The 57,671-nt window shown below is 47.2% G+C and carries 55 protein-coding genes (2 of these 55 cut by a window edge); 22 read left to right on the top strand and 33 right to left on the bottom strand.

Annotated features, from left to right (window positions below):
• The 4 genes in view from nirB to cobA are tightly spaced (at most 37 nt apart) and all read left to right on the top strand, a layout consistent with a single transcriptional unit that may run on beyond the window.
• On the top strand, positions 1–1,790 hold the 3' portion of the coding sequence (nirB, locus tag BLS69_RS20590; protein WP_091035683.1) for a nitrite reductase large subunit NirB. It extends 652 nt beyond the left edge of the window; 1,790 of the gene's 2,442 nt are visible here — the last part of the coding sequence; the start codon falls outside the window, past its left edge; its stop codon occupies positions 1,788–1,790.
• A gap of 16 nt (positions 1,791–1,806) precedes the next feature.
• Entirely contained in the window at positions 1,807–2,124 is a 318-nt protein-coding gene (nirD, locus tag BLS69_RS20585) for a nitrite reductase small subunit NirD (RefSeq protein ID WP_074092734.1), read from the top strand.
• A 37-nt stretch (positions 2,125–2,161) separates the two neighbouring features.
• Positions 2,162–3,043 (top strand): formate/nitrite transporter family protein, encoded by an 882-nt coding sequence (locus tag BLS69_RS20580; RefSeq protein ID WP_091035681.1) that lies wholly within the window; start codon positions 2,162–2,164, stop codon positions 3,041–3,043.
• Positions 3,040–3,810: a uroporphyrinogen-III C-methyltransferase gene (cobA, locus tag BLS69_RS20575; RefSeq protein ID WP_091035678.1), complete on the top strand. Its 771-nt coding sequence runs from the start codon at positions 3,040–3,042 to the stop codon at positions 3,808–3,810. Before BLS69_RS20580 ends, cobA begins: the two co-directional genes overlap by 4 nt.
• Positions 3,811–3,816: 6 nt before the next feature.
• Here cobA and BLS69_RS20570 read toward each other — a convergent pair whose 3' ends face one another.
• Positions 3,817–4,455 carry a TetR/AcrR family transcriptional regulator gene (locus tag BLS69_RS20570; protein ID WP_091035675.1) on the bottom strand — a complete coding sequence of 213 codons (639 nt, stop codon included), beginning with the start codon at positions 4,453–4,455 and terminating at the stop codon, positions 3,817–3,819.
• Positions 4,456–4,650: 195 nt separating this feature from the next.
• On the opposite strand from BLS69_RS20570, the gene BLS69_RS20565 reads away from it, so the two are divergent.
• Complete coding sequence (locus tag BLS69_RS20565; RefSeq protein ID WP_091012476.1) at positions 4,651–5,418, top strand: SDR family NAD(P)-dependent oxidoreductase; 768 nt, start codon at positions 4,651–4,653, stop codon at positions 5,416–5,418.
• 608 nt (positions 5,419–6,026) lie between these two features.
• Here the strand turns inward: BLS69_RS20565 and BLS69_RS20560 are convergent.
• The 3 genes from BLS69_RS20560 to BLS69_RS20550 form a co-directional block, all read right to left on the bottom strand.
• The gene (locus tag BLS69_RS20560; protein WP_091036528.1) at positions 6,027–6,338 is read right to left on the bottom strand and encodes a hypothetical protein; all 312 of its coding nucleotides are present in this window, start codon (positions 6,336–6,338) and stop codon (positions 6,027–6,029) included.
• A gap of 115 nt (positions 6,339–6,453) precedes the next feature.
• On the bottom strand, positions 6,454–7,767 hold the full coding sequence (locus BLS69_RS20555) for a sensor histidine kinase (protein WP_091035673.1): 1,314 nt from the start codon (positions 7,765–7,767) through the stop codon (positions 6,454–6,456).
• On the bottom strand, positions 7,767–8,444 hold the full coding sequence (locus tag BLS69_RS20550) for a response regulator transcription factor (RefSeq protein ID WP_036612327.1): 678 nt from the start codon (positions 8,442–8,444) through the stop codon (positions 7,767–7,769). The genes BLS69_RS20555 and BLS69_RS20550 overlap by 1 nt, the downstream gene beginning before the upstream one ends.
• A 253-nt stretch (positions 8,445–8,697) precedes the next feature.
• Between BLS69_RS20550 and BLS69_RS20545 the strand changes: the two genes are divergently transcribed.
• The 3 genes from BLS69_RS20545 to BLS69_RS20535 are packed head-to-tail and all read left to right on the top strand — an operon-like array spanning position 8,698 to position 12,526.
• Positions 8,698–9,516 carry a polyphosphate polymerase domain-containing protein gene (locus BLS69_RS20545; RefSeq protein ID WP_091036525.1) on the top strand — a complete coding sequence of 273 codons (819 nt, stop codon included), beginning with the start codon at positions 8,698–8,700 and terminating at the stop codon, positions 9,514–9,516.
• Positions 9,509–10,189, top strand: a complete 681-nt coding sequence (locus tag BLS69_RS20540) for a DUF4956 domain-containing protein (protein WP_062836702.1) — start codon at positions 9,509–9,511, stop codon at positions 10,187–10,189. Before BLS69_RS20545 ends, BLS69_RS20540 begins: the two co-directional genes overlap by 8 nt.
• 27 nt (positions 10,190–10,216) lie before the next feature.
• Positions 10,217–12,526, top strand: a complete 2,310-nt coding sequence (locus tag BLS69_RS20535; RefSeq protein WP_091035670.1) for a carbohydrate-binding domain-containing protein — start codon at positions 10,217–10,219, stop codon at positions 12,524–12,526.
• 111 nt (positions 12,527–12,637) lie between these two features.
• On the opposite strand, the gene BLS69_RS20530 is transcribed toward BLS69_RS20535, so the two are convergent.
• From BLS69_RS20530 to BLS69_RS20515, 4 genes are all read right to left on the bottom strand, one after another.
• A complete protein-coding gene (locus BLS69_RS20530) occupies positions 12,638–14,047 on the bottom strand; it encodes an MDR family MFS transporter (protein ID WP_091035667.1) in 1,410 nt (469 codons plus the stop codon).
• Between the two features lie 153 nt (positions 14,048–14,200).
• Entirely contained in the window at positions 14,201–14,665 is a 465-nt protein-coding gene (locus BLS69_RS20525; protein WP_091036524.1) for a MarR family transcriptional regulator, read from the bottom strand.
• Positions 14,666–14,769: 104 nt separating this feature from the next.
• Positions 14,770–15,348 (bottom strand): class I SAM-dependent methyltransferase, encoded by a 579-nt coding sequence (locus tag BLS69_RS20520; protein ID WP_091035665.1) that lies wholly within the window; start codon positions 15,346–15,348, stop codon positions 14,770–14,772.
• A gap of 26 nt (positions 15,349–15,374) precedes the next feature.
• Positions 15,375–16,046, bottom strand: coding sequence for an FHA domain-containing protein (locus BLS69_RS20515; protein WP_091035662.1), 672 nt, complete (start codon positions 16,044–16,046; stop codon positions 15,375–15,377).
• Positions 16,047–16,275: 229 nt separating this feature from the next.
• Between BLS69_RS20515 and BLS69_RS32210 the strand changes: the two genes are divergently transcribed.
• Complete coding sequence (locus tag BLS69_RS32210) at positions 16,276–16,431, top strand: hypothetical protein (RefSeq protein WP_165980318.1); 156 nt, start codon at positions 16,276–16,278, stop codon at positions 16,429–16,431.
• 410 nt (positions 16,432–16,841) lie between these two features.
• Here the strand turns inward: BLS69_RS32210 and BLS69_RS20510 are convergent, their stop codons facing one another.
• Together BLS69_RS20510 and BLS69_RS20505 are read right to left on the bottom strand one after the other, a co-directional pair.
• On the bottom strand, positions 16,842–19,427 hold the full coding sequence (locus BLS69_RS20510; RefSeq protein ID WP_091035659.1) for a DUF2339 domain-containing protein: 2,586 nt from the start codon (positions 19,425–19,427) through the stop codon (positions 16,842–16,844).
• Between the two features lie 252 nt (positions 19,428–19,679).
• A complete protein-coding gene (locus tag BLS69_RS20505) occupies positions 19,680–20,723 on the bottom strand; it encodes an LCP family protein (RefSeq protein ID WP_371129082.1) in 1,044 nt (347 codons plus the stop codon).
• Positions 20,724–20,835: 112 nt separating this feature from the next.
• Here BLS69_RS20505 and BLS69_RS20500 point away from each other — a divergent pair, with 112 nt between their 5' ends.
• A complete protein-coding gene (locus tag BLS69_RS20500) occupies positions 20,836–21,810 on the top strand; it encodes an aldo/keto reductase (RefSeq protein ID WP_091036522.1) in 975 nt (324 codons plus the stop codon).
• 144 nt (positions 21,811–21,954) lie between these two features.
• On the opposite strand, the gene BLS69_RS20495 is transcribed toward BLS69_RS20500, so the two are convergent.
• The 3 genes from BLS69_RS20495 to BLS69_RS20485 form a co-directional block, all read right to left on the bottom strand.
• On the bottom strand, positions 21,955–22,416 hold the full coding sequence (locus BLS69_RS20495; protein WP_091035655.1) for a MarR family winged helix-turn-helix transcriptional regulator: 462 nt from the start codon (positions 22,414–22,416) through the stop codon (positions 21,955–21,957).
• Positions 22,417–22,551: 135 nt separating this feature from the next.
• A complete protein-coding gene (locus tag BLS69_RS20490; RefSeq protein WP_017691614.1) occupies positions 22,552–23,229 on the bottom strand; it encodes a TIGR00266 family protein in 678 nt (225 codons plus the stop codon).
• Positions 23,226–23,621 carry a winged helix-turn-helix transcriptional regulator gene (locus BLS69_RS20485; protein ID WP_017691613.1) on the bottom strand — a complete coding sequence of 132 codons (396 nt, stop codon included), beginning with the start codon at positions 23,619–23,621 and terminating at the stop codon, positions 23,226–23,228. Before BLS69_RS20485 ends, BLS69_RS20490 begins: the two co-directional genes overlap by 4 nt.
• Before the next feature lie 164 nt (positions 23,622–23,785).
• Between BLS69_RS20485 and BLS69_RS20480 the strand changes: the two genes are divergently transcribed.
• Both BLS69_RS20480 and BLS69_RS20475 read left to right on the top strand, forming a co-directional pair.
• Positions 23,786–25,000 (top strand): MFS transporter, encoded by a 1,215-nt coding sequence (locus BLS69_RS20480; protein ID WP_091035652.1) that lies wholly within the window; start codon positions 23,786–23,788, stop codon positions 24,998–25,000.
• Between the two features lie 196 nt (positions 25,001–25,196).
• Entirely contained in the window at positions 25,197–26,054 is an 858-nt protein-coding gene (locus tag BLS69_RS20475; RefSeq protein WP_091035650.1) for an aldo/keto reductase, read from the top strand.
• A gap of 160 nt (positions 26,055–26,214) precedes the next feature.
• Here BLS69_RS20475 and BLS69_RS20470 read toward each other — a convergent pair whose 3' ends face one another.
• Entirely contained in the window at positions 26,215–28,314 is a 2,100-nt protein-coding gene (locus BLS69_RS20470; RefSeq protein ID WP_091035647.1) for a glycosyl hydrolase family 18 protein, read from the bottom strand.
• A complete protein-coding gene (locus tag BLS69_RS20465; protein WP_091035645.1) occupies positions 28,315–29,886 on the bottom strand; it encodes a chitinase in 1,572 nt (523 codons plus the stop codon). It abuts the gene before it with no gap.
• A 34-nt stretch (positions 29,887–29,920) separates the two neighbouring features.
• Here BLS69_RS20465 and BLS69_RS31930 point away from each other — a divergent pair, with 34 nt between their 5' ends.
• Positions 29,921–30,121, top strand: a complete 201-nt coding sequence (locus BLS69_RS31930; RefSeq protein ID WP_133386292.1) for a hypothetical protein — start codon at positions 29,921–29,923, stop codon at positions 30,119–30,121.
• 141 nt (positions 30,122–30,262) lie between these two features.
• On the opposite strand, the gene BLS69_RS20460 is transcribed toward BLS69_RS31930, so the two are convergent.
• The 7 genes from BLS69_RS20460 to BLS69_RS20430 all read right to left on the bottom strand — a co-directional run bounded on the left by BLS69_RS20460 (position 30,263) and on the right by BLS69_RS20430 (position 38,132).
• Positions 30,263–31,327 (bottom strand): pectinesterase family protein, encoded by a 1,065-nt coding sequence (locus BLS69_RS20460; RefSeq protein WP_091035642.1) that lies wholly within the window; start codon positions 31,325–31,327, stop codon positions 30,263–30,265.
• Complete coding sequence (locus BLS69_RS20455) at positions 31,324–32,436, bottom strand: glycoside hydrolase family 88/105 protein (RefSeq protein WP_091035639.1); 1,113 nt, start codon at positions 32,434–32,436, stop codon at positions 31,324–31,326. Before BLS69_RS20455 ends, BLS69_RS20460 begins: the two co-directional genes overlap by 4 nt.
• A gap of 26 nt (positions 32,437–32,462) precedes the next feature.
• Positions 32,463–33,440: a LacI family DNA-binding transcriptional regulator gene (locus BLS69_RS20450; protein ID WP_176872898.1), complete on the bottom strand. Its 978-nt coding sequence runs from the start codon at positions 33,438–33,440 to the stop codon at positions 32,463–32,465.
• 40 nt (positions 33,441–33,480) lie between these two features.
• The gene (locus BLS69_RS20445) at positions 33,481–35,076 is read right to left on the bottom strand and encodes an extracellular solute-binding protein (RefSeq protein WP_091035634.1); all 1,596 of its coding nucleotides are present in this window, start codon (positions 35,074–35,076) and stop codon (positions 33,481–33,483) included.
• 68 nt (positions 35,077–35,144) lie between these two features.
• A complete protein-coding gene (locus BLS69_RS20440) occupies positions 35,145–36,026 on the bottom strand; it encodes a carbohydrate ABC transporter permease (RefSeq protein ID WP_091035631.1) in 882 nt (293 codons plus the stop codon).
• Between the two features lie 29 nt (positions 36,027–36,055).
• Positions 36,056–36,973 carry an ABC transporter permease gene (locus tag BLS69_RS20435; RefSeq protein WP_240768206.1) on the bottom strand — a complete coding sequence of 306 codons (918 nt, stop codon included), beginning with the start codon at positions 36,971–36,973 and terminating at the stop codon, positions 36,056–36,058.
• A 355-nt stretch (positions 36,974–37,328) separates the two neighbouring features.
• A complete protein-coding gene (locus BLS69_RS20430; protein ID WP_176872896.1) occupies positions 37,329–38,132 on the bottom strand; it encodes an AraC family transcriptional regulator in 804 nt (267 codons plus the stop codon).
• 117 nt (positions 38,133–38,249) lie between these two features.
• On the opposite strand from BLS69_RS20430, the gene BLS69_RS20425 reads away from it, so the two are divergent.
• Complete coding sequence (locus tag BLS69_RS20425) at positions 38,250–39,473, top strand: MFS transporter (protein ID WP_091035626.1); 1,224 nt, start codon at positions 38,250–38,252, stop codon at positions 39,471–39,473.
• 78 nt (positions 39,474–39,551) lie between these two features.
• Positions 39,552–40,334, top strand: a complete 783-nt coding sequence (locus tag BLS69_RS20420) for an ABC transporter ATP-binding protein (protein ID WP_091035624.1) — start codon at positions 39,552–39,554, stop codon at positions 40,332–40,334.
• A 199-nt stretch (positions 40,335–40,533) separates the two neighbouring features.
• Here BLS69_RS20420 and BLS69_RS20415 read toward each other — a convergent pair whose 3' ends face one another.
• From BLS69_RS20415 to BLS69_RS20395, 5 genes are all read right to left on the bottom strand, one after another.
• On the bottom strand, positions 40,534–41,262 hold the full coding sequence (locus tag BLS69_RS20415) for a class I SAM-dependent methyltransferase (protein ID WP_091035621.1): 729 nt from the start codon (positions 41,260–41,262) through the stop codon (positions 40,534–40,536).
• A gap of 153 nt (positions 41,263–41,415) precedes the next feature.
• Positions 41,416–42,711 (bottom strand): glycosyltransferase family 2 protein, encoded by a 1,296-nt coding sequence (locus BLS69_RS20410; protein WP_091035619.1) that lies wholly within the window; start codon positions 42,709–42,711, stop codon positions 41,416–41,418.
• Between the two features lie 348 nt (positions 42,712–43,059).
• Positions 43,060–43,935: a diguanylate cyclase domain-containing protein gene (locus BLS69_RS20405; protein ID WP_091035616.1), complete on the bottom strand. Its 876-nt coding sequence runs from the start codon at positions 43,933–43,935 to the stop codon at positions 43,060–43,062.
• Positions 43,936–44,063: 128 nt separating this feature from the next.
• Positions 44,064–45,176 carry a glycosyl hydrolase family 8 gene (locus BLS69_RS20400; RefSeq protein WP_091035613.1) on the bottom strand — a complete coding sequence of 371 codons (1,113 nt, stop codon included), beginning with the start codon at positions 45,174–45,176 and terminating at the stop codon, positions 44,064–44,066.
• Between the two features lie 78 nt (positions 45,177–45,254).
• Positions 45,255–45,695, bottom strand: a complete 441-nt coding sequence (locus tag BLS69_RS20395; protein WP_249913164.1) for a MarR family winged helix-turn-helix transcriptional regulator — start codon at positions 45,693–45,695, stop codon at positions 45,255–45,257.
• 224 nt (positions 45,696–45,919) lie between these two features.
• On the opposite strand from BLS69_RS20395, the gene BLS69_RS20390 reads away from it, so the two are divergent.
• Entirely contained in the window at positions 45,920–46,360 is a 441-nt protein-coding gene (locus BLS69_RS20390; protein ID WP_091035612.1) for a GNAT family N-acetyltransferase, read from the top strand.
• 164 nt (positions 46,361–46,524) lie between these two features.
• Here the strand turns inward: BLS69_RS20390 and rlmN are convergent, their stop codons facing one another.
• From rlmN to greA, 3 genes are all read right to left on the bottom strand, one after another.
• Positions 46,525–47,619, bottom strand: a complete 1,095-nt coding sequence (rlmN, locus tag BLS69_RS20385; RefSeq protein ID WP_076329217.1) for a dual-specificity RNA methyltransferase RlmN — start codon at positions 47,617–47,619, stop codon at positions 46,525–46,527.
• Positions 47,620–47,798: 179 nt separating this feature from the next.
• The gene (locus BLS69_RS20380) at positions 47,799–49,154 is read right to left on the bottom strand and encodes a sodium-dependent transporter (protein ID WP_091035609.1); all 1,356 of its coding nucleotides are present in this window, start codon (positions 49,152–49,154) and stop codon (positions 47,799–47,801) included.
• Between the two features lie 283 nt (positions 49,155–49,437).
• On the bottom strand, positions 49,438–49,914 hold the full coding sequence (gene greA, locus BLS69_RS20375) for a transcription elongation factor GreA (protein ID WP_062836673.1): 477 nt from the start codon (positions 49,912–49,914) through the stop codon (positions 49,438–49,440).
• Between the two features lie 288 nt (positions 49,915–50,202).
• On the opposite strand from greA, the gene BLS69_RS20370 reads away from it, so the two are divergent.
• From BLS69_RS20370 to BLS69_RS20360, 3 genes are all read left to right on the top strand, one after another.
• Positions 50,203–51,075 (top strand): arylamine N-acetyltransferase family protein, encoded by an 873-nt coding sequence (locus BLS69_RS20370; RefSeq protein WP_091035608.1) that lies wholly within the window; start codon positions 50,203–50,205, stop codon positions 51,073–51,075.
• Between the two features lie 159 nt (positions 51,076–51,234).
• A complete protein-coding gene (locus BLS69_RS20365; RefSeq protein WP_091035605.1) occupies positions 51,235–51,921 on the top strand; it encodes a 4'-phosphopantetheinyl transferase family protein in 687 nt (228 codons plus the stop codon).
• 510 nt (positions 51,922–52,431) lie between these two features.
• Positions 52,432–52,746: a hypothetical protein gene (locus BLS69_RS20360; RefSeq protein WP_074092762.1), complete on the top strand. Its 315-nt coding sequence runs from the start codon at positions 52,432–52,434 to the stop codon at positions 52,744–52,746.
• A gap of 133 nt (positions 52,747–52,879) precedes the next feature.
• On the opposite strand, the gene BLS69_RS32205 is transcribed toward BLS69_RS20360, so the two are convergent.
• The 3 genes from BLS69_RS32205 to BLS69_RS20350 all read right to left on the bottom strand — a co-directional run bounded on the left by BLS69_RS32205 (position 52,880) and on the right by BLS69_RS20350 (position 54,488).
• A complete protein-coding gene (locus tag BLS69_RS32205) occupies positions 52,880–53,044 on the bottom strand; it encodes a hypothetical protein (RefSeq protein WP_176872894.1) in 165 nt (54 codons plus the stop codon).
• A gap of 133 nt (positions 53,045–53,177) precedes the next feature.
• On the bottom strand, positions 53,178–53,924 hold the full coding sequence (locus tag BLS69_RS20355) for a Bax inhibitor-1/YccA family protein (protein ID WP_091036514.1): 747 nt from the start codon (positions 53,922–53,924) through the stop codon (positions 53,178–53,180).
• A gap of 207 nt (positions 53,925–54,131) precedes the next feature.
• Positions 54,132–54,488, bottom strand: a complete 357-nt coding sequence (locus BLS69_RS20350) for a nucleotide excision repair endonuclease (RefSeq protein ID WP_091035603.1) — start codon at positions 54,486–54,488, stop codon at positions 54,132–54,134.
• Positions 54,489–55,161: 673 nt separating this feature from the next.
• Between BLS69_RS20350 and BLS69_RS20345 the strand changes: the two genes are divergently transcribed.
• The 3 genes in view from BLS69_RS20345 to BLS69_RS20335 are tightly spaced (at most 12 nt apart) and all read left to right on the top strand, a layout consistent with a single transcriptional unit that may run on beyond the window.
• Complete coding sequence (locus BLS69_RS20345; protein WP_091035600.1) at positions 55,162–56,613, top strand: MocR-like pyridoxine biosynthesis transcription factor PdxR; 1,452 nt, start codon at positions 55,162–55,164, stop codon at positions 56,611–56,613.
• A 12-nt stretch (positions 56,614–56,625) separates the two neighbouring features.
• The gene (locus tag BLS69_RS20340; RefSeq protein WP_091035598.1) at positions 56,626–57,546 is read left to right on the top strand and encodes a D-alanine--D-alanine ligase; all 921 of its coding nucleotides are present in this window, start codon (positions 56,626–56,628) and stop codon (positions 57,544–57,546) included.
• Positions 57,543–57,671, top strand: partial view of a GNAT family N-acetyltransferase gene (locus BLS69_RS20335; protein ID WP_256332369.1) — the 5' portion only. The gene runs 330 nt beyond the window's last position; 129 of the gene's 459 nt are visible here — the first part of the coding sequence; its start codon is at positions 57,543–57,545; its stop codon lies beyond the right edge, outside the window. Before BLS69_RS20340 ends, BLS69_RS20335 begins: the two co-directional genes overlap by 4 nt.

The following is a 57,671-nucleotide window of genomic DNA, read 5'->3' as shown; positions in this document are numbered from 1 at the left end:
ATCGAGTAAAAGCCATTCGTTTCACTGATCAAACGGTACTTGAAGCAGATCTGGTTGTCATGGCTGTCGGGATTCGCCCTCAGATTGAACTGGCTCGTAATACCGGCCTCGATGTGAATCGTGGAGTCATTGTAGATGATTATATGCATACCAGCATTCCTGGCATCTCTGCCGTCGGCGAATGTGCAGAACACCGCGGTATTGCCTATGGACTGGTTGCTCCATTATATGAACAAGGTATGGTACTCGCTAAACGTCTTGCGGGCGCGACAACTGAAGGATACGAAGGTTCGGTCACTTCTACCAAGCTGAAAGTATCCGGTGTTGACGTATTCTCTGCCGGACAATTCAAAGACGCTGCGAACACTCGCAGCATTCGTATTCAGGATGATGTCGATGGTGTATACAAAAAGATGGTGATCAAGGATGGGCAGCTCATTGGAGCTGTATTGTTCGGGGATACCACGGATGGCGCATCGCTGTTTTCTCTCATTAAGAGTGGAGAGAACATCAGTGGTCGGGAGAAAGAAATTTTGCTCGGTGTACCCTCTGGTGGTTCAGGCTCGGGTCCATCTGTCGCAGAACGCATGGCGAGTATGCCGGATGACGAGATCGTGTGTGGTTGTAATGGTGTTACCAAAGCTTCCATCGGGGACGCCGTTCTGAACAAAGGCTGCAACACCCTCGGTGCAATCAAATCCTGCACCAAAGCCTCCGCTTCTTGCGGTGGGTGCAAGCCTATCATCGAAAACCTGCTCACGTATTACGCAGGTGATAATGTAGGCGAACAGACCAAAGAAGGCATCTGTGGCTGCACCTCCTATGATCGGGATGAGATTGTTGCCCAGATCAAGGAAATGGGACTCAAAAGCGTGAAGGAAGTTATGAACGTTCTCGGTTGGAATGAGCCGGAAGGTTGTTCCAAGTGTCGTCCTTCACTCAACTATTATCTCGGTATGATCTGGCCGGCTGAATACACAGATGAGCGTGTATCCAAATTCACCAATGAACGTTATCACGCCAACATCCAGAAGGACGGTACCTACTCCGTTATTCCACGGATCTATGGTGGTGTCACTTCCCCGGCGGAATTGATCAAGATTGCGACTGTCGCGGAGAAATACGATGTTCCTTTGGTGAAATTCACGGGTGGACAACGACTCGATCTGCTTGGTGTACAGAAGGAGAACCTGCCGAAGATCTGGGAAGAGCTCGATATGCCTTCCGGTTTCGGTTATGGTAAGGCGCTGCGTACGGTGAAAACTTGTGTAGGCAACACATTCTGCCGATTCGGTACACAGGACTCCATCGAGATGGGGATTCGACTGGAGAAAAAACTCGACAAGATGGTAGCTCCAGCCAAAGTGAAACTCGCTGTCTCCGGATGTCCGCGGAACTGTGCTGAAGCGACCATCAAGGATCTGGGTGTTGTCGCCATTGATGGTGCTTGGGAGATTCATGTTGGCGGTAACGCCGGAGTTAAGGTTCGTGCAGCCGAGTTGCTCTGTACGGTGAAGACCGATGCGGAAGTGGAAGAGTGGACTTACTCTTACCTGCAATATTATAGAGAGAATGCAAAATGGAATGAGAGAACAGCGGCTTGGATTGAACGGGTAGGTCTGGATCATGTGAAGGAAGCATTGGCGGATCGGGATGTACGTCTCGCTCTGGTTGAACGTCTGGAAGTTACACTGGGCCACACGGTTGATCCTTGGAAAGAAATCATTCAAGACGAGAAATTACGCAAAAACTTCACCCCACTGTCCGGTGCCGAGCCGGTAACCCACTAGAAGAGGAGGAACAGCGATGAACAAATTCCGAATTGGACACCTTGCAGATATTGATGAAAAGGGAGCACGGACCTTCCTGATACAGGATACCGAAATTGCAGTCTTCAAACTGAGCGACGGAAGTCTGCACGCCGTCGAGAATCGTTGCCCTCACAAGGGCGGGAAACTGTCGGAGGGTATGGTATGCGGGACAGCCGTTCATTGTCCTTTGCATGATTGGAAGATTGATCTGCGTAACGGTAAGGTACACGAGCCGGATGAAGGCTGCTTGAATACCTACAAAACAGAAGTGGACGGCAACAGCGGAGAAATCTACATCACAATTGCGGGTTAAAGGCTAGAGATACCCTGACATCAAGGAGGCGTGCGCTATGGATTTTGTTAAACCTGCAGAAGTGCTGCAATCGATGGTCGAAGCTGGTGAGAGCAAAGCCAGAATGAATCGGGTACAGATGCTGATCCGCGGTTTTCTGGCGGGAGCGATCCTTGCTTTTGCAACCACATTGGCATATACCGCTGTATCTCAAACTTCCGTTGGTTTGGCAGGTGCACTGATATTCCCGGCAGGATTCGTCATCATTATTCTGCTGGGTCTCGAATTGGTGACAGGAAACTTTGCGATGCTTCCACTCGCGGTGTTGAAACGTAGAATTACATGGATGGATATGCTCCGAAATTATTTTTGGGTGATCACAGGACATCTGCTCGGATGTGCATTCTATGCTCTGTTATACGGCTTGACCATTACCAAGATGGGTACGGATATGAGCAATCCTCTAATACAAACGCTGATCCAGACCAGTGAAACCAAAACATTGGGGTATCAGCACTTGGGCGGGGCTGGCATTGTACTGGTCATCATCAAAGCCATTCTATGTAACTGGATGGTCGCACTCGGGGCAGTGATGGCGATGACATCCACTTCTACTCTGGGTAAAATCGTAGCGATGTGGCTGCCCATTACCATATTTTTCGCTCAGGGATTTGAGCATGCTGTGGTAAATATGTTCGTCATTCCGGCAGGCATGATGCTCGGCGCACAGGTTAGTATCGCTGACTGGTGGCTGTGGAATCAGATCCCGGTGTTGGTGGGTAACCTCATTGGCGGAGCTGTATTTACAGGCCTTGGTCTATATGCCGCCCATCACTGGGGAAATCCTGTAAAGCTCTCATCCAAACTGGCAACCATTCCGGGTGGTCGTTCAGGATTGGCAAGTTCCGATGTTACACCGAAATTGGGGACACGACCATGAGCCGGGTCCTGGTTAGTATTGTTGGCGCTGGTCCTGGAGATCCGGATCTGATTACGGTAAAAGCCCTGAAACGTATTCAGTCCGCAGATGTCATTATGTATGATCGGCTTGTGAATGATCAATTGCTCGCTGAGGCTCGTGAAGGAGCACTCCGTATCTACTGCGGCAAGGCGCCGGGCCTTCACTCCATGAGTCAGGAGATGATTGGACGGATGCTGGCTGCACATGCAGCGGAAGGCAAACAAGTCGTACGACTCAAGGGTGGTGATCCGTTTATCTTTGGTCGTGGTGGTGAAGAAGCGCTTGTGCTGGCGGAAGCAGGGATTGCATTTGAGATTATTCCTGGCATCACTTCAGCTGTAGGTACATCCGCTTCATCCCTTATTCCGTTAACCCATCGCGGGGTTGCTTCATCCTTCGCATGTGTCACGGGAACCGGCAGTGACGGAAGTGTATCATCGGTTCGCTGGGATCTACTCGCTCATAGTGTAGATACGTTGGTCATCTACATGGGTATTAGCCAACTGCCCCAGATCCAACATGAATTGCTTCACCATGGCAAAAGCGGACACACCCCTGCGGCTTTAATCGAACGAGGAACCACTTCGGAGGAGCGGATTATTACCGGCACACTTGCCGAACTCCATTCCCTCGCCCTGTCACATCAAGTGAATAACCCGGCATTGATCATGATCGGAGAGTCGGTCCTGATTCGCGAACAGCTGCTTCAGATGCAACAGGCCGCGAACGCCTCCATGACCGGATAATCTGACTCAATCCAACAGCATACGCTCGTGAATAGTCCGGCCCTTCTGCCCTGGTTCAATCAGCAGACGGGTCGGTTTGATGTTAATCAGCGCCGTAAGCTGCTCTCCCATATAATGCGCAGAATACTTGAATCCAATCTCCGCCCAATGCATGATTACACCTACCGTAGCAGATACCAGATAACTTAACATAATGTCGTAATTAATCGTCCACTCACTATCCTCGGTCACCAATACAAAATCTTCGGTTAGATACATTCTAAACATATTGCACAGCCGGGAACCCATATCCGAATGCATCGTTATTAATGCACGAAAGATATCCTGATGGGCTTCAATATATTCGAATACAGGCATCGTGGATGGCAGCAATACAGTCATGTCCACTTCCTTGAGCTGTGCGTATGGTTCTGCATAAGCTCGCCCCACTCCCTGCATGAAATCATCCAGAATGAACTGCAACAACTCCGGTTTGCCGGGAAAATGTAAATAAAAGGTTCCACGGTTGTAATCCGCCCGCTCCGTAATATCCCGAATGGTTAAAGCGTCTGCTCCCTTCTCCAATATCAAAGAAACCGCCGCAGCGATGATCGCATCCTGTGTTCTTCGTGCTCTCCGATCCTGAGGATGTTCAATGATCAACATTCTCGCCTCCTTTGTTCATTATTGTAATATAAATAAACACCGCTTACACCTCTGTCCGATAGCTGACATATGCGCTGTCAATGATTATTGTCACATTGCTATGTATATCTTAACATTGAGACAGGAAAGATAGACGACAGGTTGAAACTTTTTTTGAGAAATACCTGCCAATAATGAATAAGGAGCGAATATATCATGAGTACAACGTATACACATACAGCCGTAATTACAGGAGCAGCCGGAGGCATTGGTAAAGAATTGGCACGCCGCCTTGCAGAGCGCAAAATCAATCTAGTTCTGGTCGACCTGAATGAAGAAGCCATCCAGCAAACGATCACTGATCTGAACCTCGACAAAGAGCACGTAATTGCCGTAAAAGCGAACGTATCCCAAGAAGCAGACGTGAAAAACTATGTGCAAAAAGCATTGGATGCTTTTGGCCGAATCGATTATTTTGCCAACAATGCCGGAATTGAAGGTCCAACAGGACTGATCGAAGACCTGAGTGTTGAAGCACTCGATACGGTCTATAATGTCAACATTCGTGGGGTATTCCTCGGTCTGCAGAACGTCATTCCAGTGATGAAAAAACAAAAATCCGGTGCGATTCTAAATACCTCTTCCCTCGCGGGTCTGATGGGTGCACCTGCCGTATCTCCATATATTATGTCCAAACATGCAGTAGTTGGCCTCACGCGTACCGCTGCCAATGAACTGGCACCTTATAATATCCGGGTTAACGCTGTATTGCCAGGCACAATCAATACCCGTATGATGCGTCAGATCGAAGCTAACTCCGGCAACGTGGAAGATTACCAATCTGCTACGGTATCTGCCATTCCAATGGGCCGTTACGGTGAACCGGAAGAAGTTGCTGCGGTAATGAACTTCCTGTTGTCTGAAGAAGCATCCTATGTAACAGCTTCCCTCTACACTGTAGATGGCGGTATGATGGGTCAATAAGAAGCTGTAAACGGTAGGAGATGATAGGGATTGCCTAAAAATCTCACCTTACAGCGATGTCCAATAGGGATCACTGTAGGACAAACATATGAGTGATGCGATGAGGTTGTCCGATAGGTCAACACTCATCCAGCTGCACCCATGGCGCGATTCGACAAATGATCCGATAGAGGGGTCCGGTCCGATAGAACTTCAAGTCCATCCTTAAAAAAGTTATACCGACAGGTGTTCCCGAAGGGATGCCTGGTCGCTACAATCTAAAAAAGGCCTCAACACCACAGTATTGTGGAGTTGAGGTCTTTTTTATAGTACTACACTTGCCATGCATAAGGCTGTATCTGTGAAAATGTACTTTTGAAACAGCCATTTAACACCTCGTTGCACCTTGTGATTACTCTAACGAACCTAAGGCACCTTATTTCGGCAAAAAGCGCTTATTTCCCGAACTAACGAATCTCAAACACGCTAATTCCGCGGAAATGCTGCAATTGCATCGAAAAGTCCTAAAATCCAGAGAATAACACTTCTCAGATTCGTTACATTCCCAATCGAGCGAGAAATACCCGAATAAGTCGTGTCAGATTCGTTAGATTTTGCCTACGCTTAACTTAATCGATGTATCCCGCGTGACCCTTGTCCATCAAGTAGTCCATCTCAGCATCCAGGATGCTTTCCACGGTCAACTCATCCAGCTTCACATCTTTGCGACTAAGGATATAGTCTGCCAGATCATCGCCGTCAATATCCACATCGTTACCTTTGGCATTTTCGTGCGCCTTGTTGATGTACGCTTGCTCATGCTTCAACACAAGAGCGATGTTCGCTTGGCTTGCCTTTGTTTTATCTGCAATATATTGCATCATTTCTTGTTCATTAATTGCGTTTGCTTCTGCCACGTTCAGTTCATCTCCTTGATTCATACATACTGTTGCCATTGTAGCATAGGTTAACCCATTACAGGCAGAACTTATGCCTGAAGAACAATTATAGAGCGGGAGCGAAGGATTAGTGTAGAGCCCGCTCATCACTCTGCCCCTACGACAACCGCACGTAAAATGTAGCCCCCTCTCCGACCACGCTTCGGGCGTACAACTCTCCTTTGTGCTGATCCACAATGGAACGAGCAATCGCCAGCCCCAGACCATGCCCACCATGTTTGCGTGCTCTTGACGAATCCGTACGATAGAATCGATCGAAGATCCGATCCAGATGTTCCGGTGCAATGCCTTCACCTGTGTTGGATACGGCCAGCATGACATCATTATTCTGTTTCTGGAGGGTGACGTTTACGGCGCCTTTTGGACCGGAATATTTCACAGCATTATCAAGCAGGATCAGAATGACCTGTTTGATCTGCTCACTATTCCCATGGACCGTAAGATTCGGCTCAATGTTGTAATCGAGGGAGATGTTTTTCTCAAAAATAACGGCCTCCATTGGCAAAATAATACTTTCTACCGCATCACTCATATTAAACTTCGCATGAATCATCGTGGAGCGCGAGTCATCCATCTGAGTCAGATAGAGCAGATCATTCGTAAGTCCGGTCATGCGCTCAGTTTCCGACTTGATATAGTGCAGCCACTTCGCCTGGTTTGCTATAGTATCCTCCTGATTCGCAAGCAGTACGTCAGCATTGGTATTGATGATCGCCAGAGGTGTCTTCAGCTCATGTGAAGCATCACCGATGAATTGTTTTTGCTTCTCAAACGCTTCTCTGACTGGTGCAATGGAACGATTGGCAAAATAACGGCTCAGGAAGTAGATCACAATCAACATAATTAATCCAACAACAGCAAATGTATAGATCAGGTTCGTCAGAATGCCCTGTTGTGCCGTCACATCAATAAATACGATCATATGCCCGTCACCGCTCGGATCAACCACATAGGCCCAGTCCGTTCCATCCAGCGCAAATTGCCCCGTCTGCCGTTCCGAATCACCAACTTTATTCTGGTCAACCTTTTGCAGCGCCTCGGTGTAGAACGTATCTTCCATATCAAATCGGGAATGTGTATCCGTAATCTTCCACTGGTCATCCGTCTTAATCATGAACGAAACGGAACGTGCAGGAGGTGAGTTGGGATCACCCCCCGGTCCTCCATTATCACCACCCATGGCATCGGAGGGAAACGAATCTGTACCGGAACCCTGCCCTTCCCCGCGCGGCATCTTGGATGAATTATAAGGACTGTGATAGAAATCAGACACCTTGTAGAGCTCCATATTTGTCTCACGCTGCACATTCTGATAAGTAATTGTATAGATCGTCGCAAATGCCACCAGCATCATAATAGATATGGACACCAGATTCACGATCAGGAACCGATTTCGAAGTTTCTTGAACATCAGGACGTCACCTCAAGTACATACCCCACACCCCGAATCGTGTTAATGCGGACAGCAGAGTTCAGGAAGGTTAATTTTTTGCGCAAAAACGAGATGTACACCTCCACATTGTTATACTCCACTTCCGAATCAAATCCCCATAACTTCTCAATAATCTGCTCTTTGGAGGTAATCGCCTGTTTGCGAGCAATCAACAGCTCTAGCAGTTCATTCTCCTTCAGATTCAGCTTGATCTCCTTACCCTGAACACTCAGCTTCAACTGAGTTGTATTCAGCTCAATGTCGCCAAACTTCAGCCCATCCTCGGGAACCACTTCGCCCTTCCGCCGTAAAGCTGCACGAATCCGGGCCAGCAGTTCCTCTGTGGCAAAAGGCTTGGCGATATAATCATCGGCACCATAATCAAGGCCTGTGACTTTGTCCGATAGTTCACCCTTGGCCGTGAGCAGAATGACAGGCGTATGATTCCCTTCACTGCGGAGTTTCTTCAGGACAGTGATCCCGTCCATCTCCGGCATCATGATGTCGAGTAGTAACAGGTCGTAGATACCGCTCTGCGCATAATCGAGTCCTGATCTGCCGTCGTGGACCATATCCACGGAGTAGTTGTTTTTTTTCAAAATCTGCGATACAGCCTCTGCCAAATGAACCTCATCTTCCGCAATTAATATTCTCATCATCTATTCATTCCTCTACTTGAATTATTCGTCTTCATTAACCCTTTATGATATCACCTATTCTATCAATCAAACCTTGAATCAATCTTAATTCATTTTGTGTATGCGCACTATTATAGGAAGGTAAAAAAATGTTAACGCAATGTAAAACCATTTAAGATTCATTCAAGGTTGGGGCTCTAAGATACAGACATGGAAGCAATACACGATGGAAAAAAACATACAACTCGCAAATGAAAGGAATGAGTCCCACATGGCGATTGAAGTATTCAACCGATATGAGAGCAAGTACCTTCTGACGGATGAGCAGTACGCCCATTTCTACAATGACCTGCTGAAATACATGGAGCTGGATGCCTACAACAAGAAACACGAGTATTACTCCATCAGTAACCTGTACTTCGACACTCCACAGGATTCGCTGATTCGCGCCAGTCTCTCCAAACCAAAATACAAGGAGAAGCTGAGACTACGGGCTTATGGAATACCTGAAGAGAACGCAAAAGTATATCTGGAGATCAAAAAGAAAGTCTTTGGCCTGGTGAACAAGCGCAGAACCGCCTTGAAGCTGGATGAAGCTTATGAATTCGTCCGTTCGGGACAGGCGCCGGAGCTCGCGGATTACATGAACAAACAAGTTGTCGAAGAGATCAAATATTTCCTTCGGGTATACGATCTGGAACCGAAAGTGTATCTGGCATATGAACGCAAAGCGCTCTTCGACAAGAACAGCCGCGATCTCCGCATTACCTTTGACACCAACATTCGTAGCCGCAGATATGATCTGAAGCTCGAACAAGGCGATTACGGTGAACCGCTGGTGAAGGACGGTCGATGGCTGATGGAAGTGAAAGCCGAGAAAACCGTTCCGCTGTGGCTGTCGCAACTGCTCTGTGAGCATGGTCTCTACCGCACCGGATTTTCGAAATACGGCAACGAGTTCAGACATCTGGCGAGAACAACCAACCTGAATTACCAGACAGAGCGCATTCTTGTACCAGGTACCGATTTCAACCCATCCATAGAACAAGATAAAACGATTATAGAAAGAGAGAGTGTCCTATATGCTTGATTCACTGTTCAGTTCAGCCCTAACCGATACCAACCTGACGTTTAACAACGCAGTCATTACCATTGGTCTTGCCATCATTCTGGGATTGGTCATCAGCCTCACCTACATGAAGACTAACCAAAGCACATACTCGCAAAGCTTTACCTTAACGATGGTTGTCCTGCCCGTCATTGTCGCCATCATCATCCTGCTTATCGGCAGCAACATCGCTCGAGCATTCAGCTTGGCAGGTGCCTTCTCGATCATCCGATTCCGAAGTGCCCCTGGTGATCCAAAAGACATTGCTTATGTATTGTTCACGATGGCTTCCGGTCTTGCCTGCGGTGTAGGCGCTTTTGGATACGCGGTGCTGTTCACCATTATCCTGTGTGTACTGATGTTTGTTCTGAGTCGCTTCAACTTCGGCGGCAAGAAAAGTCAGCTGAAAACGCTGAAAGTCACCATTCCCGAGAACTTGAGCTATGAAGAAGCCCTTAATGAAGTGTTCCATAAATTCAACGTACCATTTGATCTAAAAAAAATCAGAACGACCGAACTCGGTAGTCTGTACGAGCTGGTCTACAGTGTAACCATTCACGAAAGTGTTAGCCAAAAGGAATTCCTCGATGCGATCCGCACACGGAACGGCAACCTGGATATCTCGTTAACCATGAGTCCAACCACGGAATATTAATTTTTAATTCGAAGGGAACGATCTAATATGAAGAAAAACATGATAACAGGTAGCAAACTTTGGTCCATCGCCATGATTACCAGCCTACTCGCAGCATGCAGTGCACCAGCAACGACAAGCACAACCGCCAATGCCGCAACATCAACGACAGGAACAACCAAAACGGTATCCGTCAGCGAGCAAACTTCTGTAAAATACGCGGATCTGGTCTCTCTGGATGCTGACGATACCAATATTAGCTGGAGTGAGGCAGATTCCACAGCGATTAAGCTGAACGGCACAACTGCAACGGTAACCGGTTCGGGTGCCAAAGCAGCAAATGGTTCGGTAACCATCTCTGAAGCAGGCACTTATGTACTTAGCGGTGAGCTAACGGATGGCCAGATTGTGGTTAACGTTGCCGATAAGGGTACTGTGCATCTCGTATTAAACGGAGCAACCATTCATGATAACGACAGTGCTGCGATTTACATTCAGAAGGCTGGTAAAGCGGTAATTACGCTCGAAAAAGGAACCAAGAATACCGTTTCCGATGGTAAAACATATGTGTACGCCGACGATACAACAGACGAGCCGGATGCTGCGATCTTCAGCAAAGCAGATCTTACATTCAATGGTGCAGGTCAATTGACCGTCACAGGTAACTATAATGAAGGTATTACGAGCAAGGATGATCTGAAAATCATTAGTGGTAGCATCAGCGTCAAAGCAGCCGATGACGGGATCAAAGGTAAAGATATGGTCGCCATCCAAGCGGGCACCATTACCATTGAAGCCAAAGGCGACGGTATTAAATCAACCAATGACACGGACACCACTAAAGGTTACGTTGCTATCGCAGGAGGTACCTTCGATATCCAAAGCGGTAACGACGGTATTCAAGCCGAAACCGCACTCGTTACGGATGGCGGCACATACAACATTGTAACGGGCGGCGGTAGCGCCAATGCACCAGCCAAAGTAGAAGAAGGTCCATTTGGCGGCGGTGGCGGTGGATGGGGAGGCGGCACACCACCAACCGATATGGGTACACCACCGGATGGCGAACCTCCTGCGGATATGCCAGAAATGCCTAATAACAGCGGTACCAATGCAGGTGCTAATACAAACGGCGCAGCAGCATCCAACTCTGCCAACACAACAACAGCAACAACGGATAACAATGCTGATGCGGACACTGCAACAACAGCAACCGAGTCCACAAGTGCCAAAGCACTCAAAGCAGGTACAGATCTTACGGTTAATGGCGGTACGTATACCATAGATTCCATGGATGATTCCCTGCACAGCAACAATAACGTGACAGTTAACGACGGAACATTCAACATTGAATCTGGTGATGACGGCATTCATGCCGATCAGGCCCTGACGATTAACGGCGGAACCATCACGATTGCGAAGAGTTATGAAGGACTTGAAGGAGCAATCATCACCCTGAACGATGGGGATGTAGATGTAACGGCATCCGATGATGGCGTAAATGCTGCAGGTGGCGAGACGGAAACAGCTGCGAATACAACGGCAAGTACAGGTAGCGCTACTACAGCAACCGATGCAACAACGACATCGAACATCTCTGTAACCGAAACGACAGGTACAACATCAACTACCGATCAGGCATCCCAAGGTACAACTGCTAATCAGCAAGGACGTGGACCGGGCGGTATGGGTGGTGCAGCAGCAAGCAATAACGAGTTCCACATTAACGGCGGCTTCCTCACTGTGAACGCAGGTGGTGACGGACTGGATTCCAATGGTTCCATTAATATGACTGGCGGAACGGTTATTGTGAACGGACCGACGGATAACGGTAACGGAGCATTGGATTATGACGGTACATTTGAAATCAGCGGTGGATACCTCGTGGCTGCCGGAAGCTCTGGTATGGCACAAGGAACATCCGATGCGTCTACGCAAAATACCATTGTGATGACATTCCCTGCAACGCAAAAAGCTGGAACACTTGTACATGTACAAGATAGCGAAGGCAACAACATTCTGACATTCGCTCCGGCAAAAGATTATCAAACTGTCGTTGTCAGCTCCCCGGATCTGAAAAAAGATGGCTCCTATGTGATCTACTCCGGTGGTACGTCTACAGGTAAAGCGGTGGATGGACTCTACACAGACGGTACCTACAGTGGCGGAACTCAAGTAGTTGCATTCCAATCGACCAGTAATGTAACTTGGGTGAATGAATCTGGTGTAACCACAGCCAATACAGGTATGGGTGGTCCTGGTGGTGGCGGTGGACAAGGTGGATTCGGAGGCGGCAGAAACAGATCCCAATCCGGTACAACATCCGACAGCACAGGCACTACCGATTCTGCAAAATAATCATAATTTGTAGTTAAGTGTATAATAAGAAGCACTAGGTCCCGAAATCACGATAACAGTGAATTCGGGACCTAGTGCTTTCATTTTTTCAGGAAGAACATGAGTAACTGTTCATGCGTTCCTTTTATTTGTAAGATACAAACTAGGGATTAGAATAATTACAAGAATAACGCTGGATAATAGAAATCCGGCATGGTACCCTTTCAACTCATTTATGACCGTTGGTTGCAACCCTTGTATGACCGTTGCAACAACCGTTGCGATAATAGCTGAGCCAAAGCTTGAACCAAGATTCTCAATCATATTAATGCCCACACTCGCTTCGGGGAGCTGCGTGCTATCAAGCCCAGTGTATGCTTCACTTGTTAACGGCAGACTAATCCCTCCAATACTCGCACCACGAATTAACAATATAACGGAAATCCAGATCATACTTGTTTTATCAGAGATGAAAATAAGCGGAATTGAACCAATGAGAGAAAGAAATAAACTGACAATCACTACATATTTGGGTCCAATTTTATCAATCATTTTTCCAAGTAAAGGCCGAGTAACAAGCATCCCAACCCCTTGGGGGATAAGAGCAACTGCTGTTTCAATCGCCGTAAAATGGCGAAAGTTTTGAAAGAATAGCGGGAGGATTAACATCGGGCCCATGAGAGCAATATTTGCCATAAACAAGCCCGCGCTTGAAGCAGCAAAACTTTTATAAGTAAACAAACTCATGGGCAGGACCGTTTGATTCTTGCGAATGAGATTATAAGCCATATATATGACAGCCAAACCCACACCAATACCCACCCATAAGATCGTTTCATTATTGTTAAACGTAGCATGTTCCGCAGCTCTCGTTATCCCGTAGATTAAAGCCCCGCTCATGGAAGACAAATTAATAATGCCAAACAGATCAAGCTTATTCTCTTTGTTGAAAGGTTCAAAGTCAGGAATTGTTTTCATCATTACTGGCGCAGCAATCAACACGATGAACACGTTAATGAAGAAAATCCATTGCCAGGATGCCACCTGAACGATGAATCCTCCAAGGACTGGACCCAGAATAGGGCCGAAGATCATAGGCGTACTTACGATGGCCATCACTTTTCCCAAGTGATCTTTCCCTGCCGTTTTCACCAAGAGGGTAAACATGAGGGTCGTAATCACCCCTGCGCTGAACCCTTGAAGTAAACGAAAGAAGATAAAACTCGAAATGTTCCAGCTAACACCTACTAAACAAGAAATCACTCCAAAGAGGATAACAGCCCCGATGAAAATCTTCTTGCTATTAAACTTGTTCATAAGCCAACCGGAGATGGGAACTGCCATGGCAAGAGCCAGAACATATCCTGTAATGGCCCATTGAATAATAGTCAAGGTTGTATTGAAATCGTGTGTTAATTGATCTATGGCAATATTCACCATAGTAGAGTCAAGCAAAGGTGCAATGGCTCCAAGAGCTATAGCCCAGGCTGCAATGAGCACCTCTTTGGGTAATTCAGTGGTTTTGACGTTTTCTTTAGTCATATGTGTCTCCTCCTTGCATTATTGTTTCCTATTCAACAAAAAATGTAACTCTTTTTAGTTTCCTTGTCAACAATAATTATTCAAATAAAAAAGCAACCTACCCTCGATTAGAGTAGGTTGCTTTTTGTGTTACCCTTCATTACACACATTTATCTAAATGTCCAAACCCTGTTTCTTTATCTCTGCGTCCAAATGTTTGCTGTATTGCTCCATAAACCTGAGCATTCCCTCCAATTGCGCTTCGGTTACCTGCTTAAACACAGCCTGATCCCGCTTTTGAAATTCTTGGTGAAGTTCCTCGTGAATACCGAATACATTGGTCCCTTTCTCGGTCAGTCTGAAATAGACTTCTTTCTTGTTCTCCGGCTTCTGGTAGACTTCAATCAGGTTTTTTTCGATAAGTTTCTTCGTTAATTTACTTATGGCACCCTTGGTCATATACAGCGACTCTGCAAGCTTTGTCACATTGGGATCGATATTCTTTCCAATATATTCAATGCAATGAACTTCGGAAGACTTATAACCACGAAGACTGGCTTCCATCTTCGACTTGTTAATCCAGACCAGTTTATTAAATAATTCTCTGAAATGATCCGTCACTTGTTCTTGTTTATTCATAGCTATATACACCCCACGTGAGTTATAACATGCATTGAACAAAAGCAGAAACATGAGGGTCTCATCCCTCCGGTTTCTCCTGTCTCCAATCATAAGCTTCTTCATCAAAAAACATACACATACACTTTGGTACGTAGGGCATCTCGACATGTTATTGTGCGTAGCGGTTCCTTGCCCGGCAGGGCAAAACAGATACTAATCACCTTGGCACCCGGCGGAAGCTCCCGACTGAACTTGTCCAGAAGTCGGGTCATCGCTCCCGGAAACAGATAACAGATCACACAATCCGCATGTTCATAGGAACTGGTGTAGATATCCCCGCGCATGAAGCGCAGTCTGCCCTTGAGAGAGTGCTTGTTTCCCTTCGCTCGGCGTAAGCGAACACTGAGATAGGCAATTATTTGGGAAGACCATAAGGGAATGATAGAATTCTCAATCCCGGTCAGCCTTTTACCAGGGCAATGCCTTACAACATCCATTCCCAGTGTGCCCCATCCGGAGCCGGCTTCGAGCACATCGCCGTACCCTGGAATGCGGTTTACCTCTTGAATGACCACCTGCCTGACGCGGCCGGATGTGGGCATCGGGGAAATCCCGTTTTTCCAACTGACAAGTACGATGGATATGACACCGATCAATGTCACCACGGCAATCAGCCATGGAATCAGGTAAATGATAAACATGAACTCATCCCTTTGTTATCACTCATTCATTCAGGCACATGAGACTTCATATATACACCCTTTTTATAAACGGACTTAATGGTAAAGTGTACACCCAACTTACGATTCGTCCGATAGATTAAGGAGTTAATCTCGTCAATCCCTACCGCTTCACTCTCCAGCATGCTCCGCTCCGGCCACACCTGAGCCACAATCTGCTCTCGGGTCACAAAATGGTCCAGTTGACTATACAGCAGCTTGAACAGCTGATACTCCTTCTTGGACAGCGGAATCTCCACTTCTCCAATCTGCACGGTTTGCAGGTGATCCTGTAAACGTACACCCTCACCCAGCAGATCCGACAACCGATATTCCCTCGTCTCTCCAAGATCACCTTCAGCGCGAAGCTGGATCAGGCCGTTGACCAACGTCAGGCTGTCTCCTTCACCAAACGGATATTTCTCATGTGGAACGAGGCGCTGCCCATTCAGTTCGGTTCCATTTTTGCTATCCAGATCCTCAATCCATAACTGTTGCTGTACATCATAATGAATGCGGCAATGCCGCTTCGATATCATCTGATTATAGACAGACAACTCCAATTCACTACCGCCTGTGTAACGTCCCACCGTAATGGAGCGACCTTGGCTTACATAAGCGAATGAGCCGTCACTTTCCTGTCCTGGCGTACGAATGACGATTTTTGCCGTCTCCCGCATATTATTCTCCCACCTTCAACGATCACTCGATCTCTATAAACATTTCATAACAATAATGATAAATTCATCAGATTTGTTCCATTGTTTGCACCGCTATAGATCAATATAGTGGTATACAGGAACGATTTTTGTTCGGTTCTACTCACTCTACTATACCAGACGTTGTGCTTTTTTTCTCATGACGGCCGGATGTCTACTTTAGCTCATTCAACAAGAGAGGTACCTTCTGATGAACAAAAAAAACATTTTCATATACGTATTGCTCGCCTTTGCCCTGTCCATGACATTAACCGTGCTCTCCCGCATGAATGATGATGGCGGAGAATCACTGAAAGGCACATCGGCTTCCGAAACCTCATGGTTGCAAATGAAGATTCAGCCCTAAGTCTACTCTATTATAACGTGATTTCCACGCAAAACGTTTCACGAATGTCATATTAGGCTAAGCCATAGACTCCAATCAATAAGGCCCCAGATTGCTGGTCACAGCAGCCCGGAGCCTCATTTTAATACCAAAAATCTATACTACACAAAAGATCATCTATCCGTTTGATCAACAGAGATAACGACTTATTTCCCAAAGCGAAACGAAGTGGACAATGGACATCCCCACCATCCACACTCACCTTAACACCGTTTCTTTCTCACACCGAATTTCCTCCACGCATACACGATAAGAGCTACAGGGCCAGCAAGCCATAACAGTTGCCAAAGCATGATTTTCATATCGAATCCCATTTCAAGAATCCCTCCCCATATAACCGCAAATGCAACTTCGGTCGTTCAGAATCAAAGTCAGTCTTCTTCCTCCGGCACAGTCGGTTCGTCGCCAATCTTCGCTGTCTCTCTGGACTGTATTTCCTCCATTCGGCTGGACACCTTCTGATACAGGTAAGAGATCCCAAGCAATAGTACGCCGAAGCTGAAATAGGCAAAGATTTTGCTGCCCGAGGTAAGCATCCCCACATCATAGAAAACCATCTTACCCGTAGCGAACAACGTGAGACCCAGGCCCAGACGCCGAATCATGACATATTTTCTTCGGAATCCATAGGCAATATAGAGAATCGCCAGCAGCAGATAGATCAGGCTGAACATCAGCCCCACATCACCCCACTGGAACTGGATCGTCAGGAATACGGTGATGACCCCTAGCAGGTATACCCCTGCGATAACCGGGTACCATTCAATGCTCTTGAACTGCCCGCGGATACCTGCTATCAGCAGATCCCTTCCTGCAAAGAATACCCCTACGTTAAAGATAATCAGCACCAGTAAACCAACAATTTCTGCCGCTGTATGCTGCTGAACTTCCGGCTGAAGGGCTGGCATCGTTAAGGTTACGGCCAGTGCAATACAGCAGCCAATAGCATGCAAGAAGGTGGTATACACCTGCACGTATCGATCATGCAGCAGCTTCACCTTGTTCAGTCCATAGGCCAATGCAATGGTGAGCGCTGCGAACATGAGTAACTTGTAGAACATGTATAACAGGAAAGTCCCATCGACAGCTCTGGTATACAATTCATTCGACTCATAAAGCACGTATAACCACAGATTCGCAAGTGTCACATACTTGAATCCGTTCAGGAAACCCAGTTCCAGCGGGCTGTAATTGAATCTCTCTCTGGAAGATGAGTTGCTGTGAACTGCACAGGCATAATACAGTGTAATCAGCAGGGTACCCAGCGTAATGCTGGAGTATTTTAACATGAAATAAGAACGTTCCCCGATGAAGAATAACGCCAGCAGATCGTAGTACACAAAAGTGATTAGACATAGAAGCACAATGCCCCATCCGGCACGTTCCACCGACTTGAGCCGTTTCAGATGTCCAAGCGTAACCAACAGAACCCCTTCAATTAACCAGCCCATCGATAACCACTTGGCCCCGAACTGGAATGGAATAATCAGAATGGCAAAGGTCAGGGAAGTGACATAGAAGAGCAGAATCGTCTGTTTCTCCTGAGCCATATTACGCTGAACGAATCGTGCGAGGCCCAGATACACCGCGCAGAAGATTAACGCCAGCAAGCCCTGAGTATCATTCCAATTCGCCACATCAAATAACACGTATAACATCAGACAACTAATGCTTGTATTCATAGCGAGTAGAGCGAAATCCCACCAGGTTAACTTCATCCGGTGTTTGAACGGATACGCCAGTGTAATGCCCAGATATAATGCAAACGTCACAATGGAATACAACATGCCAATCTTCTCACTTGGCGACAGCCATAAGAGGATAAGCATGGATGGTGTGTTGAACAGGAAACTGATATAGTGCACAACCGGCCACCGTTTGCCAAACGAAATGAACACAATAATGCCGTTTAAGAGCAGCAGATAGATCATGGCTACATAGACAGCAGTGCCCTCAAGCCCGAACGAGAACATATACGAGAATAGCGGAAGATATCCGCCTACCAGACCCAATGAACAGATGGTCTTCGACTGATACCTAAGGGACAACAATACGGAGATTGCCGATACCAATACAGACAGGGCAAGTCCCGTATATAACCCGATAATATGCAGTAAAAAGTAACTATAGAAGATGGACCCGAATAACACGGAGATCCCGCCGCCGAGCAGCCCCATTGCAAACGTCTGCTTTTTGCGGCGGAACAGCCACTCTCCTCCAGCAAGCATTAGCGCACCGAGTAGGAAAAAGCCTCCGCTCTTCATCTCGTCATTAAACCAGGTCGAGTACGAATATTGGAACGCTGCTCCAACCCCCAAAATGAGGAGCAGGATGGCTACTTTGTTGATCCAGCTGAGTCCAATCTTCATCTCCATGCGATTCTGCTTGATCCGGCGCTGAATGGTCTCTTCGCTCAACCCTTCCTCCGCCATATGCTCATATCCACGTTCCATGTGCCCACGCAGAGCCTCTTCTCTATCCCGTACGGCTCGTCTGTGCGATTCAATACGCTCATTCACCTCTGCCGCAAGGTAAGCAATCCTCTCCTTCACCTCATGGGAATCCTCTTGCAACTCCTGTGCGGCCTGGTTGTACAGCGCGTTTAGATTGGATTTGGTTCGATGTTCATGGAATGCAATTCGATCATTATGTACCGCTGTTTTCCCTTGAAAATAGGTCTCCATCTTCTCCCGCGATACCCTGATCAGATTCAGCTTCTCATCCAGCATCTGTTCAGATAAAGCCATACGAAGACGGGCATTCTCTTCTTCCATCTTGCGCGAGCGAAGTTCAAGCTGGCGCAGCTTGAGCTTGTGGGCTTCATACTGTTCCTGTAACTGTTCATTCTGAACGATCAGATCATCAGACTGGTATTCCTGGAGCAAGGCTTGATACTCCTTCGCCAGCTGTTTCTGCTGCTCCTGAACCTGCTGAAGCCGATCCTTAAACTCCTTCATGAGCTTCCTCCGTTGGTTGATGTTTAATCTTTTCCCTATATTTTACTATATATATGCCATAAAAAGAGGTTTAACCATTAGATATATCCGTACAATATTTCATCCGAAGGATCACGAACGCAAAAAAGCCGGGAAGCAACCGCTTCTCCGGACTTTTAATCATATGAGCATTACAGGTACAATTGGCACAATCTCTGATTCATTTTCGCTGTTAGCGAGATACGCAAGCTTCTCCTGCACAAGAATGGATGATTATGCTGCATCTGGTGTATCTGCATGATCCGCTGACTCGGGTTCAATAATCTCGGTAGCATCCGGGTCTAGCCAACTGGCGATCATGCCACGCACATATTGCAGATCGTCCTCCGACAGATCGTAGTACCATGTGCCACTGCGCGTTGCACCCTCACCCTTCAGCATGTAGTTGCTGATCGTTGGTATGCTATCTTTCATATATAAGGACTCGGCAAATTTCACGATAAAGTCCGAGGTCATGTTGGTTGTAAAATTCGATCCGGCAATCTGGATTACGTCCGGGATCTTGGTCAGATTTTTGACTTCGAGTGCACGATTCATGAAAGCACTTAGGAAAATCCGGTGACGCATCGTCCGATTGAAATCGGAATCCTCTCGGTAACGCACATAACCAAGCGCTTCTTCGCCGCTATAGATCGGTTTATTCGCTTCAACAAACAGCTTCTCATGAATTTTGAGCTTGTTCTCAATATTCTTTTTGATCGGCAGTTCAACACCGCCCACCGCATCAACAATATCCTTGAGCCCGTTAAAATTAATCGCGGCATAGAAATCTACTTTGTTCCCCAGCAGATTCTCCACCGTATCCATCGCCATCTTGGCTTCACCATGGGCATACGCTGAGTTGATCTTTGACTTCACATCCCGGCCGACAATCTCGGTATAGGAATCACGTGGAATGGACAGCAGCAGCACTTTATTGTCTTCTGGACGCACGACGGAATAGATGATGGTATCCGAACGGCTTGGTTCGTTATCCCGTTGGTCTATCCCTAGCAGTAACAATGAGAATGGGTCCGTATGTTCCACAACAGGGGCATCCTTATCGCCAGCTGGTACAAAGGAGTCATCCAAGGCATCCTTCACCGTAGCTGAAGCGAACATGTTAAAGGCAAACACGACGAGTTGCTTTTGATAAATAAATCCGAGTCCTCCCAACACAAGCAGCACACTTAGGGTGATGATCAATGGCTTCTTCCATTTCTTCTTCGGTTTCTTCGGCTTCCGTCTTGTTAAATGTGCGGCACTGTTTTCCATCATATCTCCTTTAATAACGGGTTCTTAGAATCATTTAACTATATTAATAACACGTTTTCAATAGATTACGTTATAATCTGCATTACATAAATAAACAGAGAAGGAGCAATGAATGATGGAATATCGACGTTTGGGCAATAGTGGTTTGCGTGTGTCGGCACTGGGGCTCGGCACCAATGCGTTTGGCAAACGCGCGGATGAAGCAGCTTCTACCCGCATTATTCATGCAGCGATGGATCAGGGCATCAACTTTATCGATACCGCCAATATCTACGCAGGCACGGAATCGGAACGCATCATCGGACAGGCTCTCACAGGTCGACGGGAAAACGCGGTGCTTGCTACCAAGGCCGGATTACCCCGGCATGATGGTCCTCATGGGCGGGGTTCCTCCCGCTACCATCTGCAACAAGAGCTCGAACATAGCCTGCGGCGTCTGCAAACGGATTATGTGGATCTGTACCAGATCCATACTTTTGATCCGCATACACCGCTGGATGAGACACTGCGCACACTGGATGATATGGTCATTTCCGGCAAAGTCCGTTACATCGGTGCCTCCAACTATGCAGCTTGGGAGCTGATGAAAGCTTTAGGTATCAGTGAACAGAAAGGTTATGTGCGCTACATCTCCACCCAAACCAGCTACTCCCTGGCAGACCGTACGCCTGAGTTGGAACTGGTACCGATGTGTCTGGATCAGGGTGTAGGCATTATTCCGTATTTCCCGCTGGCAGGTGGTATTCTGACCGGTAAATATAACGGACAGACCAGTGTGCCTTCTGGTTCCAGAGCAGACACCGATCCGTCCTTCAACCGTTTCCTGCTGGAGCATAATATCCAACTGAGTGAACAAGTGAGTGCTAAAGCTGCCTCATATGGATGCTCCCCGAGTGTGCTGTCGCTCGCATGGCTACTGACACGTCCAGCTGTATCCACAGTGATTGTGGGCGCTACACGCACCGAACAGCTGGAACATAATCTGGCTAGTCTGGACATGTCACTGCCCGATGAGCTGTTGGCCGATCTGGACCAGATCAGTGACTCTTTCCGTCGCCGCGAGCCGTTTGCGTCCTACCGAATCGATTGAGCAACCCAAATAGACCTCCCGACAAGATGAAGTCAGGGGGTCTATTTGGATTTTGCAGAGGTGCTATAATTATTAACAATCAGAAAAATTTCCAATTCCACTACATTCTGTAGTTTAATACATTAAAAAAAGATATATTACGGATCAACTCTCTGTTTTTTGGCGAAGAAACTCTTGCATAATCTCCATATACTCTTCCTTACGATCATCCAAAGTTTCGAAAAATGCCTTGTCCGATTCCTCGACCAGATGAATTCCCTCCACAGCCAATCGGGTTCCTTCTTCCGTTGTTGTGATAATATTGGCACGCGTATCTGTCTGATGACGAGCGCGGGTAATTAATCCCCTTTTTTCAAGCGCACGTAGAACCTGAGAAGTCACGTTAACATCCACCTTGGCAAACTGAGCAATTTGAACCTGAGTAACTCCTTTGCCTTCCTCATCGTGTTCATTGAGCCATAAACAGGCGTGCAACAATACAAATTGAGGTTGTGTCAGTTCGAGGGGCTCCAGCACCCTGCGTACTTCCTTTTGCCACATGGCTGTAACCTGCCATAACAGATATCCCGGGCTTTCTTGTGCGTTTTTATACCGTGAGCTTGTCATCTCATACCTCCATGATGTGCGACCTTATGCAACAGAATATGTACCCGTCAGTCAATGAAGTAAATCCATTATTCATATAACGATGTTGGAAACATATCCGTTGCAACTCTGTGTGTTCTTTCTCAAAAAAAATAATTATCGCGCAGGGATAAACTGCTTCACCCATTGTCCGAATCCTTGAGGATTGCGACTCTGTATAAGAATGGTTCCTTCTCCCCGGAACCGACATACCAGTCCTTCTCCACTTGTAACACTGGATAACCAACCCTGTGAAGCTTTCTCAATACGGTAATCTACATAATGAGGCCATGCCACCAAATGGGCGTTATCCACGATCATTTCTTCACCTGCTGCCAGATTAATCGCATGGATGGCACCATAGGAAGACAGAAATACCGTTCCACGTCCACTGATCTCAATAATGAAGAAACCTTCTCCCGAAAAGAGACCTTTTTTCAGGTTTTGCATTTTGGTATTCACCTGAATGCCCTCGGTTCCTGCCAGAAATCCGTCTTTCTGCACATAGAGTGAATAGGAACCGTCCAATTCAACAGCTTCTACATCGCCCATGCTTGAAGGTGAGAGCAGAATCTCTGCCGATCCGCCCGCAGCCGTCAGTTCCTGAAAGAAAAACTTCTCCCCGCTCAGCATCCGACCGAACCCGGCAAACATCCCACCTTCTGCTGAACCCTTTAGTTCGACCGTAGGAGTCATAGATACCATCGCACCACTCTCGGCCTTGAACCGCTCTCCCCGTTGCAAATGTACCTTGAGCATCGCAAAAGCACCATCATATAAAATCTCATAGTTCACGGTTGCACCAGCTCCCTATTGTCAGAGTTAAAATCATTGAGTCCATTATCTTCCAGAACTGCTGATTTGTCTCCGTATTCCTTCACAATATGTTGATCTCCCCAATTACATAGCGCATTGAGAATCGGTTCAAGACTTCTCCCGTAATCACTCAATTCGTATTCTACTTTGGGAGGGACCTGATTATATACGATTCGATTCACGATCCCGTCGTTTTCAAGCTCTCTCAGTTGCTGTGTTAACATTTTTTGTGTAATTGCGGGCATAATACGCTTAAGATCACTGGTTCGTCTTTTCCCATGTGTCAGATGACAGAGAATGACGCATTTCCACTTGCCACCGATCACCTCTAAGGTAGCTTCAACCGAGATGTTATATTTTTTTCTAACCATAACTTGCTTCCTCCCTGATGAATTGGATTACATCCGTCGCATGCTGTATAGGCACCAAAAAGTACGTAGGGTACTAAAAAGTACGTACTATTCAATCTATACCGAATAACTCATAATAGCATTTGCCGGTACGTAAATCTACATTCGGGGGAGTTGAGCAAGAAATGTTACAAGATTCAAAACGCAGCACGTGGGCACTGCTAGCACTGGCCATCAGTGCATTCGCGATCGGTACCACAGAATTTATCAGCGTTGGGCTACTGCCCCTCATTGCAGATGACCTGGGCATTTCCGTAACTTCAGCGGGACTGACCGTTACTTTATATGCATTAGGCGTTACCTTTGGGGCTCCTGTGCTGACCTCACTGACGTCTACCATATCACGCAAAACGCTATTGCTTGCCATCATGATTGTCTTCATTGCGGGTAACACGATGGCTGCACTATCGACGGGAATCACCATGTTACTCATTGCACGAGTGGTATCCGCTCTGGCACACGGGGTGTTCATGTCCATTGGCTCCACGATTGCAGCCGATCTGGTGCCTGCCAACCGTAGGGCAAGTGCCATTGCGATCATGTTCTCCGGTCTTACCATTGCCACAGTAACCGGTGTACCTCTCGGTACACTCATTGGTCAACATTGGGGCTGGCGCGCTGCCTTTATCCTGATTGTTGTGGTTGGCATTATTGCAATGATCGGAAACCTGATACTCGTGCCATCCACGTTGAAGCGAGGAACACGGACGGCATTTCGGGATCAGTTGAAGCTTGTTACAGGTGGACGCTTGCTGCTTGCTTTTGCCATTACTGCCGTTGGGTACGGAGGAACATTTGTTGTCTTTACGTATTTGTCCCCGTTGTTGCATGATATCAGTGGATATTCTGAGAAAACAGTAGCGTTCATTCTGTTGTTGTACGGAATAGCCATCGCTGTTGGCAACATCATCGGCGGCAGAGCAGCCAATCGCAACCCGCTCAAGGCGCTCTTCTACATGTTCATCATTCAGACCATCATTCTCGGCGTGATGTACTTCACCGTCCCGTTTAAGTTGGCAGCACTGCTCACCATTATGGGTATGGGTCTGCTCGCCTTCATGAATGTGCCTGGTCTTCAGATGTACGTTGTAACCTTGGCTGAACGATATGCACCACAGGCCAAGGATGTAGCCTCAGCCTTTAACATAGCCGCATTTAATGCAGGGATCGCCATAGGTGCCTATTTAGGTGGAGTGATCAATGACTCCATTGGTTTGATTCACACGACATGGGTCGGAGCCTTGATGGTTCTCGTAGCTGTAATCCTGACCGCATGGGCTAAAATGCTGGAAAGCAAGGATCAACATGCATCAGTCGAAATGGAGAAAACCTCGTTCTAAGTTCCATTCCGACCATGGGTCTCACTCTTATATATATCAGTTCCAGCCTGCGAGGGGAACCGGTTTCACGTTGTATTTTATTATACTATAATACGTTGAATACAATTTGATCTACTATGATTTAATTTTGTATGATAAAACAATGATAATTCAGCTTAAAATCACTGATTTTTAAACACTTTAAGGAGGAAATTTCATGACAACAGCTCAAACCGCACAACATTTACAATCCACAGTAACTCTGCATAACGGTGTTTCTATGCCTTGGTTCGGTCTTGGTGTATTTAAGGTAGAAGAAGGATCTGAACTGATTGAAGCCGTGAAAAATGCGATTAAACATGGCTACCGCAGCATTGATACTGCTGCAATATACGGCAATGAAGCCGGTGTGGGCCAAGCGATTGCCGAAGCTTTGCAAGAAAACAACCTGAAACGTGAAGAACTGTTTGTTACATCTAAAGTATGGAATGCAGACCTCGGATATGAAGAGACACTTGCCGCTTTTGATACCACATTGAACAAACTGGGACTGGAATACCTTGACCTGTATCTGATTCACTGGCCTAAGGCAGGCAAATACAAAACAGCCTGGAAAGCAATCGAAGTACTGTACGCAGCTGGCCGCATTAAGGCCATCGGTGTAAGCAACTTCCAGATTCATCATCTCGAAGACTTGATGCAGGATGCCAAAGTAAAACCGATGATTAATCAGGTGGAATACCACCCTCGCCTGACTCAGGTTGAGCTTAAGGCTTTCTGTGAGAAACATGGTATCCAGCTTGAAGCTTGGTCGCCTCTGATGCAAGGTCAGCTGTTGGACAATCCAGTACTCACGGCGATTGCTTCAGCCAAAGGCAAATCGGTTGCACAAGTCATCCTGCGTTGGGATCTGCAAAATGGAGTCATTACCATTCCGAAGTCCACCAAGGAAAACCGGATTATCGAGAACTCCTCCATCTTCGACTTTGAACTTTCAAATGAAGAGATGGATCAGATCAGTGCTCTGAACGAAGATGTACGCGTTGGACCTGATCCAGATAACTTCGATTTCTAATGAATAACCTTTTTGGAGCCTGCTTTGTTTGACATTGACATAGCATAACAAAAAACCACCGGACCAGGAGCCGGTGGTTTTTTGTTATATTCTCTTCACTTTAGCCAAGAGCCGCTAAAACTACACGTTTCAATTCAAAATGTGGTAATCCATTTTTTAACTATTGGACCTGCCACAATGCAGCGACATTGGATGGTTCCCACCCAGACAAGGATGTGTGGGACTGCAAACATTTATACGTCTTGCCGCTATAGGTGACCAGCTGTCCTACAGTATAGGCTGTATTCGCCTGCCAGGCGGAAATGCCCGGATTTGTCGTTCCTGCTGCCGTTTTCACAGCCACCGCATTGCTCGCAGCAGAACCATTCCCCGCCGCATCCTTTGCTTTTACCGTAAATGTATACGAGGTATCCGCTGCAAGCCCACTGATCGTTGCTGTTGTTCCGGTCACGGATGTCGCCAGAGCCGTTCCGTTGTACACATCATAACCCGTTACACCCACGTTATCCGTGGATGCCGCCCAGCTCAGCGTTATGCTGGATGTTGTTTGCGCCGTTGATGCCAGGTTCGTCGGTGCAGTTGGCGCTTGCGTATCACCTCCCGGTTGAGTCGTAGTGCTCACGGTTACAACATTACTGGCTGCAGACAGATTGCCTGCCGCATCTTTTGCTTTGATCGTGAAGGTATAAGAAGTACCTGCGGTAAGTCCATTGATCGTTGCTGTCGTTCCGGTGACGGATGTTGCAAGATTATTGCCATTATAGACGTTATAACCGGTAACACCCACATTATCTGTTGAAGCATTCCAAGCCAGCGTCACCGAGGTAGCCGTCACACCTGTCGAACGGGCATTACCGGGTACGCTTGGCGCCGTCGTATCTGCTGGAGGCACTGTACCTCCGGTAGGCAGATCGGCTTTCAGTTTATTTTGAAGTGTTTTGTTCCGGTCACCGCTAAGCTCCCAGAACATCGCTCCGCCGAGTCCTTTGCTTTTGATATAAGCGGTTTTATATCCAATAGACTCCGCATCGTCATAGCTAATAAATCGCTTGTTGGTCGCATTATAGAGATATGGCACCTTGGCAGTGTCATTCCAGTAACGCGTGTACCCGTTTTTGTTAATGTAATTGTTCTCCAGATCATAGAAATCAAAGGAGCCTGCTTCCCAAGTTCCAACGGAAGAACCTCCCGCGCAGGTCTGATACTGGCCATTGCCCGCCTGTGCGCATCCATCCCAGCCGCGGCCGTAGAATGGAACACCAAGCACAAGTTTGGCGGCCGGTACCCCAGCATTCAGATGCCCTTGCGCTCCGGCAGCTACGTTAAATGTATTGGCATCCGGCACCCCAGCAGCTGAAGCCGCAGGGTCATAGTTCAACGGCGCGTTATGCGCGCTGACTTTTTGCCAAGCCCCGTTAAAATCATATGTCATAATGTTAATCCAGTCGACGATGGCAGCTATATTGGCAAGCTCTGTATTCGCAGCATAGGTCGTCGATGCACCGCTTGCAATCGTAAGCAGATACTTCTTGCCGTCCACAGCTCCGGCAGCATCCAGCTTCTCACGAATTTTGCTCAGAAGCAGTGTGTAATTCTGCTTATCCTCAGGACGTTTGCTGTTACCATCAAGTCCGCCTGATACCGGATACTCCCAGTCGAGATCTACCCCGTCAAAATTGTATTTCCGCAGGAAGTCGACGGCAGAGTTTGCAAATACCTCTCGCGTTGCAGCAGTCGCAGCTACATCGGAGAAACGGTTGGACCATGTCCATCCTCCCACAGAGATGATTGTCTTCAGGCTGGGATTGATCTGTTTCAGCTTGTTAAGCTGATTGATATTGCCTGCAATGGGCTGATCCCACGTATCCCCTGCAAATGTCTTGCCGGTATCAATCCATGGATCGCCAAGCACGATCGTTCCATTTGGTACATTGATTGTCTGGCTCTTCTCATTCTGACACGTCCAGGTCACCGGGTTAGGGCCCGAAGGGTCCGGATTTCCATGAATACCATTCCAGCAAATATCGGCAAAAGCATAGTTGATATGCGTGACTTTGGTCGGGTCGATATCCGTTACATTATAGTTTCTCCCATACGCAGCCCAGGACGGGTAGTAACCAACAATTTTATAAGAATCTGCAGCTGCTGCCGTAGCGGGTTGGAGCACAAAAGAAGGAACAATGACGGATAAGAACAGGGATAGACCCAGGAGAAACTTTGCGGTTTTCTTGAAAGCAGTGTGTTTATTTAAATGTATCATCTAATACACAACCTCCTTTGTCGTTTGCGTACTCAGCCCGTTCAGAAACGGACGATGTGCGCTCGAAAACTGGTTATTTGTATATGCGTCCCAGTTGATGGACCAGGTCATAATCCCTTTTATCCCCGCATAGCCCGTAGACTGGCGCAAAGTGTAGGAACCGCCGTATGACACACCTTTGATTAGATAATTCAGTGCCTTCTGCAGATCGGCAGGCGTTGTATAACCACCTCCCGCAGCCTGCTGGGAAGCCGGTACACCGATGGCAATCTGGTCCGGTCGTAAGGGGCTAAAGAAAGGGCCTGTGCTACCGCCTACATGAAAGCCTTGAAGCAACATCTCCGCCATAGCCACATGGAAATCAGCTGTTCCTTGAGCGTAAGAGCGCCCATCCAGCCCCACCATGGAGCCCGTGTTATAGTGCTGCACATGAAGCAGGGTCAGGTCATTACGCAAGGCATGGATGACTGGCAGGTAAGCTCCCCAAGGACCGCCGTAGCTCAGATATCCACCCTGTACATAGGCCGTCTCCGGCGCAGCCGTCAGGATGAAATTGGCGCCGAAGTGTGACTTAACCGCTTTCACGCCTTGGATGAGGTTAATAATTTTCGGTGTAGTTGGACTACGGAAATCGGTATCCCCTGCATTCAGAGACAGGGAACTTCCTTCCAGATCGATATCTAGACCATTGAAACCATACGTGGAAATGATTGATTTTAACGAATCTTCGAATTGCTGTCTCTTGGTCGCGTCGGTGAGCTCAATGGTACCGTTGGCTCCCCCCATGGAAAGAAGTACTTTTTTCCCCTGGCTTTGTAGATAGACAATATCGGATTTGAATTCGGCTACCGTTGCATTATATGGAGTAAAAGCAAGCGTTCCGCTGCCATGTGAAATCGGTTCGGCAAAGGAGACATTAATGACGTCATAGGCTGTTGATACGTTACGAAGTCTGATATTCGTTGAACCATTATCGAAGTTGTGCCAGTAGCCAATCAGCCATTTGCTGCCGGTTGGCCCCGGATTGGAAGATCCATTGGAAGTTGTCACACTGAGGGAGGTGCTCGCAGCGGATATATTGCCTGCGGCATCTTTGGCTTTTACCGTAAAAGCATAAGTCGTGCTGGCTGTCAGTCCAGTGACTACAGCTGTTGTAGTTGAAGTACTTGTCACAAGAACGCCGTTCCGGTACACCTCATACCCCGCTACGCCCACATTATCCGTGGATGCATTCCAGGAAAGACTCACGGAGGTGTCCGTGATGGAGGATGAAGTCAGACCCGCAGGAACAGAAGGTGGTGCCGTATCTGGCGTTGGCGTTTCCCCTCCCGAACCTTCCCCGACGTATTTCCACAACGCGGGCACAACAGAGGGCTCCCATCCGGTCAACGCCGTGTGGGCCTGAATACACTCATAATCTTTATTTTGATATGTTACGAGGTCTCCTTTCTTGTATGCGGTGCCTGCCTGCCACTGGGCGGCGGCATCGGCTCTCGGTGCAAACCACGAAATAAGTAGAAGAAATGCCAAAGCAAATGTAATGACCGGGCGGAATCGAACAGCTTGATTCAAGCAAAATCCCTCCTGTACTAAGGATACGTTCACCTTGCAAACAAAAGCTTTAATAGTCCACCTGCATCTGATCTGTGATCGATTAGAGCCAACCTCATTCAGCCATCTGATGCTGCGTGTCACTTCACTCCCTTCCCTTACCAAAATGGACCTTCCCTCTCGTGTTCTCTTTTTGCAGGCACCATCCAAATTTTACAGGGAATTTACAGATCCTCACCCTGTATTTAATCAGTAAAATGCAAAAGAGATAAGGGATAAAATAGTTCTATTGGGGGCGAAAAATGTAATATAGCGCACAAAAAAGGTTTTCTTTCAACTCCTTAGGAGACTTGAAAGAAAACCTGTGTTAGATATTGCGCAGAGAAGAGGGCGTATCTTACTGCCGCTGCTCCCCTCTCCCTTCCAAAGGCTGCCATCCATCCACGCCGGACAGAATCAGAGGTACAGTGTACTCGGCCGCTTCCTGTTCGGTCAGTATTTTGGCCCAAGCCACACGATCAGCAGCACTTCCGGCACCAGGCCCGGCGCTGTTATATTCCGCATACTGAACGGTCTGCTCTGCATCTGTCTTGTTCCAGTTGTGCCATCCCTCCCGCTTCACATGAGCGCCGATCCAGCAGTTCAGAAAACAGACTTTGGCATGATGACGCCATGGTCTGCCCAGATACACCGACTGCGGCGGAGCATTGCTGGTCAGATCACAGTCCAGAAATACATAGCCGTAACGCACATCCTCCGGCGTAGATGCTGCGGTAATCCAGCCGTTCACTTGTCCATCCGCAGCCTCTGCTTCAGTCAGGCGATTCCTCGTAAAGATCTCGCAGCCCTTAAACACCACCGTAGCCGAGCCAAAAATAAAATCGATATCACCTTCGATGTAACAGTCCTCGAAATACTGCCGCAGTTTGCGCCGCTCGGCACCATCGCGTGGCCCGCCAAAGTAACTGCGATCCATGGGCTGCTCCGGCAGCGGACCGGTGAAGATCGTATCCTGGTGACCGATCAAACGACAGCGGCGGAAGGACGCGCGGTCTCCATCCACGTAAACGGCCAATGCCTGACCTACGTCCTTACCTGGACCGGCAGCATTTACGAAGGAAACCCCCTCTGCCGTGAAATCATCAGCACCGATGAAAGCCGTATAGGAATGAAACGTATGATATGGCGACCCGTCCGGGAACTTCTTGAGTGCATGATCATCATACGTAATGATCGTCTGCTCCGCTCCCTCTCCAATCAGGTGGATGCCCGGCTTCTCCATATTCAGCTTCTCATGATATACACCGGCCTTCACGCGAATTGGAACGGTTCCGATGCCATTCTCCTGCAGCGCATCAACTGCAGCCTGAATCGTCACATAATCCCCCGTCCCGTCTGAAGCAACCGTCAGACAGGGAGACGATGATTCCAATGCTGTATTCGGCAATCTCTGCTGTGTCATGGCAATCGCTCCATTTCCAGCGCTGCCAGCAGAAGCGGAGCCACCCCCATAAAGGAATCGCTTACAACCGCTTCGCTTACATAGTAGTTGTACGAGCCATCCCGATCCAGACTTAGTCCTGCGCCATGACAGATCCCGTTTAACCGAACACCGTCAGCCGTCTCCTCCACCAATCTGGAGGACAGCCCCTGCCATCCTTTCTCCGCCGCAGCTCTGAAATGCGGCTCCAGATACCTTAAGCGCACCCCCTTCGCAAGTGCATATACAAACATGCTCGACCCGGATGCTTCGAGATAGTTGCCTTTGCGGAAGCCTTGATCCAGCACCTGGAACCATAACCCGCTCTCCTGCTCCTGCACGCGTACCAAAGCATGACACATCCGTTCGAAGATGCCGATGATGGTGCCGCGTTTTGGATGATTCACAGGGAAATGCTCCACGCTGTCTACAATCGCCATGGCATACCAGCCCATCGCCCGGCTCCAGAAGTGTGGCGAGCAACCTGTCGATGAATCTGCCCAGACCTGCTCCTTCGATTCATCCCAGCCATGATAGAGCAGCCCGGTCCGCGGATCACGGGTCTGGCGTTCGATCAGCAGAATCTGATGTGCTACTTCATCCCATAACTCGGGTTGATGAAATGTCTTCGCATACTCGGACAGAAAGGGAGAGGACATATACAGGCCGTCCAGCCACATCTGGAATGGATAGATTTTTTTGTGCCAGAAGCCGCCTTCCGACGTGCGGGGTTGCCCCGCGAGCTGTGCTGCCAAGAGATGTGCCGCTTCTGCGTAACGCTGATCTTCAGCACCATCCAGTAATGCAAACAGGTTTTTCCCCTGATTAATCTGATCCAGATTATATTCTTCCAAAGTATACGTGCCAATAGAACCGTCTGGCTGAATATACAGGTCCATATGTTTTTTCATAAAATCAATATACTCCTGCTTGCCATAATACTGCCCGGTTCGTGCCATCGCCATCAAGGTCATGCCTTCCACGTATGCCCATCGTCCCGAAGGGAACGCATGATAACCGTCCCCGTCACATTGCTGGATGATCGTTGCTGCAATTCGCTCAGACCAGGATAACTGCGTCTGTACCTGCATAAGCAATTCCTCCTTGAATGTTGTACTCACCTAATAGATGTATGACTAACTGCTGTTGAATTGCGAAGGTTCAACTTGGGCTGAATGACTACCGGAACATCAACCTGTTCATCACGGATTAACGATACAATCAACTCTGCTGCCTGCACAGCCAGTTCATCCAGAGATGGGCCAATCGTCGTCAAGGCTACTTCGGCATACTGCATATCCGGCAGATCATCATACCCAATTAACGAGATATCGCGTGGAACACTGTAACCTGCCTCAAGCAAAGCCCGGAGCGCCCCTCGGGTGACCAGATTGTTCAGTCCAATAAAAGCTGTTGGCGACTCCGGCCCAAACACATGATTACGTATGGCAAAATACCCGTCCTCCCAAGAGGAATACGCAGGCAGCACATGATCTTCGTTAAAATCCAGACCCGTACGCTGCAACGCTTCCCGGTATCCCTCCAGCTTGACGTGCTGGGAGTTGCCGATGAATCCGATTCGGCTGTGGCCCAGCGATTTTAAATGCTCCACTGCTTTGAACAGCCCTTCTTTGCGATCAATCTTGATGTAAGGAGAGTTCGGCGCTTCATCTGTACCCAGCACAAAACATGGCATGTTGAGTGTGGCGAACTTTTTCCAGAACATCTCCCGATTGTCCAATGCATAGTCCCACAGAATACATCCGTCCACGCGCAGCTGGCTGAAGACATCCACACCATCATCCGCCACAACCAGGATCATCTGATATCCCCGCTTCTTCAGCTCGGTGTGCAGACGGCCGGAGATGTTAGAGAATAACGGATTGCTCAGCTCATCCAGCACAAAACCGATGATGTTGCTCCTGCCGGTGGAGAGCTGCCGCGCCAACATATTTTTTCGATACTGGTGTTTCTCAGCGACCGCCAGCACCTTCTGCTTTGTTGCCGGTTTGATTCGGGGATCATCATTCAGCGCCTTCGATACCGTGCTATAGCTCACCCCCGCCAGTTTGGCAATGTCTTTAATGGTTATCAAAATCAATCAACACCTCTCATACGCCTGAAACCCTAATTTTCTATTTCTGTGCAGCCTTATAACGATCATATTGTGCCTGTCTGCCCGCAATAACCTGCTCTATATTCATCTTCTTCAACGTCTCAATATAACTGTCAAACTGGTCCAGACTGGCGTCCCCGCTAATAAACTTGAAATTCATCTCTTCCACATATGTGGTGATGTCAGGCATCGCCATGCTTTCCACACTCGCTTCATCTGGCAGGGCATAGACAAATGGGAACGGTTCGCGCACATACGGCTCCAGTTCCTTATCCATCTTGGCATGCCAAGGGGCTACGACGGAATCAGCAGAATCGGTGGATTGGATGTTCGGCAGATTCACCGGACCAATGCCGAGCTTCTGAATGTATTCATTGTCCTTGCCTTTGTCCGTAAATGTCTTCACGCCATTCTCTTCCGTATACGTGTCATCCTTGATGCCCCACGTATAATATGTCTGTGCCTCTTCACTTACCGCATAATCCAGGAAGCGGAAAGCCAGCTCCGGATTTTTGCTGTCCCGCGTGATGCCGAAGATGCCGCTAACCGGGGTACGACCGATGTAGAACTGATCGCCATGCGGTCCTTTCAGTGGCAGAATGCCTTTGATGATTGGCTCTTCCGGATTGTAATCCTTGAACAGCGGGCTGTAGACCATCGACATGTACCAGCTAAAATTAAACGTTGCTCCCGTCACATCCTGAGAGATGCGCGATGTGACCTGATCACTCGTGGTACTCGCATAATCCACCCCAAGCAGACCTTCCTTGTACAGTCCGTTCAGATAGGTCAGGTACTCCTTGTACGCCGGCTCATAGTAGCTGAAATGTACCTTGCCCTGATCGTCTGCATAAAACTGATTGGACAGATCAAGTCCAAATGCCGGGCCAAAGGCCATGGACACAAATTTGGCTTCCATGGACAGCGGAATCTCATCAGCTTTTCCGTTGCCGTTCGGGTCATCTGTCTTGAACTTGCGCAGCATCGCCGTAAATTCATCCAGCGTGGTCGGCTCGCTTAATCCCAGCTTATCAAGCCAGCGCACATTGACCATAAATACCGGCATGTAGTTGCGGGTTAGCGTTTGCTGCGGAATATAATACATTTTACCATCTGGCGTCGTTAAACTGGCTTTAACCGAAGGGGACTTTTCATATATTTTTTTGAGATTCACGCCGTACTTCTCTACCAGCTCGTCAATCGGGATAAACAGGCCACTATTGATGTACTTCATCAATTGATCCTGATCCGGCAGGTACACGATATCGGGCAAACCGGTACCGGCAGCCAGCCTCGGATTTACGGCATCCGCATAGTTCTGCGGCGGAATTAGATCCCAATCCATCGTAACACCTGCGTTGCCCTCGATTTTCTTAACGATCGCTGCGGTGGACAAGTCCACATTAGTCGTCCAAGCGTTGGTGCCCAGAATAGACAACTTGGCATCCGGTTGATCCGTCACCGGCCCTGCTCCGGTATAATTGAAGGCTGGCTCTGAACTGGATGGGGTGCTCCCCGCATCAGTTCCCGACCCTGTTCCACCGCTACATCCCGCCAGGCTGATTGCCAGTATCGCTGCGATTACACTTTTTCTTCCTGCCCCTTTAAATCTCATCCATCATTCCTCCTTGGTATGAACCATTTTGAACTCCCTTGAATGACATGACACTTAAGTATTAAAAGCTATCCTTTCACGGCTCCGAGGGTAATCCCCTTAACGAAGTACCGTTGGATAAACGGGTAGATCGTAACAATAGGCAGAATGCTGACCACAATGGATACATAACGGACCTGAAGCGTTGATACCGCAAGTGCACCGGATGTCATCGTACCGCCCATCTTTTGCATCACTTCCGGCGAAGCCATGATCAGCACTCTTCGCAGGAACATCTGTAAGGGCTGCATATCCTGTTTGCCCAGATATAATAGGGCCGTGAAAAAGTTGTTCCAGTGGAATACCGCATAGTACAGCGTGAGCACAGCCAGTGTTGGCTTGATGATCGGAACCGCCAGACGATACAGCATCGTCATCTCGTTGGCCCCGTCTATACTGGCACTTTCGAATATTTCATTCGGAATACCTTCGAACGCTGAGCGGCAGATCATGACGTTAAACGTAATCACCAGCACAGGCAGCACCATAACCCAGCGGGTGTTGTACAGCCCAAGCGATGTAATCAGCATGTAGACCGGAATGAGTCCACCCGAGAAATACATGGTGAAGGCGATGAAAAAATTCAGCTTGCGACGTAAGAAAAACTGCTGTCTGGATAATGGAAACGCGGCAAGACAAGTTGCCACAATGTTTAACAGTGTGCCTACCACGGTGTACCAGAGAGTGTTGTAGAACGAAACCCATAACTCCTTGTATTGCAGTACCATTTGATAACCTGACAGGGTAAATCCAACGGGCCACAATACCACTTTTTGTTTGTCGATGGCATCCACCGAGCTGAATGAAATGCTAATGACGTACAGAAAGGGATACAACGTGACAACAACCGCCAGTATGGTCAGCAGGTAGACACATCCGTAGAACAAACGGTCACTTCTCGATTTTTGCATACAGATCTCCTTTGGTCCGGGTTATAGTCTTACCAGAGTGACATCTTGGTCAGGCGGCGGGTCATGGAATTGGCAGCAAACACAAGGACAAAGGTGATAACGGAGTTGAACAAGCCGACCGCTGTGGCGAAGCCGTAATTCTGGCCCTCAATCCCCATCCGGTATACATAGGTGGACAGGACATCAGCCGTTTCGTAGGTGGCTCCGTTGTAGAGCAGATATACTTTCTCGAAACCTACACTCATAATGCCGCCAAGCGACAGAAGCAGAAGAATGACAATGGTTGGTTTGATACTGGGAAGGGTCAGGTGCCATAGCTCCTGGAATTTGTTGACGCCGTCGATTTTGCCGGAATCATACATCTCGGGGTCGATCCCCATAATGGCTGCAATGTAGATGATGGAGCTGAAGCCAAAGCTCTGCCAGATGTCGGAACTGGTGAAGATGGTGCGGAACCAGCTGGCATCCATCATGAAGTTCACTTTTTCCATGCCAAGACTCGCGATGAGGGTGTTCACAATACCGTCTGTTGGTGACAGGAAGTTAATAATCATGCCGGCTACAACAACAGTGGAGATGAAGTGAGGAAGGTACGTAACGGTCTGGGCAAATCGCTTGAATGTCCGGTTCTTGATCTCTACGATGCAGACAGCGAATAAAATCGGAATGGAGAAACCAAACAGGAGTGGCAGGAAGGCGAGCAGAAATGTGTTACGCAGCAGTCGCCAGAAGTAAATGGAATTCACAAACTGTTCGAACCAGCGCAGTCCCACCCACTCCCCGCTGAGCATGCCCTGCCCCGGCAAGAAATTGCGAAATGCCAACAGCACGCCAGGCATCGGAAGGTACATGAAGATGAGGTAATACAGAAAGATAGGCGAAAACATCAGTAGCAAATACTTATCCCGTCTGATCAGGCTGAACAGCGTGGACATGCGTTTTTTCAACGTGAAACACTCCCCTTCGCTACATAATTACAACGTTTGAATTTTTAAATAAAAAAGAACTGTCATTTCACTGACGTATTTGTTATTCATCTCATTCACATTTTGTAACAACCTATATCATTCTGCGTACTAACGAGATAATTACTTGAAATAGTCCTCCTCACACCATAGTTCTGTCTTTGTAATAATTTTCAAAACCATAATTACAACGTTGTAATTTTAACTTAAATGTATACGCTTACATAAACTTTTTCCCATCTTAGCAAAGTCTCCATCGTTTGGCAACAACAAAAATCAGTGTCATGTTATAACATTCAAAATACAGTCTCGCATATGCGAGACTGCCCGTTAAAATCTACACGTGATTCCGATATTCCATCGGTGTCATAACATACACTCGCTGAAAGGCTCTGTAAAACTGACTGACGCTGGAAAATCCCAGTTCATAACTGATTGTGGTTACTGAATCCGTTGTATGGCGAAGCCTCTTGGACGCTTCTTCTACGCGCAAATTCAGCAAATATTGATACGGTGTTGTTCCCGTAAGAGCCTTAAAAGAACGCATAAAATGATACCGGCTCTGATGCGCGACCATCGCCATCGAATCAATATCCATTGGGCCTGTATAGGCACTGTGAATGTAATCCAGCACTCGTTGGAGATGAGGGTCAATGAATGTACCGGGATTTACAGTCCTTTTTTCATTTTCCTGCCCCGTCAACATACGTCTTAGATACGTTTCGATCGCCAGTTCTGTTTCCTGCACTTGCAGCATTTCGGGCACATCATCTAACAAAATGGAATTCCAGCCTCGAAACAGACTGCTGATCTCAGCAGGATCAAATGTCTGGGTAGGTCTAAACTCAGCTCGTTCCCCACTTAACTCCGCACCTCCGAAACTGCCTAATGGCGGTTTACGGAACTTGATCACAATGACAGCCGAATCCGACCCTATCTCAAAATAATGCTCAGTCTGGGGATGAGCAATAATCCCTATGCCTGCTTTTAGCGGGTATGCCTGCCGTTCCTGTACCAGATGACATTGGCCTCTGACCGGCAGCGTTAGCTGATACCAGTCGTCATGTACATGCGGCTCATTCGCAAACCCTCCGGTAGCTTTCCATAATTCCAACCCATTTAGTGTCATGTTTAATTCCATCGTTTGCTCACCTGCTGACATTATAGCAAATTGTGCTCACTTTCCAAGCACTTTTCACAAAGACACGATCTGCCCCCATCTTTTATCATTGAAAAAAATAATTCGAGGTGATCTCCCATGGCTCAGGCCACTTTAAGCAAAATGCAAATCAACTCCTCCGCCAATTGGGCACTCGCCGGAGTCAGCTTCGCCCATCTGCTAAATGATGCGATGCAGACAGTCGTTCCGTCTGCATTCCCGCTATTCCAGCAGACCATGCAGCTCAGTTTCGCCCAGATGGGCTGGATTGCCTTCACCCTGAATATTACCGCATCCGTCCTTCAGCCACTGGTCGGTTATATGTCAGACCGCAAGCCAATGCCGATCCTGCTTCCCGGAGGTATGTTATTCTCCCTGATCGGTGTTCTCGGCTTAGCCTTGTCTTCCGAGTTATGGATGCTGCTTGTTGCGGCAGCATTGATTGGCATAGGCTCATCCATCCTCCACCCCGAATCCTCACGCGTGGCTCATATGGCAGCCGGCCGTGGACGTGGAATGGCGCAGTCGATCTTCCAGGTGGGAGGCAACACAGGACAGGCTATTGCTCCATTACTGGTCGCCTTCATCCTGCTGCCACATGGACAGCGTAGTTTTCTATGGCTGATGGGCTTTGCCCTGATCGGCATCTTCATTCAGTCTTTTGTCAGTCGTTGGTACAGAGACAAGCTTGCCGAGACTCACATTCGTCAGCAGCAGCCTCTAAAATCAAGCGGCGCAGAGCCAGTAACTCGGCCTGTGAGCAGAGGATTCATCGCTTTTACCATGGGTATCCTCATCCTGCTGCTGTTCTCCAAATTCGTATATATTGCAGGCATGACCGGGTATTACGCCTTCTATTACGCCGATGCATATGGCTTGCCTCTCTCCCAAGCACAGATCTGTCTGTTTATTTTGCAATTTGCAGGCATGGTCGGAACCTTGCTCGGCGGCCCACTCGCTGACCGCTACGGACGCAAACCGATGATCTGGTTCTCCATTGCAGGCACTGCACCGTTTTCCCTGTTGCTACCTTATGCGGGACCCGTCTTGTCCATGGTATTATGCGGAATGATTGGACTCATCCTGATGTCCGGCTTCAGCGTCATCATTGTTTATGCGCAGGAATTGCTTCCTCGTCATATTGGAACGGTATCCGGATTGTTTTTTGGCCTGTCGTTTGGCATGGCTGGACTTGGCTCGGTTGTGCTGGGGTCCTTAATTGACGTGACCAGCATTGCGTTTGTTATCAAGTTATGTTCGTTTTTGCCACTGCTTGGTGTGTGTGCTGTATTTCTGCGCAAGGACCAACCAAGAACAGCGTGATAACCGTTGAAACCTCACTGATTTTGTGACTACAATACACCTAAGACAATCGAGGATAACAGAAGGAAGGAATAACGCATGATTATTGATGTACAACATGTCACTTGGAAAAGGGGACCCCTTACCCTGCTGAACGATGTGAGCTGGCAGGTTAATGATGGTGAACACTGGGCGTTGCTTGGCCTGAATGGCTCCGGCAAAACAACACTCCTGAACATGATCACCGGGTATCTCTGGCCGACCGAAGGCAAGATATCCGTGTTAGGCCATGAATATGGTGATGTGGATCTGAGGCAGCTCCGCAAATCCATCGGCTGGGTCAGTTCGTCTCTGCAAGAGAAATTGTACGGTACGGATCGCACACAGTATGTCGTGATCAGTGGCAAACACGCCACCATTGGCCTGTATGACAAGCTGTCAGATGATGATCTGGAACAGGCAAAACAATTGATGCAAACGCTGGGCTGTCAGCACCTGTGGGATCGGGAATATCGTACCTGTTCTCAAGGCGAGAAACAGAAACTTCTTATTGCCCGAGCACTCATGGCCAATCCGCGCGTACTTATTCTGGACGAGCCTTGCAATGGACTGGATCTGTTCTCAAGAGAGCGATTGCTGGACAGCATTCGTGAATTATCACAGCGTCCAGACACCCCTTCACTCATCTACGTCACCCATCATACCGAGGAAATATTGCCTGTCTTTAGTCACAGCCTCCTGCTTCGCCGGGGTGAAATAGTCCATAGCGGATTAACTAACAATCTGATGAACACCGAAGTGCTGAGTAACTTCTTCGAGGCACCTGTGGAAGTTGATCGGCACGGGGATCGTGTCTATGTCAGAGCTGCGGCGGATTCATAATTGCGGGGTTATACACAGCAAACGTAACATAGGTGTAGAAACATAACAGTAAAAGCCCAATATCTTATCCACATGTGGATAGATTTTGGGCTTTTCACTGCTATATCTAGTGTTATCCACCGTTTTCTGTGTAGAACTTTCTAATTTATGAGTATAACTTAGTTATGTCCTTCTATTTATCTATACGCTTTATCACTATCTACTTCCGGGCACTTAAAAACAGAAACAATGGAATACGCTGCCTGCGCAGATAGGTTTCCTCGTTTACAAAATAAGCACGTTGTGGTGCTGACTCGCGCAAATGTTCTACACGGAACCCTGCCCGCTGCAATGCCATAAAGTACGATTCAATGGAACGATGCATCTTTTTCACAGAACCGCCCAGCCACTGCTGCTCACGGAATCCTTCCACAAAATACTGATCAACCACCCAATCCGTTCGCGTCCCGGAAGGTTGCAGTGTGGACGTGATCACAGGATGTTCTACCGAGAATACAAATGTCCCGTTCTCTTTCAAAGTATTGTATATGTTGCGGAACAGGCTCTCCACATCCTCAATATAGTGAACAGCCAGTCTCGATATCACCAGATCATACGCTCCAGCCGGGTAGGTCCAGTCTTCCATGAACGCTTGCTCAATCCGGGCATTCATTCCTTTTACTGATTCGTTAGCTGCCTGAATCATATTCACCGAACCCTCAATCCCCGTATACGTTGCACCTTCGCGCTCCCCACTCAGCAATTCTGCGGCGAACCTTGCATCTCCACAACCAAGGTCCAGTATGTTCTTGCCGGCAACATCACCAATCAACTCCAGCATCACCGGCTTCTCCAATGTATCATTGGCGTTCTCCTGCCACTTGCGACGTTCCATGTACTTCTCAAAGTTCGCCTCATCATCGTAAAAATCCGATCCTCTGTCCTTCATTCCGTGACCCTCCATTTCGGATAAGCATGATCCTATTTACAGCCTGTAAGAGTATACAGAATATGGATGTGCCTGGCTATAACAAAAAAAGGCTGTTGTCTGGAGTTATCCAGCAAACAGCCTTTCTGCCTTGCACTTCTACAATTTCGTCGCTTAGCCAAAACGTTCTGTTTTGTACCATTTGCTCTCGCGTTTCCGAATCTTGTCCATAATCAAGGAGTAGAATGCCTTGATTGAGATCAGGATGAACAGCTGTGCATACGTGAAGTAGGACACGCAGGCATAGATGAAATTACGGGTATTGCTCTGTCCAATATCTGCGGCAAGTGCCAGATTGATCTGTAACACGTAAATAAAGTACATGAGCGCCCAACCAATGACCAGGAAGACATACGCATCGCCGGCAAACTGGAACGGTGAAATGACCTCTGGTTTAAATATGGCAATCACCCGATAAACCAGATTTACGAGAAATATAATATCCGATACAATGATCGCAAGCATGAACCAGAAATAACTGACGGCATAATAGATGACCAGCAACTTATTACGCCAACTGGAACGGTTGAACAGGTTATGGATATTATCCAGTACCACCTGGTAGTTCCCCTTCGCCCAGCGTTCTCGCTGCTTCATGTATACACTAAGCTGTTCCGGCTCCTGCTGATAGGCTTCCGCTTGCGGCGCAAGTGCCACAAACTGTCCGCGATTTAATATCTCGAATGATAGTGCCGTATCTTCTGTAATGGCTGTCACATCCCAGCCACCAATCTCCCGGATCAAATCGGTTTTGATAATGTAATTCGTTCCCGGGATGGAACCCAGCTGGAACAATTCCCATAGCCCTGTGTGATACACCCGTTGCGAAGTGATGATCTCCAGATTGATGCATTTGGAGAGGAAATTCTGTCCTCTGTTGCGTGCTTTGTTTCTGCCAAAAACCACGCCATATTGTTCAGGGTTCTCAAGTGATTTTTGCGCCAAAAACATTAATGAATTCCGTTCAGGTGCGGCATCTGCATCAAAGATACAGATCCAATCGCCCGTGGATATGTCCAGTCCGTCATTTAATGCCCCGGACTTGCCACCTGTTCCTTTTCGCTCCATTACTGTCACGTTGCGATTCATATAACTGGTCTGACTGAGGAATGACCTCAGCTTCTCTGCAGTATCATCTGTACAGTTATCCGCGATCACGATGACCTGAACTTTATCCTCCGGATAATTCAGTCGTAGGATGTGCTCTACCGTCGAAACAATGACCAGACCCTCGTTATGCGCAGGTACCATGACCGTGACTGTTGGATAATGATCCATATCTTCAGGGATATGAATCCCTTTTTTGTCCTGTTTATTAATAAAACGAATCGCACCTGCCATAATAACAATCGACTCGAATACGGCAATCCAGATACTAAATATCGATAATATTAAAATAAAATCAGCCACTTACTTTCCTCCGATCATACTTGCGAATAACTTTCGACCGAAAGCGAAGGGTTGCAATTGTTAACCAAATCGTGAATACCGCAAATATACAACTGACGGCGATACAGATCGGGATGAACCAGGACATATAGTCCACAGCGCCTCTCTCCTTCCCGTTACATAAGTTCAACTAAAGATTATTTACACTGACACTCCGAGGACAGAACAACCTTCCGATCGCTGTTATCCCCAGATTTTTTTGATTCTTCTTCATAAGGGAAAATCCAGGGATAAAGGCGAACGCTACGCTTCTTCAGATTATTTCTGTCCTCTCCGTTATCGTGTAAATGATTAGTTGAACTATATAACTTATATATATTCTCCGATGAGATCGGTCTCTGTGTTTCGTTCAAGTGCAGCAATAACCGCATCAATGTCCTCGTACTTGCTGAATTGCTCCTTTTGGAATACCAGAGCACCGGAGCGTATCACCGTTTGCAGCTCATTTCCCTTTTTATCAATAATATGAAGATCCATAATGGCTTTTTTGATCCGCTGTGTAAGAACTGGAAGGTATTCAACATTCGCCATCGGACATATGATGACAAATCGCCCACGATCCACGAAAAATTTATAATCCTCATATCGAATCTGCTTCTGAATCGTACCCGAGATTTCAAGCAGGAACTGTGCATACCGAACAGAACCGAGAGATTCCATCACCAGTGGCAAGAATTCAATCTTAAACATGGCAATGCTGAATCCATACTTTTCGGAGTACCGACGAGCAAGGTTACTGTGTTTGATTAACGTATCTGCCAGAGCTCCTTTATTACCAAGCGTGGTATCCAGATCAATTTCCGGGTTACGATCCTGCATATCCTGGAGACGCTCCACTACACGCGCACTGCGCAGCAGACTTGCCTTGATGAACGCAGCCACGGCAACGTTGGCAGGGATGAGCAACCACCAGGAGAACACAAGCACGTTTGCATCAGCATAAGTAACAAGCCACACAAAATAAGAAACCAGATATACAAATCCCGTCACGACGGATACTCCAACAGGAAGAAAAAGACCAAAACCCAATGCACCCAGCGACACGATACTAAAAATCATATCCCCTGTAGTGTAGCTTTGATCCATGTACACTTTAAGATAAATCAACAGTTGCTGCATGATGGCGAGTCCAATTAAAAGGGCATATCCCCATGCAATACGGCGGGTAGGTGCTTTATTTCTCATAGTTCCTTCTCTCCGTTGAATTTTTAGAACTCTTGTTCATACTCACTTCTTTTATATTGCAACAATTTATGACATGATTAGACAAAACTATGCTAACACATTGAAGAATTCATTAAATGACAAAGTTATTACTTTTTAATGCTTTTCTGTAAATTAATTTCTCCCAACAAAGGAAAAAGATTATCAAACAGATGTGTGTTGCCGTCAAATACATATCCACCTGGATAACGAGAGTCCTGACCACGCAACGTAATCATATGGTTATACAGCTGTTTGGCCCATTTTGGATCACCTGAACGTACAGCCAGTAAAATGGCGAGGCCATATACCGATGAAGATTCATAAGAGACCGCAGGTGTGCGTGTTTCCCGCTTATACTGTCCGAGCAGCTGATGCCGGGTGTTGAACTCCTTTTTCAAAAAAGAAATAAGCTTGTCCGGTTTGCGGTCGGTCACCATTAGATGATTCGCCACGATCAACTGATCGATCAGATTCACCTTATCATCATACGTATATTCTTTACGGACCACATCGAATGCCTTCGGGTAGAACAATTCATCGTCAGGCATCTTCTTCAGCAAAGCTTCGTATTTCGCATAGGTTCCGGGTTCCACCATTTGATGTTTTTCCATCGCTTGCAGTGCAGGCAGATCTACATAGACCAGGCTTAATGTATCCGTTGAATGTCCACCCGCAAAATCGTGAAAATCCACCAAATATCCTTGCTGCTGAGCCGACTGTGTCAAGGCACGGGAAATGGCAGCTGCGGTCGCGAACTTTGCCTCTCTCCCTTGCTCCCACTGATCTGCAGCCTGTAATAGGGCACCTATGATACGAAGATCGTCGCCAAGTGCATTTGTCGTTACATGGGATTCACCCTTGGCATCCAGCTTCCAAGCTATATAAGGATCTGGCGGCGTGAGAAAATAGGTCGTCAATTGCTCGTAGCTCTGCTCAAACAAAGCCTGATTATCACTCGCTATGGCATACTGCATCCACAGGCCGAGTGACTCCGACAGCGCCTCTCTACCCGCAACAATATCTGCTTCCTTTGAAACTGCATCCTGTAAGTAGGTGGCCAGTGTTCCATTCGGGTTTGTCATATCATTCTCGATAAAAGATACCGTTGGGGATACTTCGTTCATCAAGAACCGCTCCCTCATCAACATCACGCTGGCTGCGGTAATAATGATCAGCATTAGGACCAGCCACGTTCGTTTTTTTCGAAATATGATCTTCACGCCATTCCTCCCGCATGTATACGACTGCGAACCCCTAAATTTTCTGGTCAGTGACTGAGGCACATCTAAAGTTCGCATCTATTCAAGGTCATCCATGTAGGATCTTCTTCCACCCTTTTTGACAAATTTCCAGTCCACTTCAATGTTATGACGCATCCGTCTGAGAAGATGAATAGCTGTCTCGATCTCTTCCTCGGTCAGACCATCCAGAGTCACCTGATCCGAATGCACGCCCTCTTTACGAATGAATTCCCATGCTTCAAGCCCAGCTTCGGTGGGATACAACACCTTATTCTTCTTATTACCCATTGCTGGCTGTTTGATAATGAATCCATCCGATTCAAGTTTGCTAATCGCTCTGGCCGCAGTTGTGCGATCCACTTTGATCAGTTCAGCAAGCTGATTCGGAATAATGCCCGGATTCTCACAGATTCGATACAGATACAGATATTGTCCACGGGACAGGTTCAGATGCTGAAACTCGACATTACTGATTGAATCCAGACAGCGGGCAATCATACCAATTTCACGCAGCACTTCTTTTTTTTCAGTCAACACATTCACGCCCCTATAAAATTGTTGCATTCGCAACATAATTGATGGTATAACTACAGTTGAATTGGTTTCAATTTTAAACATATAGCTCAAACCGTATACATGGAACAAAAATCGTTCCACATTCCTGTTATGTACCAGTTTATCACGTCAGGATAACATTACGATCACCCAAAGGAGAAACATTCATGAATACAACGATTGTTGAAGTTAATAATCAGGAATTGCTCGATGCCTGCTTCGCCATACGAACTGCTATTTTCGTTGAAGAACAAGGCGTACCCGCGGAGGATGAATTCGACGCTTATGATACATTAGACGCGGAGGCTCGCCACATTCTGCTCTACGTAGATGGTGTACCGGCTGCCTCCTCCAGACTGCGCATTGTGGAACAGGTCGCCAAATTGGAACGGATCTGCGTCATGCTCGATTACCGCAAACACGGCCTGGGCCGTGTGCTGATCGACAAGCTGGAGCAGATGGCTGTTGCCGAAGGACTTGAGAAAGCCAAGTTGCATGCACAGGTACAAGCTTCCGGGTTCTACGAACGTCTCGGATATGCACCCGCTTCGGAAGTATTTATGGAAGACGGCATTCCCCATCTGCTAATGACCAAAAAACTGAAATAATAAAACTCCAAAAAACGCCTCCATTATCACTTCTCAGTGATATACAGAGGCGTTTTATATTCAGGCAACACATTCATTCGTGACCCAACAACGGTAAGTGGCACGTACAGACTCCGATTATAGCAACCAAGTATCCTAACTTACTTGCCAGCTCGCGTTGTGTCTTATCCCAGTGCCAGACGGTCTGGCTCGGATTCGGCAGCGTTGTTCTTCATTTGTTTACTCCGCAACTGTCCGCAAGCCGCATCGATATCGGTACCATGTTCCATACGTACAGTGGAGTTGATGTTGTTCTTTTTGAGTGTATCATAGAAGCCCAGAATCGATTCTTCTGTACTCCGTTGATACTGACTGTGCTCATCCACCGGGTTGTATGGGATCAGATTCACACTGACCATACTTCTGCGACTGGACAACAGTTCAGCGAGCTCCGCGGCATGCTCACGTTGATCGTTAACATCACGTAGCAGGATATACTCAAACATGATGCGTTTGTTTGTTGTAGCCAGATAATAATCCACTGCATCCATCAATTGCTCAATCGGGAAAGCCCGGTTGATCTTCATGATATGTGTACGCAGTTCATTATTAGGTGCATGCAGAGAGATTGCCAGGTTAACTTGCAGACTGCTGTCTGCAAATTCCTTGATTTTGTCCGGAAGGCCACTCGTGGATACAGTAATCCGTTTGGCGGCAAGTGCCAGTCCTTTACGATCCTTGATGACTTCGATGAAATCACTCATGTGCTGGAAGTTGTCGAATGGTTCACCAATCCCCATCACAACCACGTTGGTTACCCGCTCGTCTTGACCTGCTGCATCCAGATGTCGCTGCACATGCATAATCTGTTCCACAATCTCTCCAGCGGTCAGGTCTCGGCTCTTCTTGATCAGACCGCTCGCACAGAAGCTACAGCCAATGTTACAGCCCACTTGTGTGGTCACACAGACGGTAAGTCCGTATTTTTGCCGCATCAATACCGTTTCAATCAGGTTGCCGTCCTGCATCCGAAGCAAAAACTTCACGGTACCATCTGCCGACTCCTGCTTCACATGTTCGCTCAGCGAGTTCATTGTGAAATGCTCGGAGAGAACGTCCAGACATTCCTGACGGACATCAGACATCGCGGGAAAATCATGTACACGCTCTTGATATAACCATTCCCAGATCCGGGATGCACGGGATTTTTTCTGCCCATGCTCCGGCAGCCAGGAACGTAATTGCTCTAATGTTAATCCATATATGGATGATTTGTTCATTGTATAATCCTCTTTTCGCAAAAAAGCATATGGCTTATCGGTCCTACCCAAAAAACCTCTACTCCGTATTGTCCCAAAATTGACGAGGGAAAACAAGGGCTTTTGCATTTCTTCCAAGAGGTTTTATCCATGGTAAATCTGCACAACAGACCATATTTAACCCTATCGGGCCTTCGCCATTAGAAGTGAATGATACCGGATGTGTGCAGTAGAACCAGCAGAACCAGGATCGGAGCTACGTAACGCAGCATGAACAGCCACACCCGGAACCATCCGGAACGCAGGCCGGAAGCTTCCGCAGCCGTTTTCCAGAAGTATCCGGCAAAAATCGTCACAAGCAATCCACCTACAGGCAGCAGGATGTTGGATGCTACAAAGTCCATCCAGTCGAACACACTCTTCGATCCAATCGTCCATTCAGGCTGCAAGCCGAGCGACAATACCGAAGGAAGTCCCACGATGAAGACCGCTAGCGATATCACCCATACCGCACGACTGCGGCTCCAGGACAAACGTTCCATGAAATATTTCACCGGAACTTCAAGCAAGGATACCGCTGACGTTAATGCCGCAATAGCCAACAGGATGAAGAACAGTCCGCCAAACAAGAAGCCAAGTGGCATCGCCGAGAAGGCCGCCGGAAGTGCCACAAAGATCAGTGACGGTCCTTGGTCCGGTGCAATACCAAATGAGAATGTTGTTGGGAAGATGATCAGACCCGCAATGAATGCATAGATCAAGTCACCTGCGCCGACGGCGACGGTTGCCGCACCGAGGGATTGATTTTTATCTACATACGAACCGTAGGTTACAAGAATACCCATCCCCAGTGACAGGGAGAAGAAGGCATGTCCAAGCGCCACCAGTGCGGATTCCGTTGTAAGTTGTGAGAAGTCCGGATTCAGGAAGAAGGAAACCCCAGCTCCTGCACCCGGCAATGTAACTGCACGAATCATCAGGATAATGAGCAGTACCAACATCGCTGGAATCAGTACCTTGTTAAACTTCTCGATTCCGTTAGATACCCCTTTGGCAACAATCCAGCCTGTGATCAGAACTGAAACCAGTTGCCATACAATCGGCATATAACCGCCTATGAAGGAATTGAACTGTCCGGCATAATCCGGATTGTTGAACAATGTTCCACTGAATGATGTAATTGCATATTGCAAGGTCCAGCCTGCAATAATGACATAAAAAGACAGGATGATAAACGGCGTCAGTACTTGCAGCAATCCGGCTGCGAGCCAGCCCTTATGTCCACCTGCTTTGATAAAAGCCGTAGCTGCACTACCTCTGCCACTGCGACCAATCGCAAGTTCAGCCAAGAGCACTGGCAGACCGATGAGCAGCAAACAGACGATGAAGAGCAGGAAAAACGCAGCCCCTCCGTTCTCACCCGTAATGTACGGGAATTTCCACATGTTGCCCAGACCAACCGAACTACCAATGGCCGCCAGGATAAATCCAGCTTGGGAGAAACGTTCTCCTTTGCCAGCGTTGTCTTGATCTAGATTAGGCTTACTAAAATTCATCGTATCTACTCCATCACTTTAAAGTTTTCCCGTAATTATATACTACTCACCTTGTCAGGTCATTCGAAATTCGAAATTTGTCGAAATGTTATTTTTTTACATATAAAACACACGGAAATCTTCATCTCATAAGTTCCTTAAACACAGTATGTGATAAAGTCCGTTAGTCCAACCGTATGAAGTTTCAACAAATCCCTATTCCCAACCGTTCAAAGCCCAATAGAATCAAAAAAAGGTGTCCCCTCAGCCACTTGGATGACTGCGGAGCACCTCTCTTTTTGAATTACACTTTGATTTGAAGTAACTCGTACTTGATAACGCCCATCGGAGCATTGACATGAATGACGCTGCCCACTTCTTTGCCCATCAATTCCTTGCCCAGCGGGCTCTCGTACGAAATTTTATTATCCGCAACATCGGCCTCGGCAGGGCCAACCACTTTATATTCAATCTTCTCGGCGAACTCAATGTCATTAAGCAACACCGTCGATCCAATGCTCACTTTGTTGGAGTCTATATTGTCTGAAGAGATGACTCTTGCTTTTGTCAACATCTTCTCCAGAATCAAAATCCGTGTCTCCATAAAGGCCTGATCATCTTTGGCTGAATGATACTCACTATTTTCCTTCAGGTCACCGTAACTGATCGCGAGTTTCAGACGCTCAGCCAGTTCCTTACGCTTCACCGTCTTCAAATCCCTCAGTTCGTCCTCCAGCTTTTCCAAGCCTTCCTGTGTCAAAATCACTTCATCATTAGCCATTTTTCCATCTCCTAATCCTGCTATCTATCTATATTCTAACCTATATCCACTCCAAAGGGTTAGCATACCCCAGAAAAAGAAATAGCTCATCCATATATTGTATTTGAATGAGATCAAAACCATGTCCAACTCTTGAGATGATTTTCAAGGTTATCCTATGAATTGTACCGTTACAATTGGTTCAACTGATCATGTTGTTTTCACCCGTTGAATTTTACAATGAACTCAGGGCAGCAGAAGTTTTATAACCATCGCCTGCAGTCCACTATATGACGTGAGGTGATCTGAATGATTGAACTATTGAATACAACTGAAATACAGGCCTATCTGAAGCGGATCGGCATAGATCATATAAAGGAACCTACATTGGAATTCTTATTTGAACTCCAGCGAGCACATGTCCAATATTTATCCTGGCAAACGGTCGATATTTTTGCAGGTCGTCCTGCGGGAATCAGTCTTCAAGAATCGATTCAACTTATATTACAGGGACGTAGTGGCTACTGCTTTCATCTAAATGGTGCATTTAGTGTTCTTCTCCGCTCGCTGGGTTATACGGTTGATTGGCATCGCGGGGGAGTACAGCCTCATGGGGAACAACCCCGTGTGAACTCATTCCATCTCGGTCTGTCCGTCCTTCTGCCGGATGCTGACCCGACAGTTGAGCGCTGGATTGTAGATGTAGGTCTGGGCGGAATGCCCTTTGAACCTCTGCCACTTCGTTATGGAACCTATGGTTCAGCTCCGTTCACGTACCAATTGATGCCATCATCTGTTGTGGCTGGGGGATGGCGGCTTGAGTACGAGCCAAATGGGCCAAGTGCAGGAGTCGACTATGCTCCCGAGGTAGTCCACGATCTGGGGGAGTTCATTCCCAAACATGAATTCTACAGTCAAACGGTCGAATCACCTTGGCATAACGCATTTTTGCTTCGTCAGCGGGATAAGAATCGCAGTCATGAATTACGTGGATGTATGCTCCGAACTCATGATATCGAAGGAATCCGGAAAACGGAGATCCGGAATTATACCGAGTGGCGCAACGTATTAACTGAAATATTCCATGAACCCTTGGTGAATTACAGCGAACTGGAATGCCAAGAGATGTGGGAGCGAGTGCAGTCTGCGCATATAGAATGGAAACAAGCGCAAGAAGCATGAGATAAAGATGCATTACCTGAAATCTTAACATGAAAAGCGAGACAACCGGCTTGCTTGTTAGGGGCATCCGTATAGTGATGATTTGGGAGGAAGAGTTGAGGGGACGTTCCATATAAAGGGAAGTTACTGAACTGCGCAGAATACGTATTCAGGTGATAAATGATGATAACTATTCGTGTGCTCCAAGTTCCAGAAGTATTGCCCGAGGCGTACTGGAACCACTTTTTGTCGCAAGTTTCTGCCGAGCGACGTGCTCAGGCTTCGCGTTTTGTGCGTCAGGCTGACGCGTATCGCTCCGTGCTGGGCGAGATATTGACTCGTGTATCTTTGAGCAAATTAACTGGACTGAGACCTGCTGAGCTTTCTTTTACCCGTAATTCCTACGGCAAACCTTCACTCAGTCACTATTCGGATGTACAATTCAACGTCTCCCATTCAGGTGATTGGATTGCTCTGATCTCTGGCAGTACAGATGAACTGGGCGTGGATGTGGAAAAAATAGCTCCAATTGACATGCAGATTGCAGAGCGTTTCTTCTCTCCTAAGGAGAGCCAGTTCTTGGCTGCCGAGCCTGACAATCGTCGGCTGGAAACCTTCTACCGTCTATGGACGCTGAAGGAAAGTTATATCAAAGCTGTCGGTATGGGGTTGTCCATACCACTGGACTCCTTCGCCATCCTACCTGATGAGCGGGAAGATTGGCATTGTGAACAGGCGGGGACATATCTCTTTCTCAGTCAGCGACTGGATGATGGACATATGCTTGCGGCATGTTCGGCTGGTGGAGAGCTGCCGAGCCAGCCCGAAATTTTAACCTTGAAAAAATTTTACACGGATTTGGTTTAGTGTGCGGCTAGTTGGGCCTAATTGGGGTATATCTTGGAATTTAAGTTAAGATCGAGCTGTAACGAATCTGAGACACCTTAATAACTAGAAATACACGACTTTGGTATTCTAAGGAATCCTACACACGCTAATCCCCTCTATATGCTCTATTTCACGTTGTTATTGCTGAACTCTGTACAAATAAGATGTCTAAGGTTCGTTAGGTTTCACTAATCACTAAAAATCCTCTATTAAGAGTTATGAGATTCGTTACATCTGGCATTATGATGAAGGAGAGGTCAATGACCCTCCTTTATTTTACTATTGATCAAAAATCAAAAAGAGCATATATCTCATAGGAAACCATAATTTTCAAAAAAAGATTAACATCCTGTCCAGTTAATGGTACTATAGGACCAAAAGGAAGAAGAATAGGTAATAATAATCAGGTATTTATAACTAGAATTATACTACATACTTGTTAATACTCAATTCTCTCTCCGATTCATTATTTTAGAAGGAAGTGGACAGATGCATATCTTTTTGCAAAACAGTGCAGGTGTAACCAAGAACGTGAAAGTAGGTTTCAGCTGGACAACATTATTTTTCGGATTTTTCCCTGCGTTGTTCCGTGGTGATTTGAAATGGGCTGCCATCATGTTCTTGATCTCCGTAGCCGTTGGTATTTTCACTGTAGGATTCGGAGCTTGGATTAGTGGGATCGTATTCTCTTTCGTTTACAACAAAATCTACATTAAAGAGTTGCTCGAAAAAGGCTACCGTCCTTCAAACGCTGAAGCTCAAGCAGTTCTGGAAAGTAACCAGATTATTGCTCGAGCAGCTTAAAGTCATAGCAATATACGGATGAACATAGCAATTTATAAGATTCTAGATTTACCTTGTAGATTTACCAACTAGCAATCATTGTTGAAATAAACACCAAAAATCCCTGACGAATCCGTCAGGGATTTTTGAGTATTTATAAGATAACAAGACTTATCCTTTCGATTGCACAGAAGATTCCTGCACCAATCATAGTGATTTCTTTCTCTTTGGTCTTTTGCGTGATATACACTCTGGCCCCAGTCGTCAGTGGCAGGAAGATCTCCAGTACGGAGATGTCAGAAGCAATCGTGGTCAACAACAGCTACCCGTCTTACGGACCGCCCCGCAGTCTCGTCCTCATATACCAAAAAAGCTAACGACGTGAGTAACACGCGTTAGCTTTTTAACTTTAAATCCACACTCCGTTTACGTCTCTGACGTATCGAATAGAACTAATCCCGGCTCCGCAATTTGCCAAGCAAACGGATAATCTCAATGTACAGCCATACCAGTGTTACCATCAATCCAAATGCACCGTACCACTCCATGTACTTGGGCGCACCACGTTCAGCACCACCCTCGATGAAGTCGAAATCAAGGACCAGATTGAGGGCAGCCACAATCACGATAACGACCGAAATACCAATGCCGATCAAGCTGTTATCATGCAGATAAGGAATCGAAATTCCGAAGAAACTCAGTACAAAGCTCAGCAGATACATGATCATGATACCGCCAGTTGCAGCCACGACCCCAAGCTTGAAGTTCTCCGTAGCTTTGATCAATCTGGTTTTGTATGCCATCAGCAGGGCGATGAATACAGCCATGGTCAACAGAGCCGCCTGCAAGGTAATTCCGTTATACAGTGACTCATAGGTTGCTGAGAGTGCGCCTAGGAATAGCCCTTCTGCCACGGCATAGACGGGTACTAGATACGGTGCCGCTACGGGTTTGAACGAAATGACAAGTGCCAGAATGAAACCAACGATTAATCCGCCATAAGCGAGCGGCATCACTTGTTGTCCGTTAAAGAACATCATCCATGTTGCAAACGCACTGCCCAGCAGAATCACCAGCGTAATAAACGCTTTGTTCACCGTGCCGTTGATCGTCATGTAATTCTGATACCGATCTTCTCCATATCCTCTGTTTTCAAACGTGCTGTCTTTAAGAGTAGGGTTACCGCTACGACCGATCAACACAATCACCTCTTCATATGTATTTGGTATATCTGTGATACTAAGCTTGGGTTTACTACGTTTCAATTCTACAAGCTACTCCCTCGAAAAGATCGGGATGGCACCAGCAGGAATCGGATGCAATCCTTCGATTACACCCTTACCCACTGGCGCAACATTTAGGACATATGTCCCAGACATTGCATGTTCATGTGCTTTTTAAGCGTCTTATTTGTACAAGACTTTATCTACATTGTATTTCGCACGCATCGTGTTGATGATATACGTCTCGTAAATTTCACGATCTACCGGATCTTCAACCAGGCATACTTCAATCTTTGTTACTTCCTCGCGGTGATTCTTAATTGGTGATACCGTGTCTTCAAAATGCTTTTTGATACGTGGTCTTAATTTACGTGCTTTCCCGACAAATAACAATTCTCCATCGGCATTGTAAAACATGAAAATCCCGCCTAGTTCCCGGGTAATCAGGTGAAAATCAGTAAATCCATAAATGTGGCTAAGCTGTGGATCAACCTGCTTTGTGATGGTTACATCCGGTGTTGGCACAGTAATATTAATCAATAGGCTCACTTCCTCATTATCTATAGGTTTACATCCTATCACATATTATAAAGGGACACCATTTCAATCTATATGAAGTACAATTCACGCAATTTTCGCTATTACGACAAATATTTCAAAAAAAAGGTTAACTTCCCTGATTCAAAGTGGTACTATAGGGGTATGAGGAAGAAATTGGGCACTGAGACATACGTCTTTATATCTACCTCCGTCTATTGTACCCTATGATTGAATATCTTTTTCATGCTGAATTCTGTTATGTGATCACGACAAGAGTACAGTTAGCAAGAACCCTAGCTTATAGATTGTGGATTCATCATCTAATCGACCCTTGCAGCAAGCAAACCTAGAAAGACCTAGATTCATGATTCACTGTAGATTTTAAGTATCACCTAGAAAGCCTGCAATTATAGTCGTACTGAAGTTAATAGACACACGTAGAAGGTCAGATAGCTATCGATCCTAGAGAGACTAGTCATGCAATACAACTGTAGAAATTATAGCAGCAGTACTATAGAAAATGGATCAAGTTTCACCACCAGGCCCCGGCATACTGCCAGGGCTTTTTTGCGTTTGTGCGAACAACCAACCACACGCTCAGGGAAACAGAGGTATCGTGGTTCTTTCTGCTGGGTTTATAATATGGCAAGATACCAGTAGAGGGAGTGATGGGATGTATTCCGATCTGAAATTGACGGAGGACCGCCCTGTATATATACAAGTTAAAGATTATATGAAGCGATTGATGCTCAAAGGCGGCCTGCAAGCCAAACAAAAGCTGCCCTCGACCCGTGAACTCAGTACACTCATGAAGGTTAGTCGCAGCACGGTCCTGCTCGCTTATGCCGAGCTTGAAGATGAAGGGCTGATCTATGCAATCAAAGGCAAGGGCAATTACGTCAGTGCCTCCATCGAAACACCTGAGGCAGCAGCAAGCTGGGAACTGGACTGGACGACAGAGGTAAGCGAGTATGCCATTCAGGCAGAGCAGTACGATCTGATGAAACATGGCTCCGGAGCAGAGCGCGGTGAGATATCGTTTACCAGCATAGCACCGGATGAAAAGCTGTTTGATCTGCACAACGTGAAACGGGCTTTTCTGGATCGCATGTCACTTGAAGGCGAAGTACTGCTGAATTACGGATATGCGCAGGGATACAGACCGCTGATGAACTATTTACTACGTTATATGGAGAACAAAGGTGTTGACCTCCGTGGCAAGGACATCCTGATCACCAACGGATTCACGGAAGGTTTCGATCTGGTGCTTGGAGCGTTGCGCAAAAAAAGCGGAAAAGCGCTCTGCGAGAATCCAACGCACCACACGGCGATTAAAAATCTAAAGTTGCACCAGTTCCACCTGACCGGTGTGAACATGGAGCCGGATGGCTTGGACTTGAAGCAACTGGAACATGAACTTGAGGCAAGTCCATATGATCTGGCATATCTCGTGCCCTCCTATCACAATCCAACCGGGATTGTGACGTCCCCTGCAAAACGGGTAGAGATCATCCGGTTGATGAACAAGTATGAGGTACCCATCATTGAGGACGGATTCAATGAAGAATTACGCTATTCCGGTTCCCACGTATCTCCCCTGATCGCCAGCATGGGGAAAGGCAATGGACTGGTGTATCTGGGCAGCTTCTCCAAAGTACTGTTCCCAGGTCTGCGTGTAGGTTGGATTATTGCGGATGCGGCGCTGATTGATTATCTGGAGAGTATGAAACGGGCACGCAGCATCCATACCTCCACGCTGGACCAATCGTTATTGTATCAATATCTGAGCAACGGTAATTTCGAGAAATATTTGAAGCGAGCTCGTACAGAGTATAAGCGAAAATATGAATTGGTTGTGCGTTGCCTGAAGCAGCATCTGCCAATGTGCCGGATTTCCGGTGCGGGTGGTCTGCATCTGTTCGTGCAGTTCCCGTCCGAATACAGAACCCGTGAACTGCTGGCGGCCTGTAAAGTGAAAGGTGTAACGTTCACACCAGGGGATACCTTTTATCTGGAACATGGTCAGGGTGTAAACACGATGCGTCTGGGTTTCTCCAGAGTCAGCGATGAGAATATACGTAAAGGCATTCGCATCATTGGCGAGACAGCAGCTCAAATGAGATAAGGAGGATTTCACATGAAAGTTGGCGTGATTATGGGCGGTACATCTTCAGAACGGGATATTTCACTGCTCACCGGACAGGAGATGATTGCGAATCTCAATAGAGACAAATACGAGGTTGTGCCCATTGAGCTGAACACCAAGCGCGATCTAATCGACAAGTCAGCGGGGATCGATGTGGCACTGCTTGCCCTGCATGGCAAATACGGCGAAGACGGTACGGTCCAAGGCACACTGGAATCTCTGGGTATTCCCTACACAGGTTGTGGTGTGCTTGCAAGCAGTGTATGCATGGATAAAGACATGTCCAAACAACTCATGCAGCATGCAGGTGTGCTTACCGGGGAATGGCTGCGGGTGAACCATATGGAGGAACTGTCCTCCATTGCTGTTCAACAATTAACGTACCCCGTGGTGGTCAAACCCAATTCGGGCGGTTCCAGTATCGGTACCCAAGTGGTGAAGGAAGCTTCCACTCTGCCCGCCGCTGTAGAGGCTGCCCTCGCCTGGGATGACACGGTCATGATTGAACAGTATATCGAAGGTGAGGAGATTACCTGTGCCATTCTGGATGGTAAGATGTTGCCGGTGATCTCCATTCGTTCGAACGCTGAGTTTTTCGACTATGCTTCCAAATACGATGACCACGGGGCCGATGAGCAGGTTGTGCAATTGCCTTTGGACCTTCACAATCGCGTTGAAGCCGCGGCGTTGGCCTGCTATCAGGTGCTCAAATGCAGCGTCTACGCTCGCGTGGATATGATGATTCGGGAAGGCATGCCGTATGTGCTTGAAGTGAACACGCTGCCGGGTCTTACCCGTAACAGTCTGCTGCCCAAAAGTGCATCTGCTGCAGGGATTACTTTTGCAGAGCTGCTGGATACCATTATTGAACTTTCATTGAAGGAAAGACCCAAGGAGGATACAACATTATGAGCCTGGATGTGACGATTAGACATAGCTCCCCTACCGATCTGCAAGATATGGTCATTCTGATGGACCAACTTGGTTATCCCACCACGTACACCGAGATGGAAGAGCGCTATACCCATATCTCTGCG

The sequence above is a fragment of the Paenibacillus sp. CF095 genome, from assembly GCF_900101225.1.
Lineage (GTDB): Bacteria > Bacillota > Bacilli > Paenibacillales > Paenibacillaceae > Paenibacillus.
Note: the sequence above shows the minus strand (reverse complement) of the source record. Positions and strands in the feature narration are given on the sequence as shown.

Bases quoted from the DNA above. Each gene is read 5' to 3' on its own strand.
- nirD (WP_074092734.1), top strand. From the start codon at position 1,807: ATGAACAAATTCCGAATTGGACACCTTGCAGATATTGATGAAAAGGGA.
- BLS69_RS20580 (WP_091035681.1), top strand. From the start codon at position 2,162: ATGGATTTTGTTAAACCTGCAGAAGTGCTGCAATCGATGGTCGAAGCT.
- cobA (WP_091035678.1), top strand. From the start codon at position 3,040: ATGAGCCGGGTCCTGGTTAGTATTGTTGGCGCTGGTCCTGGAGATCCG.
- BLS69_RS20570 (WP_091035675.1), bottom strand. From the start codon at position 4,455: ATGTTGATCATTGAACATCCTCAGGATCGGAGAGCACGAAGAACACAG.
- BLS69_RS20565 (WP_091012476.1), top strand. From the start codon at position 4,651: ATGAGTACAACGTATACACATACAGCCGTAATTACAGGAGCAGCCGGA.
- BLS69_RS20560 (WP_091036528.1), bottom strand. From the start codon at position 6,338: ATGAATCAAGGAGATGAACTGAACGTGGCAGAAGCAAACGCAATTAAT.
- BLS69_RS20555 (WP_091035673.1), bottom strand. From the start codon at position 7,767: ATGTTCAAGAAACTTCGAAATCGGTTCCTGATCGTGAATCTGGTGTCC.
- BLS69_RS20550 (WP_036612327.1), bottom strand. From the start codon at position 8,444: ATGAGAATATTAATTGCGGAAGATGAGGTTCATTTGGCAGAGGCTGTA.
- BLS69_RS20545 (WP_091036525.1), top strand. From the start codon at position 8,698: ATGGCGATTGAAGTATTCAACCGATATGAGAGCAAGTACCTTCTGACG.
- BLS69_RS20540 (WP_062836702.1), top strand. From the start codon at position 9,509: ATGCTTGATTCACTGTTCAGTTCAGCCCTAACCGATACCAACCTGACG.
- BLS69_RS20535 (WP_091035670.1), top strand. From the start codon at position 10,217: ATGAAGAAAAACATGATAACAGGTAGCAAACTTTGGTCCATCGCCATG.
- BLS69_RS20530 (WP_091035667.1), bottom strand. From the start codon at position 14,047: ATGACTAAAGAAAACGTCAAAACCACTGAATTACCCAAAGAGGTGCTC.
- BLS69_RS20525 (WP_091036524.1), bottom strand. From the start codon at position 14,665: ATGAATAAACAAGAACAAGTGACGGATCATTTCAGAGAATTATTTAAT.
- BLS69_RS20520 (WP_091035665.1), bottom strand. From the start codon at position 15,348: ATGTTTATCATTTACCTGATTCCATGGCTGATTGCCGTGGTGACATTG.
- BLS69_RS20515 (WP_091035662.1), bottom strand. From the start codon at position 16,046: ATGCGGGAGACGGCAAAAATCGTCATTCGTACGCCAGGACAGGAAAGT.
- BLS69_RS32210 (WP_165980318.1), top strand. From the start codon at position 16,276: ATGAACAAAAAAAACATTTTCATATACGTATTGCTCGCCTTTGCCCTG.
- BLS69_RS20510 (WP_091035659.1), bottom strand. From the start codon at position 19,427: ATGAAGGAGTTTAAGGATCGGCTTCAGCAGGTTCAGGAGCAGCAGAAA.
- BLS69_RS20505 (WP_371129082.1), bottom strand. From the start codon at position 20,723: ATGATGGAAAACAGTGCCGCACATTTAACAAGACGGAAGCCGAAGAAA.
- BLS69_RS20500 (WP_091036522.1), top strand. From the start codon at position 20,836: ATGGAATATCGACGTTTGGGCAATAGTGGTTTGCGTGTGTCGGCACTG.
- BLS69_RS20495 (WP_091035655.1), bottom strand. From the start codon at position 22,416: ATGACAAGCTCACGGTATAAAAACGCACAAGAAAGCCCGGGATATCTG.
- BLS69_RS20485 (WP_017691613.1), bottom strand. From the start codon at position 23,621: ATGGTTAGAAAAAAATATAACATCTCGGTTGAAGCTACCTTAGAGGTG.
- BLS69_RS20480 (WP_091035652.1), top strand. From the start codon at position 23,786: ATGTTACAAGATTCAAAACGCAGCACGTGGGCACTGCTAGCACTGGCC.
- BLS69_RS20475 (WP_091035650.1), top strand. From the start codon at position 25,197: ATGACAACAGCTCAAACCGCACAACATTTACAATCCACAGTAACTCTG.
- BLS69_RS20470 (WP_091035647.1), bottom strand. From the start codon at position 28,314: ATGATACATTTAAATAAACACACTGCTTTCAAGAAAACCGCAAAGTTT.
- BLS69_RS20460 (WP_091035642.1), bottom strand. From the start codon at position 31,327: ATGACACAGCAGAGATTGCCGAATACAGCATTGGAATCATCGTCTCCC.
- BLS69_RS20455 (WP_091035639.1), bottom strand. From the start codon at position 32,436: ATGCAGGTACAGACGCAGTTATCCTGGTCTGAGCGAATTGCAGCAACG.
- BLS69_RS20445 (WP_091035634.1), bottom strand. From the start codon at position 35,076: ATGAGATTTAAAGGGGCAGGAAGAAAAAGTGTAATCGCAGCGATACTG.
- BLS69_RS20440 (WP_091035631.1), bottom strand. From the start codon at position 36,026: ATGCAAAAATCGAGAAGTGACCGTTTGTTCTACGGATGTGTCTACCTG.
- BLS69_RS20430 (WP_176872896.1), bottom strand. From the start codon at position 38,132: ATGGAATTAAACATGACACTAAATGGGTTGGAATTATGGAAAGCTACC.
- BLS69_RS20425 (WP_091035626.1), top strand. From the start codon at position 38,250: ATGGCTCAGGCCACTTTAAGCAAAATGCAAATCAACTCCTCCGCCAAT.
- BLS69_RS20420 (WP_091035624.1), top strand. From the start codon at position 39,552: ATGATTATTGATGTACAACATGTCACTTGGAAAAGGGGACCCCTTACC.
- BLS69_RS20415 (WP_091035621.1), bottom strand. From the start codon at position 41,262: ATGAAGGACAGAGGATCGGATTTTTACGATGATGAGGCGAACTTTGAG.
- BLS69_RS20405 (WP_091035616.1), bottom strand. From the start codon at position 43,935: ATGAGAAATAAAGCACCTACCCGCCGTATTGCATGGGGATATGCCCTT.
- BLS69_RS20395 (WP_249913164.1), bottom strand. From the start codon at position 45,695: ATGATTGCCCGCTGTCTGGATTCAATCAGTAATGTCGAGTTTCAGCAT.
- BLS69_RS20390 (WP_091035612.1), top strand. From the start codon at position 45,920: ATGAATACAACGATTGTTGAAGTTAATAATCAGGAATTGCTCGATGCC.
- rlmN (WP_076329217.1), bottom strand. From the start codon at position 47,619: ATGAACAAATCATCCATATATGGATTAACATTAGAGCAATTACGTTCC.
- BLS69_RS20380 (WP_091035609.1), bottom strand. From the start codon at position 49,154: ATGAATTTTAGTAAGCCTAATCTAGATCAAGACAACGCTGGCAAAGGA.
- greA (WP_062836673.1), bottom strand. From the start codon at position 49,914: ATGGCTAATGATGAAGTGATTTTGACACAGGAAGGCTTGGAAAAGCTG.
- BLS69_RS20370 (WP_091035608.1), top strand. From the start codon at position 50,203: ATGATTGAACTATTGAATACAACTGAAATACAGGCCTATCTGAAGCGG.
- BLS69_RS20365 (WP_091035605.1), top strand. From the start codon at position 51,235: ATGATGATAACTATTCGTGTGCTCCAAGTTCCAGAAGTATTGCCCGAG.
- BLS69_RS20360 (WP_074092762.1), top strand. From the start codon at position 52,432: ATGCATATCTTTTTGCAAAACAGTGCAGGTGTAACCAAGAACGTGAAA.
- BLS69_RS20345 (WP_091035600.1), top strand. From the start codon at position 55,162: ATGTATTCCGATCTGAAATTGACGGAGGACCGCCCTGTATATATACAA.
- BLS69_RS20340 (WP_091035598.1), top strand. From the start codon at position 56,626: ATGAAAGTTGGCGTGATTATGGGCGGTACATCTTCAGAACGGGATATT.